54 protein-coding genes and 4 tRNA genes (1 of these 58 cut by a window edge) are annotated in these 56,719 nt (G+C 63.2%); 23 read left to right on the top strand and 35 right to left on the bottom strand.

The window, feature by feature from the left end; genetic code table 11:
* The 3 genes from TX78_RS07430 to TX78_RS07420 form a co-directional block, all read left to right on the top strand.
* Positions 1-55, top strand: the final stretch of a protein-coding gene (locus tag TX78_RS07430; protein ID WP_044495084.1) for an SND2/TMEM208 family protein. Its footprint begins 245 nt before the window's first position; 55 of the gene's 300 nt are visible here — the last part of the coding sequence; its start codon lies beyond the left edge, outside the window; it ends in the stop codon at positions 53-55.
* Positions 52-1,374: an AMP-binding protein gene (locus TX78_RS07425; protein ID WP_049897627.1), complete on the top strand. Its 1,323-nt coding sequence runs from the start codon at positions 52-54 to the stop codon at positions 1,372-1,374. The genes TX78_RS07430 and TX78_RS07425 overlap by 4 nt, the downstream gene beginning before the upstream one ends.
* Positions 1,375-1,475: 101 nt before the next feature.
* The gene (locus TX78_RS07420) at positions 1,476-2,474 is read left to right on the top strand and encodes a 1,4-dihydroxy-2-naphthoate polyprenyltransferase (protein ID WP_044495374.1); all 999 of its coding nucleotides are present in this window, start codon (positions 1,476-1,478) and stop codon (positions 2,472-2,474) included.
* Positions 2,475-2,507: 33 nt separating this feature from the next.
* Here the strand turns inward: TX78_RS07420 and TX78_RS07415 are convergent, their stop codons facing one another.
* The 7 genes from TX78_RS07415 to TX78_RS07385 all read right to left on the bottom strand — a co-directional run bounded on the left by TX78_RS07415 (position 2,508) and on the right by TX78_RS07385 (position 8,734).
* The gene (locus tag TX78_RS07415; protein ID WP_044495083.1) at positions 2,508-2,927 is read right to left on the bottom strand and encodes a PLDc N-terminal domain-containing protein; all 420 of its coding nucleotides are present in this window, start codon (positions 2,925-2,927) and stop codon (positions 2,508-2,510) included.
* A gap of 160 nt (positions 2,928-3,087) precedes the next feature.
* Positions 3,088-3,423, bottom strand: a complete 336-nt coding sequence (locus TX78_RS07410) for a DUF4229 domain-containing protein (protein ID WP_049897626.1) — start codon at positions 3,421-3,423, stop codon at positions 3,088-3,090.
* A gap of 7 nt (positions 3,424-3,430) precedes the next feature.
* Positions 3,431-4,594, bottom strand: a complete 1,164-nt coding sequence (gene ccsB / locus TX78_RS07405; RefSeq protein ID WP_044495081.1) for a c-type cytochrome biogenesis protein CcsB — start codon at positions 4,592-4,594, stop codon at positions 3,431-3,433.
* Between the two features lie 42 nt (positions 4,595-4,636).
* Positions 4,637-6,322: a cytochrome c biogenesis protein ResB gene (gene resB, locus TX78_RS07400; RefSeq protein WP_049897624.1), complete on the bottom strand. Its 1,686-nt coding sequence runs from the start codon at positions 6,320-6,322 to the stop codon at positions 4,637-4,639.
* Positions 6,322-7,080: a cytochrome c biogenesis CcdA family protein gene (locus TX78_RS07395; RefSeq protein WP_044495079.1), complete on the bottom strand. Its 759-nt coding sequence runs from the start codon at positions 7,078-7,080 to the stop codon at positions 6,322-6,324. The genes resB and TX78_RS07395 overlap by 1 nt, the downstream gene beginning before the upstream one ends.
* The gene (locus TX78_RS07390; protein WP_044495078.1) at positions 7,077-7,688 is read right to left on the bottom strand and encodes a TlpA family protein disulfide reductase; all 612 of its coding nucleotides are present in this window, start codon (positions 7,686-7,688) and stop codon (positions 7,077-7,079) included. Before TX78_RS07390 ends, TX78_RS07395 begins: the two co-directional genes overlap by 4 nt.
* A gap of 86 nt (positions 7,689-7,774) precedes the next feature.
* Entirely contained in the window at positions 7,775-8,734 is a 960-nt protein-coding gene (locus TX78_RS07385; protein WP_044495076.1) for a hypothetical protein, read from the bottom strand.
* A 19-nt stretch (positions 8,735-8,753) separates the two neighbouring features.
* Between TX78_RS07385 and TX78_RS07380 the strand changes: the two genes are divergently transcribed.
* Positions 8,754-9,419, top strand: a complete 666-nt coding sequence (locus TX78_RS07380; RefSeq protein WP_044495074.1) for a histidine phosphatase family protein — start codon at positions 8,754-8,756, stop codon at positions 9,417-9,419.
* A gap of 17 nt (positions 9,420-9,436) precedes the next feature.
* Here TX78_RS07380 and purN read toward each other — a convergent pair whose 3' ends face one another.
* Positions 9,437-10,024, bottom strand: a complete 588-nt coding sequence (gene purN / locus TX78_RS07375; protein WP_044495072.1) for a phosphoribosylglycinamide formyltransferase — start codon at positions 10,022-10,024, stop codon at positions 9,437-9,439.
* A gap of 26 nt (positions 10,025-10,050) precedes the next feature.
* On the opposite strand from purN, the gene TX78_RS07370 reads away from it, so the two are divergent.
* On the top strand, positions 10,051-10,497 hold the full coding sequence (locus TX78_RS07370; RefSeq protein WP_147640442.1) for a hypothetical protein: 447 nt from the start codon (positions 10,051-10,053) through the stop codon (positions 10,495-10,497).
* 33 nt (positions 10,498-10,530) lie between these two features.
* Here TX78_RS07370 and TX78_RS07365 read toward each other — a convergent pair whose 3' ends face one another.
* The gene (locus tag TX78_RS07365) at positions 10,531-11,943 is read right to left on the bottom strand and encodes a cell division protein PerM (protein WP_049897622.1); all 1,413 of its coding nucleotides are present in this window, start codon (positions 11,941-11,943) and stop codon (positions 10,531-10,533) included.
* Positions 11,944-12,125: 182 nt separating this feature from the next.
* On the opposite strand from TX78_RS07365, the gene TX78_RS07360 reads away from it, so the two are divergent.
* Complete coding sequence (locus TX78_RS07360; protein ID WP_044495067.1) at positions 12,126-13,349, top strand: glycosyltransferase family 4 protein; 1,224 nt, start codon at positions 12,126-12,128, stop codon at positions 13,347-13,349.
* Between the two features lie 515 nt (positions 13,350-13,864).
* Here TX78_RS07360 and TX78_RS07355 read toward each other — a convergent pair.
* Positions 13,865-15,049, bottom strand: a complete 1,185-nt coding sequence (locus TX78_RS07355; protein WP_233722201.1) for an App1 family protein — start codon at positions 15,047-15,049, stop codon at positions 13,865-13,867.
* A gap of 76 nt (positions 15,050-15,125) precedes the next feature.
* Positions 15,126-16,541: an MFS transporter gene (locus TX78_RS07350; RefSeq protein WP_222704264.1), complete on the bottom strand. Its 1,416-nt coding sequence runs from the start codon at positions 16,539-16,541 to the stop codon at positions 15,126-15,128.
* Between the two features lie 211 nt (positions 16,542-16,752).
* Between TX78_RS07350 and TX78_RS07345 the strand changes: the two genes are divergently transcribed.
* Complete coding sequence (locus tag TX78_RS07345) at positions 16,753-17,715, top strand: inositol monophosphatase family protein (RefSeq protein WP_233722200.1); 963 nt, start codon at positions 16,753-16,755, stop codon at positions 17,713-17,715.
* A gap of 101 nt (positions 17,716-17,816) precedes the next feature.
* Complete coding sequence (locus tag TX78_RS07340) at positions 17,817-18,917, top strand: VIT1/CCC1 transporter family protein (RefSeq protein ID WP_044495361.1); 1,101 nt, start codon at positions 17,817-17,819, stop codon at positions 18,915-18,917.
* Positions 18,918-19,192: 275 nt separating this feature from the next.
* Here TX78_RS07340 and sucD read toward each other — a convergent pair whose 3' ends face one another.
* The 3 genes from sucD to pcrA all read right to left on the bottom strand — a co-directional run bounded on the left by sucD (position 19,193) and on the right by pcrA (position 23,814).
* The gene (gene sucD, locus TX78_RS07335) at positions 19,193-20,107 is read right to left on the bottom strand and encodes a succinate--CoA ligase subunit alpha (protein WP_044495064.1); all 915 of its coding nucleotides are present in this window, start codon (positions 20,105-20,107) and stop codon (positions 19,193-19,195) included.
* 16 nt (positions 20,108-20,123) lie between these two features.
* Entirely contained in the window at positions 20,124-21,287 is a 1,164-nt protein-coding gene (gene sucC / locus TX78_RS07330) for an ADP-forming succinate--CoA ligase subunit beta (RefSeq protein ID WP_044495063.1), read from the bottom strand.
* Positions 21,288-21,351: 64 nt separating this feature from the next.
* On the bottom strand, positions 21,352-23,814 hold the full coding sequence (gene pcrA / locus TX78_RS07325; RefSeq protein WP_044495062.1) for a DNA helicase PcrA: 2,463 nt from the start codon (positions 23,812-23,814) through the stop codon (positions 21,352-21,354).
* Positions 23,815-23,955: 141 nt separating this feature from the next.
* Between pcrA and TX78_RS07320 the strand changes: the two genes are divergently transcribed.
* Together TX78_RS07320 and TX78_RS07315 are read left to right on the top strand one after the other, a co-directional pair.
* Positions 23,956-24,696: a hypothetical protein gene (locus tag TX78_RS07320; protein ID WP_049897619.1), complete on the top strand. Its 741-nt coding sequence runs from the start codon at positions 23,956-23,958 to the stop codon at positions 24,694-24,696.
* 47 nt (positions 24,697-24,743) lie between these two features.
* Positions 24,744-24,819, top strand: a tRNA-Arg gene (locus TX78_RS07315).
* Between the two features lie 218 nt (positions 24,820-25,037).
* Here TX78_RS07315 and TX78_RS07310 read toward each other — a convergent pair.
* Positions 25,038-25,895, bottom strand: coding sequence for a membrane protein (locus tag TX78_RS07310; RefSeq protein WP_044495061.1), 858 nt, complete (start codon positions 25,893-25,895; stop codon positions 25,038-25,040).
* Positions 25,896-26,074: 179 nt separating this feature from the next.
* Between TX78_RS07310 and TX78_RS12640 the strand changes: the two genes are divergently transcribed.
* Both TX78_RS12640 and TX78_RS07300 read left to right on the top strand, forming a co-directional pair.
* Positions 26,075-27,307, top strand: a complete 1,233-nt coding sequence (locus TX78_RS12640; protein WP_081652648.1) for a sensor histidine kinase — start codon at positions 26,075-26,077, stop codon at positions 27,305-27,307.
* Between the two features lie 64 nt (positions 27,308-27,371).
* Positions 27,372-28,043 carry a response regulator transcription factor gene (locus TX78_RS07300; RefSeq protein WP_049897617.1) on the top strand — a complete coding sequence of 224 codons (672 nt, stop codon included), beginning with the start codon at positions 27,372-27,374 and terminating at the stop codon, positions 28,041-28,043.
* Positions 28,044-28,106: 63 nt separating this feature from the next.
* Here TX78_RS07300 and TX78_RS07295 read toward each other — a convergent pair whose 3' ends face one another.
* Together TX78_RS07295 and TX78_RS07290 are read right to left on the bottom strand one after the other, a co-directional pair.
* Positions 28,107-28,757, bottom strand: a complete 651-nt coding sequence (locus TX78_RS07295; protein ID WP_044495060.1) for a M23 family metallopeptidase — start codon at positions 28,755-28,757, stop codon at positions 28,107-28,109.
* 33 nt (positions 28,758-28,790) lie between these two features.
* On the bottom strand, positions 28,791-29,243 hold the full coding sequence (locus TX78_RS07290) for a pyridoxamine 5'-phosphate oxidase family protein (RefSeq protein ID WP_044495058.1): 453 nt from the start codon (positions 29,241-29,243) through the stop codon (positions 28,791-28,793).
* Between the two features lie 192 nt (positions 29,244-29,435).
* Here TX78_RS07290 and TX78_RS07285 point away from each other — a divergent pair, with 192 nt between their 5' ends.
* Positions 29,436-30,539: an alkene reductase gene (locus TX78_RS07285; RefSeq protein ID WP_044495056.1), complete on the top strand. Its 1,104-nt coding sequence runs from the start codon at positions 29,436-29,438 to the stop codon at positions 30,537-30,539.
* A gap of 123 nt (positions 30,540-30,662) precedes the next feature.
* Here the strand turns inward: TX78_RS07285 and TX78_RS07280 are convergent, their stop codons facing one another.
* The 6 genes from TX78_RS07280 to TX78_RS07255 all read right to left on the bottom strand — a co-directional run bounded on the left by TX78_RS07280 (position 30,663) and on the right by TX78_RS07255 (position 34,889).
* On the bottom strand, positions 30,663-31,241 hold the full coding sequence (locus TX78_RS07280; RefSeq protein WP_044495054.1) for a hypothetical protein: 579 nt from the start codon (positions 31,239-31,241) through the stop codon (positions 30,663-30,665).
* Positions 31,242-31,411: 170 nt separating this feature from the next.
* Positions 31,412-31,615 (bottom strand): cold-shock protein, encoded by a 204-nt coding sequence (locus tag TX78_RS07275; RefSeq protein WP_044495052.1) that lies wholly within the window; start codon positions 31,613-31,615, stop codon positions 31,412-31,414.
* A gap of 172 nt (positions 31,616-31,787) precedes the next feature.
* Positions 31,788-32,105 carry a DUF6457 domain-containing protein gene (locus TX78_RS07270; RefSeq protein ID WP_044495051.1) on the bottom strand — a complete coding sequence of 106 codons (318 nt, stop codon included), beginning with the start codon at positions 32,103-32,105 and terminating at the stop codon, positions 31,788-31,790.
* Between the two features lie 30 nt (positions 32,106-32,135).
* Positions 32,136-32,633 (bottom strand): HNH endonuclease, encoded by a 498-nt coding sequence (locus TX78_RS07265; protein WP_044495049.1) that lies wholly within the window; start codon positions 32,631-32,633, stop codon positions 32,136-32,138.
* A 163-nt stretch (positions 32,634-32,796) separates the two neighbouring features.
* A complete protein-coding gene (locus TX78_RS07260; protein ID WP_044495047.1) occupies positions 32,797-33,714 on the bottom strand; it encodes a C40 family peptidase in 918 nt (305 codons plus the stop codon).
* A gap of 449 nt (positions 33,715-34,163) precedes the next feature.
* Positions 34,164-34,889 (bottom strand): metal-dependent transcriptional regulator, encoded by a 726-nt coding sequence (locus TX78_RS07255; protein ID WP_044495354.1) that lies wholly within the window; start codon positions 34,887-34,889, stop codon positions 34,164-34,166.
* Positions 34,890-34,962: 73 nt separating this feature from the next.
* On the opposite strand from TX78_RS07255, the gene serC reads away from it, so the two are divergent.
* The gene (gene serC / locus TX78_RS07250) at positions 34,963-36,081 is read left to right on the top strand and encodes a phosphoserine transaminase (protein WP_044495046.1); all 1,119 of its coding nucleotides are present in this window, start codon (positions 34,963-34,965) and stop codon (positions 36,079-36,081) included.
* Positions 36,082-36,155: 74 nt separating this feature from the next.
* On the opposite strand, the gene TX78_RS07245 is transcribed toward serC, so the two are convergent.
* Together TX78_RS07245 and TX78_RS07240 are read right to left on the bottom strand one after the other, a co-directional pair.
* Complete coding sequence (locus TX78_RS07245) at positions 36,156-36,497, bottom strand: DUF3027 domain-containing protein (protein ID WP_049897616.1); 342 nt, start codon at positions 36,495-36,497, stop codon at positions 36,156-36,158.
* Positions 36,498-36,505: 8 nt separating this feature from the next.
* Complete coding sequence (locus tag TX78_RS07240; RefSeq protein ID WP_044495351.1) at positions 36,506-36,889, bottom strand: cold-shock protein; 384 nt, start codon at positions 36,887-36,889, stop codon at positions 36,506-36,508.
* Between the two features lie 160 nt (positions 36,890-37,049).
* On the opposite strand from TX78_RS07240, the gene TX78_RS07235 reads away from it, so the two are divergent.
* From TX78_RS07235 to TX78_RS07220, 4 genes are all read left to right on the top strand, one after another.
* Entirely contained in the window at positions 37,050-37,289 is a 240-nt protein-coding gene (locus TX78_RS07235; RefSeq protein ID WP_044495044.1) for a hypothetical protein, read from the top strand.
* Positions 37,290-37,381: 92 nt separating this feature from the next.
* Positions 37,382-38,110, top strand: a complete 729-nt coding sequence (locus TX78_RS07230; RefSeq protein WP_044495043.1) for a response regulator transcription factor — start codon at positions 37,382-37,384, stop codon at positions 38,108-38,110.
* Positions 38,111-38,153: 43 nt separating this feature from the next.
* Complete coding sequence (locus TX78_RS07225) at positions 38,154-39,710, top strand: sensor histidine kinase (protein ID WP_044495042.1); 1,557 nt, start codon at positions 38,154-38,156, stop codon at positions 39,708-39,710.
* A gap of 193 nt (positions 39,711-39,903) precedes the next feature.
* A complete protein-coding gene (locus tag TX78_RS07220) occupies positions 39,904-40,194 on the top strand; it encodes a WXG100 family type VII secretion target (protein WP_044495041.1) in 291 nt (96 codons plus the stop codon).
* 77 nt (positions 40,195-40,271) lie between these two features.
* Here the strand turns inward: TX78_RS07220 and groL are convergent, their stop codons facing one another.
* Both groL and TX78_RS07210 read right to left on the bottom strand, forming a co-directional pair.
* Entirely contained in the window at positions 40,272-41,906 is a 1,635-nt protein-coding gene (groL, locus tag TX78_RS07215; RefSeq protein WP_044495040.1) for a chaperonin GroEL, read from the bottom strand.
* 303 nt (positions 41,907-42,209) lie between these two features.
* On the bottom strand, positions 42,210-42,842 hold the full coding sequence (locus tag TX78_RS07210) for a LytR C-terminal domain-containing protein (RefSeq protein ID WP_044495039.1): 633 nt from the start codon (positions 42,840-42,842) through the stop codon (positions 42,210-42,212).
* Positions 42,843-42,926: 84 nt separating this feature from the next.
* Here TX78_RS07210 and TX78_RS07205 point away from each other — a divergent pair, with 84 nt between their 5' ends.
* Entirely contained in the window at positions 42,927-43,628 is a 702-nt protein-coding gene (locus tag TX78_RS07205; RefSeq protein WP_044495038.1) for a uracil-DNA glycosylase, read from the top strand.
* Here the strand turns inward: TX78_RS07205 and TX78_RS07200 are convergent.
* The 6 genes from TX78_RS07200 to TX78_RS07175 form a co-directional block, all read right to left on the bottom strand.
* Entirely contained in the window at positions 43,608-45,608 is a 2,001-nt protein-coding gene (locus tag TX78_RS07200) for a threonine/serine exporter family protein (protein ID WP_049897613.1), read from the bottom strand. The two genes, TX78_RS07205 and TX78_RS07200, sit on opposite strands and share 21 nt — an antisense overlap.
* Before the next feature lie 117 nt (positions 45,609-45,725).
* Positions 45,726-45,799: transfer RNA gene (locus TX78_RS07195), tRNA-Val, on the bottom strand.
* A gap of 401 nt (positions 45,800-46,200) precedes the next feature.
* Positions 46,201-46,899 carry an SDR family oxidoreductase gene (locus TX78_RS07190; protein WP_044495346.1) on the bottom strand — a complete coding sequence of 233 codons (699 nt, stop codon included), beginning with the start codon at positions 46,897-46,899 and terminating at the stop codon, positions 46,201-46,203.
* A gap of 317 nt (positions 46,900-47,216) precedes the next feature.
* On the bottom strand, positions 47,217-48,647 hold the full coding sequence (locus TX78_RS07185; RefSeq protein WP_081652679.1) for an MDR family MFS transporter: 1,431 nt from the start codon (positions 48,645-48,647) through the stop codon (positions 47,217-47,219).
* Between the two features lie 163 nt (positions 48,648-48,810).
* Positions 48,811-48,883 (bottom strand) — tRNA-Thr (locus tag TX78_RS07180).
* A 102-nt stretch (positions 48,884-48,985) separates the two neighbouring features.
* Entirely contained in the window at positions 48,986-49,930 is a 945-nt protein-coding gene (locus TX78_RS07175) for a DsbA family protein (RefSeq protein ID WP_049897612.1), read from the bottom strand.
* A 200-nt stretch (positions 49,931-50,130) separates the two neighbouring features.
* On the opposite strand from TX78_RS07175, the gene TX78_RS07170 reads away from it, so the two are divergent.
* The 4 genes from TX78_RS07170 to aceB all read left to right on the top strand — a co-directional run bounded on the left by TX78_RS07170 (position 50,131) and on the right by aceB (position 55,581).
* Positions 50,131-51,675: an alpha,alpha-trehalose-phosphate synthase (UDP-forming) gene (locus TX78_RS07170; RefSeq protein WP_049897610.1), complete on the top strand. Its 1,545-nt coding sequence runs from the start codon at positions 50,131-50,133 to the stop codon at positions 51,673-51,675.
* A 43-nt stretch (positions 51,676-51,718) separates the two neighbouring features.
* Positions 51,719-52,531: a trehalose-phosphatase gene (gene otsB, locus TX78_RS07165; protein ID WP_044495034.1), complete on the top strand. Its 813-nt coding sequence runs from the start codon at positions 51,719-51,721 to the stop codon at positions 52,529-52,531.
* Between the two features lie 9 nt (positions 52,532-52,540).
* The gene (locus TX78_RS07160; protein ID WP_081652643.1) at positions 52,541-53,869 is read left to right on the top strand and encodes a DUF4032 domain-containing protein; all 1,329 of its coding nucleotides are present in this window, start codon (positions 52,541-52,543) and stop codon (positions 53,867-53,869) included.
* Between the two features lie 110 nt (positions 53,870-53,979).
* The gene (aceB, locus tag TX78_RS07155; protein ID WP_044495032.1) at positions 53,980-55,581 is read left to right on the top strand and encodes a malate synthase A; all 1,602 of its coding nucleotides are present in this window, start codon (positions 53,980-53,982) and stop codon (positions 55,579-55,581) included.
* Between the two features lie 9 nt (positions 55,582-55,590).
* Here the strand turns inward: aceB and TX78_RS07150 are convergent, their stop codons facing one another.
* Complete coding sequence (locus tag TX78_RS07150; RefSeq protein WP_147640441.1) at positions 55,591-56,238, bottom strand: hypothetical protein; 648 nt, start codon at positions 56,236-56,238, stop codon at positions 55,591-55,593.
* 225 nt (positions 56,239-56,463) lie between these two features.
* Positions 56,464-56,540: transfer RNA gene (locus TX78_RS07145), tRNA-Pro, on the bottom strand.
* Positions 56,541-56,719: the final 179 nt, after the last annotated feature.

The following is a 56,719-nucleotide window of genomic DNA, read 5'->3' as shown; positions in this document are numbered from 1 at the left end:
GGAGACCCGCCTCGAAGAGCTCGAAAAGCGGAACAAACCCGACGACGGCGCATGAGCACCTGGACCGACCGCGCCCTCCACACTCTGCGCGAGGCCATGGCGGGCCAAGTCCCGCCGGTGGAGTTCCTGCCTGCAGAACCAGGCGGTGAACCACGGTGGATACAGCGGCCAGATGTCCTCCGCACCCACAATCAGGCGGTGGGTTCCCTGCAGTGGCAGGCGGATCCGGGCACCCAAGCGCAGATGACACACCGCTCAGATTCAGAAGCGGCGAACCCGGCCGCGGCAGAACACCCCGCCGTCGTCGTACGTACCTCCGGTTCCACCGGCACTCCTAAGCAGACGCTGCTGTCAGCTGCGGCTCTGCACGCCTCAGCCCAGATGACCGCCGAGTACCTCAGCCGGCGCGGTCTCGGCGGACACGGCCAATGGCTGCTGACCCTGCAGCCCTCCTATGTGGCCGGACTGGCGGTGTTGAGCCGAAGCATCGTGGCGCAGACCCAGCCGGTGGCACTGCTGGAGAACACCACAGACCCTGAGACGTTCGCCGCTGCCGCCGAGCAGCTCACCGCTGAGCATCGCTATGTCTCGTTGGTTCCCACGCAGCTGAAGCGACTTCTGGATCATGCCGCAGGCAACGACGACGCCCGCCTGCTGGCCGCCCTACAGCGCTTTGACGCGATCCTGCTCGGCGGCGGGGCATCCAGCACTGAGCTGATCGGCGCGGCTGAATCCGCTGGCCTGCATGTGGTGCGCACCTACGGCATGAGCGAGACCTGCGGCGGCTGCGTGTATGACGGCATTCCACTGCCTGGTACGGAAGTAGAACTCGACGACGACGGCCGGGTGCTTCTCTCCGGCCCCCAAGTAGCGCTGGGCTACCTGGATGAACAGCTGAGCGTGGAGCGGTTCGATACTGATGCTTCCGGCCAGCGCCGGTTCCGCACCGATGATCTCGGTGTCCTCACCGACGGGGTGCTCTCCATTACCGGGCGGATCGATGATGTGATCAATACCGGGGGCGTGAAAGTCTCCGCGGAGAAGATCCGGCAGGTGCTGGAGACGGATCCGAAAGTCAACGAAGCTTTCGTAGCCGGCATCCAGGACGCTGACTGGGGGCAGCAGGTGGCCGCAGTGGTCGCTCTGAAGGACTGGCCAGAGGGAGACTTCGCTCCACTGCCGGCCGACGGAGCCTCCGAGGCGCCGTCGTATCCGCCCGCCGGGTGGTGGAGGGACCTTTCCGCGGAAATCCGGCAGCAGTTGGGCCCCGCCGCAGTCCCCAAGTCGATCCACTACGTCAAAGATTTCCCGCGGCTGAGCAGCGGCAAACCGGACCGGCAGGCAATGATCAGGATGCTCTCCCGCGCCGATTAACGTTCGGTGGCGCAGTATGACCATAATTTGTGAGGTTTTCGGCCCGAACTATCGACAAACTGCGCCACCGAATGAAGCGCGGGCCCCAGAAAGGGATGATCATGGCAACTGCCGCTCAATGGATCGCCGGTTCCCGGCCCCGCACTCTCCCTATGGCGGTCGCGCCGGTGCTGATCGGCGCGGCAGCGGCATTCGCACAGCCGCGACATTTCGGCTGGTTTGCCTATGCTCCGCTGGCTGAGACGACTTGCAGCCCTCCGAGTGAAGCCGTCACGGCGCAGCTCATTGCCGCGCTGCTGGCCTTGGTGGTCTCGCTAGCCCTGCAGGTGGGCGTGAACTACGCCAATGATTACTCCGACGGCGTCCGCGGCACCGACGACGACCGCGTGGGTCCCATGCGGCTCACCGGTTCCGGCGCGGCCAAGCCGGCCCAGGTCAAGGCCGCAGCTTTCGGCAGCTTCGGAGTGGCCGGGCTCGCCGGGCTCGGCATTGTGCTGCTGACCGGACAGTGGTGGCTCATTATCGCCGGAGTCATCTGCGTCCTGGCCGCCTGGTGGTACACCGGCGGATCAAAGCCCTACGGCTACATGGGCCTGGGCGAAATCATGGTGTTCATCTTCTTCGGGCTGGTGGCCACCCTGGGCACCAGCTACGCCGTGATTGAGACCGCTGCTGCTCGTGGGGTGGAGGCGGAGTTCCCGCTGACTACTGCACTGGTGGGGGCGGTCAGTCATGGGCTTATTGCCAGCGCACTGCTGATGGCCAATAACGTCCGGGACATCCCCACTGATCGTGAGGCCGGGAAGCTGACGCTGGCGGCCCGGGTGGGGCAGCGTCCGGCTCGCTGGGGGTATTGCCTGATGCTGGTGATCGCCGTGGTGATCCCGCTGGCCTTCCCGCTGACCGGTGACAGCCTGTGGTTCCTGCTGGTGATGCTGTCCTGGCTGGTGGTGCTTCGTCCGGTGCGCATCATGTGGCCCTACCGCAAGACCCTACCCAAGGGGCCGGCACTCATTCCGGTGCTGCAGCAGACCTCGGTGGTGGGACTGGTTTTCGCAGCCACCTACAGTGCCGCGCTCCTGCTTCAGGCCAACGTCTAGCAGTTCAGGGCTTGCCGGTCAGGCTCTCACAGTTCAGGACTGGGGCCTGCCGCCCTCGTCTGTCTCACCGGGGCCCTCAGCACCGGGGGCGCCGTCGTCGGAGTTCTTCTGCTGATTCTGCTGACGCTTCTTGCGCTCGGCTTCGGCGCGCTTGCGGGCCTCCTCCTCGCGGCGGGCGGCCTGGCGGCGCTGGAACTCGATGTTGCGCAGGAACTCGGGATCGTCATCAGGAGCTGTGGGGCCCTTCCGGGGGGCGTTGCCGCCGGTGCTCTTACGCCGGCCGAAGGCCATCCACAGGCCCGGGCCCAGCAGCGGAACCAGCAGGATGATGGCCAGCCACGCTGCCTTGGGCATCACCCGCACCCGATGCCGCGGGGTCTGGATGCACTCAATGAGGCAGTAGATGAGCAGGCCGAGTGCCACAATCCCGAGCCCGATGAAGAGTCTTACCATGTCAATAAGCCTAATTCACGCAGCTGAACACCGCGGCTGAGCGGGCTGAAACCTGCTGAATGGAGCCGATTCGGCCTCATTACGCAGGGAAGAGCCCTGTCAGACGCGGAGGCAGCAGCCGCTGCGGAGGGTGCAGCAACGCCGAGGTCGTCAGTTCGGCTCAACGCTGCGAGCTTCCGGCCGCGTCGTCGTCGGATGGGGGGTTCTGACCGGTTTCCTGGGTGCGATGGAACTCGTCCGCCAGCTCATCTTCGGCAGCGTTGTCATCGGCCTCATGATGGCCCTGCTTTCGGGCCCCGCCGAACCGGCGCGCCAGCTGCTCACCGGCTTCAAGACGCAGCCGGTTGAAGAACAGGTACCCCACGGCCCAGGAGATCAGCAACCCGCAGATCAGCGCGAATACCATGGTGAACTGCCCCAGATCCAGGAACAGGCAGGCGTAGAAGACGACGGCGAAGACGCCCAGTCGCAGCAGCGAGTACTTCAGAATAGCCATGCCGGGCCTATTCCGGGAGTCCTGCGTAGGAGTGCAGTCCAGGGAAGTACACGTTGACCACCGCGTAGTTAAAGATGATGCAGGCGAAGCCGATGATGGAGAGCCACGCTGCACGGTTGCCTGTCCAGCCGCGGGTGGCGCGAGCGTGCAGGTAGCCGGCGTAGACGACCCAGATCACGAAGGTCCAGACTTCCTTGGTATCCCAGCCCCAGTAGCGGCCCCAGGATTCGCGGGCCCAGATAGCTCCGGTGATCATAGGGCCGAGGGTCCAGAACACGAAGGCCACCGCGTTGATCCGGTAGGACCAGTTCTCCAAAGCGAAGGCACTCGGCACCAGGCGCAGGAACGAGGCACGCGCCAGCACCCGCTGCACCCGGGTCTCTGCCCCGGCAAGCAGTGCTGCTTCACGCCGAGCCTGGACCAGCTGCAGCAGGCTCATCGCGAAAGTCAGCACGAACAGACCGATAGACATTGCGGCAAGGGTCACGTGGATGGCGATCCAGGGGCTCTGCAGAGCCGGCTGCACATGCCCCACCGGAGTCGGGAAGCCGATGGTGGCACCCACCATCATGGTCACCACAAGGCCCAGCACGAACACGCCGAGGAAGCGGACATCGCGGCGGATCAGCACGATCAGGTACACCAGCGTCACCACCAGGGCGGCACCGGTGAGGAACTCAAACATATTGCCCAGCGGCCAGCGCGAGGCTGCCAGGCCGCGGGCGATCACGGCGAAGGCATGGGCCAGGGCAGCGATGGCAGTGAAAGCGATAGCCACATTGGCGATCGGGCGCCGGGTGCCCACATAGGCCATGTCCTCATCCACCAGCTCGGCCCCGCTAGCGGAGTCAGCGCCCCCGGCGGAGTCACTGTCCCCGGTGGAGTCACTGGCCACGCCACTTGTCGAGGCAGTATCTGCGGAGGCGGCGTCGGACTCGGCGGGCTCACCAGCAGTGGAATCAGCGGACCCCGCGGCCACCAACTTCTTCTCCCGCAGCGCTGCGCGCTCAGCCTCGGTCTCCTGCGCCAGCTCTGCCTCCACCCGGCGGATAGTCGCCGAGCTGCGAGCAGCGTCGATGGAGAACAAGATGAACGCCAGGGTGTAGATGAATGCAGCGATCAGCATGAACAGTTCGCTGTACTCAGCCAGCTGCACATTGATAGTGGGCATGACTACCTCTCAACCTCTCGGGCAGGGTCAGCGGGATTGGTCTTAAGCATCGGTGGCGGTCTCCTCATCTGGCTGCGGGGGACGCACCGTCCACGTCTTCTCAAACTGTTCGCGCAAGGCGATGCTCTCTTCGCGCAGGCGGAAATCCTCGCCGCGGGAGAGCAAGCCGTAACGAACCAGTGTACGCCCGGCGTCGTTGGTCTCCACCGTGACCCAGGCACGACGGCGACGCAGGAACAGGCTGATGATCAGCCCGCCGGTTGCGGTCAGCGCAAAGATCAGCACACCGGTCTCGCCGGGGTTGTAGTGGATATCGATGGCGATGTAATCCTGGACATCTTCAAAGGTCAGGGTGCCCATGCCATCGGGCAGCTCGTGAGTCTCCCCCGGTGAGAGCACGATGCCGCCTGCCTCCACCTCGCGGGAATTCAGCACCTGAAGTTCCTCAGTATCGAGGACGTAGACGTTCTGCGGCACCCCCTCATCGAGTCCGAGGTCACCGGCATAGGCGTTGAGGTGCAGCTGCGGGTTGTAAAGCTCGGGGTCCACGGAGACGGCTAGCCCATCACCGGTGTCATGCGCACTCGGCAGGAACAGGCCCACAAATCCCAGCTGTTCGGGCTGGGCATCTGGGGCCTTAATCACCATCATGGAGGTGTAGACCCCGTCATCTGGGCGGGTGATGACCGGTCCGGAGAAGGCGATTTCACCTTCGCCGTCGCGCACCGTGACCACCGGTGCGTAGCCGTTGCCCACCAGGTAGAGCTGCGCCCCGCCTAAGGTCAGTGGGTGATTGACCTGCAGCGTGGTGTCTTCGGGCTCAGCGTCCACGCCGTCCTGGATGGTGACGTCCGCGACGAAGCCCAGGGCTTGGCCGTAATTGGGGTTGGGCTCATCGCCGAACATCTGCCGGTCGAACTCTCGCTGGAACCCGTTGAGCCTGATACTGAAGGGATCCAGATCCTCTTCCTCGAACCAGGTGCCGGGGTAAAAGTTATCGTAGGCCACCAGGGCGTTGACGAAGCCTTCGTCCTCGATCAGCACCTTCTGTCCGCGGTAGCTGAACATGGAACCGGCGGCCACAAAAACCAGCACGCCCACCAGGGAGACGTGGAAGAGGATATTGCCGATCTCCTTCAGGTACCCCTTTTCGGCACCTACCGAGGTCTCACGGAGATCAACCCGGTAGCGACGGCGCTTGAGCACCGCGGCAGCATCCTTCAGCGCCTGCTCAGGCGTAGGGCCGCCATCCTCCAGTTCCAGGGCGCCATACTCGGGCAGCCGCTGCAGCCGCCGGGGAGTGCGCGGGGGCGGCGTGGTCATCTGCTGCCAGTGCTTCCGCGCTCGCGGGATGATGCAGCCGATCAATGAGATGAACAGCAGCAGGTAGATCGCAGAGAACCAGACCGAGGAGTAGACGTCGAAGAACTGGAAGAAGTCCAGCACCGGGCCGATTTCAGGATTGTCATTAATCCAGCTCTGCACAGCGAAGGCGTCCTGCACGCGCTGCGGGAAGATCGACCCGGGCACTGCTGCGACGGCCAGCAACAGAAGCAACATTAGTGCGGTGCGCATGGAGGTCAGCTGAGTCCAGGCCCACCGCAGCATGCCGCTGACGCCCAGCGCCGGTGCCGCCACGTCTTTCTTGGACACATTGCCCTGGGCGGCGTTGACCGCATCTTCCCGAGCGTTGTCCCGGTGGGCTGAGGGCTGGATGTTTTTGGCCATCAGATCGGCATCCTCACCTCGTTGGCGAACCAGTCCTGCAGCGCCCAGACCCAGGTGTTCCAGATTCCGGAGAGCATCAGCAGGCCCACCAGGATCAGCAGCCCGCCGCCTACCCGCATCACCGCGAGCTTATGGCGCTTGAAAAAGTCCAGGGTGCGCATGCCACGACCCATCCCCAGACTGATCAGGATGAACGGGATGCCTAGGCCCAAGCAGTAGATGAAGACCAGCAGGGCTCCACGTGCCGGGTCGCCGCCGGCGGGGGTGGCCAGCAGCAGGACTGCAGCCAGGGTCGGGCCGATGCAGGGCGCCCAACCGAGCCCGAAGGTTGCCCCCAACAGGGGTGCGCCCAGCAGACCATCCGGCGGGCGGCGGTGAATTTTGGCTTCGCGCTGGAAGAAGCTGAAGGCTCCCATGAAAATCAGCCCCATGAGGACGACGACGCCGCCCAGTGCCTGGGTGAGCCAACCACCTTCGACGCGCAACCAGGTGGTGGCCCAGCTGAACACCACGCCCACCAGGACGAAGACCACAGAGAAACCCAGCACGAAGAGGCTGGCGCCGAGGACCATGCGGGACTTGGAGCGTTCCTGAAGCTCGACGCCGGAGAGTCCGGTGACGTAGCCGAGGTATCCCGGAACCAAGGGCAGCACGCAGGGTGAGAGGAAGGAAACCAGCCCGGCCAGCAGGGCCACCGGCGCGGAGATCAGCAGCGAACCGTCAAGAACCAGTTCGGCGAAGGGGTTGTTACCGGTCACCCCTCCTCCAGGGCGGTGGTGATCAGCGCCCGGAGAGTGCCGGGTTCGGCGATGCCGAGGATGCGGGCTGAGACGCGCCCTTCGCGGTCAAGGACCAGCGTGGTGGGCACCGCTGAGGGTGGGACGTAACTGGTCATGGCCATCATGACCTGTCCGCTGCGGTCCTCCATTGAGGGGTAGGTGATGCCGAAGTTGCGCTCGAAGGCTTCAGCTGTGGCTTGTGTGTCTCGGGTGTTGACGCCGTAGAACTGCACGCCTTCGTCGTCGAACTCTTCGTGGATGGCCTGCAGGTCTGGGGCTTCAACTCGGCAGGGGGCACAGGCGGCGTACCAGAAGTTGATGACGGTGACTTCACCGGCCCAGCGCTCGGGGCTGACTTCGGAGCCGTCGAAGAGCGTGGATTCGAACTCGACCGGCTCCCCGCGGTTCTCGGGAGCGTACTCCTGCACGGAGCCGTCTCCGGCCACATAGTTGGTGCCGTCATTGGAGGCGCGCTGGGCGAGATCGTCGTTATCGGATCCGCAGGCCGTAAGCGCCAGGGCAGAAATCATCACGGCCGCAGCTAGGGCGCGGAACGGCGAGCGTGGAAGTGAGGATTCAGTCGGCATCAGTCATCTATTCTACGTTCTTCTACGCCGCGTAGAAAATAGTGACTTTGGCCTCGGTCTCCCGGCCCCACTGGGGCGGCCGACCCTCAGCCCTGATAAGCCCCCGGCTGCTGCGGTGGAGAGTAGGATCCGTACCCCGGTGCCGAGTAGCCGCCAGAACGCTGGAACTCCTTATAGGCCCTGCGGTCCCGGATGTGCTTATTCGACGCCGGGAGCCAGAGCATCACCAGGGCGGCGAAGCTCAGCACAACAGTCGTCAGGATCAGGCCGTATGAGCCGCCGTTGTACCCGAAGAAGAACAGGAACAGACTGCCGGCGATCCAGATGGTGGCCAGAATGCGGCCTACGTTTCCGGTCATTGTGCCCACGAAGGCCATCGCCACATAGATCACCGCCACAACGACAGCCCAGACCAGTGCCATCACACCCAGGCTCAGCAGTATCAGCTCCAGAACCTCAGCCTCGCTTACACCCTGGAACTGTGGGTCAGCCTGCATCTGCTCGATGAACATCTGCTGGTAGCTGGGAGAGAGGATCTGGTCCGGATTCTGCATCGGCAGATCCGCGAAAGTGTAGATGCCCCACGCCAGTGCGCTCACTGCAGCGCCGATCAGCAGGAACAGCGCACCCATCAGCGTTCCGGCGCGCTTGGGTTTGCCGGAACTGCCGAAGGGCTGGTCACCCGCGGACGGATAGCCAGCGGGCGCATAACCACCGGGCGCCTGCGCGAAGTCCGGCTGCGGCTGGTAGGAGCCGGCCGGTGGATTCTGCCAGCCCTGGCTCTGCTGCGGCTGACCCCAGGTGGGCTGCCCGTAGGGGTTGTACTGGCCCCCGCTGTAGCCGCTGTCACCGCCGGGATTTGCGGGCTGTCCGTAAGGCGAGCCCTGGTCAGCGGAGTCGGACCCATCCGGCTCGCCCGTTGTGCCCGAAGTGCTGGAAGCATCCTCGCTGCGCGGAGCGTACTGTCCGTAGCGGGGTTCGGGACGGGGGTCCTGTTCAGGTGCGGAGGCGTCGTCGTCGGGGGTCTGACCATACGGGGTGCTCATGGACGTTAGCCTAGTCCCTATGGGACATACCGCTACAGTCCATTTGGTGCGTCACGGCGAAGTGCATAACCCGGACAGGGTGCTTTACGGCCGGCTTGATGGTTTCGGCCTCTCCGAGCTGGGTAAAGAGATGGCGCTGGGCATCGCTGAGCACTTCGTGCAGCGTGCCGAGCAGGGCCGACCCGTTCATATGCTGGCGGCTTCTCCACTGCAGCGAGCACAGGAGACCATCGCCCCGCTGTCAGCCCGCCTGGGTCTGCCGGTGACCATCGAGGAACGTGTCCTGGAGGCGGAGAACGCTTTTGAGGGTCTTTCCTCGATGAAGCGGCAGCTACGCCGCCCCAAGTATTGGCCGCTGTTGGTCAACCCCTTCCGACCGTCCTGGGGGGAACCCTATAAGCAGCAGGTTTCCCGCGTGCTGGCTGCGGTGAAAGACCTCTCGGATCAGGCCATTGCTGACCATGGCGAGGGCGCGGAGGTGGTGGTGGTCTCCCATCAGCTGCCTATTTGGGTGACCCGGTTGTGGGCCGAGAACCGGCCGCTGTGGCATGATCCGCGCAGCCGCGAATGCACGCTGACCTCCATTACCAGCCTGCATATTGGCCCTGGTGGCGTGGAATCGGTCAGCTACGAGGAGCCGAATAAGGAACTCTCCAAGCAGACGCTGGCGCTTCCCGGTGCCTGATTCAGCTGGTGCCTAACTCAGCTGAGCAGAATCCGGCGGTCGGCGATGTCGGCTAGCACCTGCACCAGCAGGCGGCGCTCTTCGGCTTTGATGCGCTCATGCAGGGAGTCTTCGTCATCGTTGTCCAGCACATCGACTGCCGCCTGCGCCAGGATCGGGCCAGTGTCCACACCTGAGTCCACCTGGTGCACGGTGCAGCCGGTGATCTTGACTCCGTGGGTGAGTGCATCGCGGACCCCGTGGGCGCCGGGGAAGCTGGGCAGCAGGGCGGGGTGGGTGTTGATCACCGGGACCCCGATGGTCTCGAGGAACTCAGCGGAGAGAATCCGCATGAACCCGCTGGAGACCACCAGATTCGGCTCATAGGCGCTGATCGTTTTGCACAGCTCCCTGTTCCAGGCGGCGCGACGGTTCGGGGTGGCGCCTTTCTCCAGTGGCACCGCGAATGTGGCGATGCCGGCGGCTTCGGCGCGCTTCAGCCCACCGCAGCCTGGAACATCAGAGCCGACGGCGGCGATATCCACGGCCAACTCACCACTGGCCGCGGCGTCGATGACTGCCTGCAGATTTGTGCCAGAACCGGAGACCAGAACCACGATGCGCATAGTCTCCAGCCTATAGGCTGGGTGTGATGAGCGCGCCTTCTCCAGATCCCACTACCCCGCAGCTGAAACCCGGTAAGCCCGATCCTGCTGAGCAGCCCGAGAGGCTGCGCCGCCATGCCCGGCTAATGGGATGGCTGGTCCTCGCCATCATTGTGGCCTACGGGGCCTTCCAGCTGCCGCTGCCGTGGAAGCTGCTCTCCCTTGCCGCCGGTGTAGCCGGGGTCGCCGGTGGGATCGTACTGATCGTGCGGTGCGTGAAGGACAAGACTCCGGCGCTGTTCTGGATCTCCGCGGTGCTGGTGATCATCTGCTGCGGCATGTTTGCGCTGCTGGGCGCTATGCAAGCGATGTTCTGGGAGGCCAGCGTCACCTTCGACCAGTGCCGGGTGACCGCAGTGACCGAACGCGGAATGGCTCGCTGTTTCTCCGAGTACCAGGAGAACATGCTCTCCAGTGTGCCCGGCAGCAACTGAGGCCTCCCGCGCTGAGCAAGCAACTGGCTAGCGCTACTTCGAAGCCGTGAAGCTCTCTGCCTCGTCATCGTTGCGTGCGTGATCCGCGCCCGCGCCGTCGTTTTTGAGTTTCTTGAACCGGCGGGGAGATCCCTGCTCATCCTCGTTGGTCTCCGCCTCATCAGTTTCAGCCTCATCAGATACCAGGCGACGACGACGCTTCAGGCTGGTGGCCGGGGCGATGAGATAGCCCAGCACCGTTCCAGCAGCGACCCATCCGCCCAGCATCACCGCAGCGAGCAGGGCGTGCGGGCCGATGTCACTCATCCGCCCAAGGCCTAGTGAAATATGCGAGAGCCACAGCGGCAGCACCGCAAGCAGAGCGGTGACCAGACCGGTCAGCAGTCCAAGCGTCAGCGTGGACAGCGTCAGGGATACCGGACGGAACCGGATGCGCAGCACGAACCAGTCATCCAGATGATTCTCGCCTTCGCGCATCAGCCACCAGCCGGCCAGCACTCCGGCCAGCAGCGGCAGGCCCAAGACCGTCCAGGAATATTCGTACACCTCAGCGGGCAGCACAGCGAGCACCGGCACATCCGGCACAGCCCCGAGTTCAGCGGCGAACGGCGACAGCTGCGTCCCCGAGCCCACCGAGAATCCGGCGCCGGTGGAGTAGGAAAGGGCCCACAGCACCATATTCGGCGCTGCTCCCAGCTGCAGCAAGGTCAGTCCAGCCGCCCCCCAGATCCCCGGGCCGATGGCCTGGTAGGCATTGGCGACATCCATCCAGCGGAAACCGATCCAGCCCCCCAGCAGCAGAGCGGAGAGTCCGACGGCGGCAACAGCGGCAACCGCACCGGCCCGCAGCACCGCCCACAGATACGCTCCGGCCCATTTCAGGTGCTGGGAAAGTTCCTCCACTTTGGCCTCGAGATCAACCCCGATCATCCGGGTTGCGCTGCGGGCCTCGGCGTAGCAGCCGGACAGTGAACCCAGGGCTGCCACTGCGGCGGCGGCTGCCACACTGGCAGGTGGGGCGGCGGTGATGGTGCTCCCTTGAGCCAGCTGGGCAATACCACCGGCCGCGGCGGCATAGACCAGGATGAAGCCGGTCAACCCTTGCCAGAGCTGATCCGGATAGGAGCCCTGCGCCAGCCGTCGGCCGGCCCGCCACGCCAGATAGAACGGGATCAGGGTGAGCCCCAGTGGTACCAGACGGAACCAGCCGCTCTCCTCAGTCAGTTGCAGCGGCGAGGCGTTGAGCACCAGCCACACCTGGGCGGACAAGGAGGTGACCGCCCCGCCGTCGAACCCTGCACCGGCACTGCCCAGTGCCATAGCCAGCACCGGCACGGTCACCAGAAGCGCAAGGGCCAGCACCGCCTGAACCGCCTCGAAGACGCCGAAGAGCCACAGCGGCAGGTCGGGCAGCCGGAAGCGAGAAGGGGACTCAGCAGTGCTCATTGGTTCCATGGTGCCAGCTGGTGGACCCTGCCCCCCGGATTGACTCCCCCAGCGGGCGAAAACCCATCCAGTCTGATGGTGCAGGTCCGGCAGCGGGAGCCCGAGGAAGGATTCACAATGTGTTCACCTGAAATCAACCTCAGACACGACTGTTCATCAGCGGAAGCTCTTATTCTTAAACCGTGAAAGTCGTGGTGGTTGCTGAGTCTTTCTTGCCCCATATGAACGGAGTGACTAACTCTGTTCTGCATGTTCTTGCGCATCTGCGCCGACGCGGGGATCAGGTCACCGTCATTGCGCCCAGTGATTCCCTATTCGACTCCAATCCCCTGGCAGAAGAAATCCCTGATCAGCCAGAGCTTTGCCATGGTTTCACGGTGATCCGCGTACCATCGCTGCCACTGCCGGATTATCCCAAAGTCCGGGTCGCGGCCGGGTTCGTGATGCGCATCCGCCATATTCTGGAGGACATCCGGCCCGACGTCGTGCACGTGGCCTCCCCCTTTGTGCTGGGCTGGCGAGCCATCCAGGCCGCAGACGCGCTGGGACTGCCCACGGTCTCCATCTACCAGACCGAAGTGCCGACCTATGCCGCCCGCTACCGGTTGCCCTGGGCCGAGGAACTGCTCTGGCAGCATGTTCAGCGCATGCACCAGGCCTCCACGCTGACTCTGGTGCCGAGCTCCTTCTGCAAGAGCCAGCTGCGCGAGCGCGGCATCAAGCGCCTGAAGACGTGGCGGCGCGGCGTGGATCTGCAGCGCTTCAACCCCGGTCGCCGGGATGAGGCACTGCGGGCGCTGATTGCTCCGCATGGTGAGAAGCTCATCGGCTTCGTGGGTCGACTGGCGGCGGAGAAGCAGATCGAGGACCTGGCCGTGCTGGACTCACTGCCCGGGACTCGACTGGTGATCATTGGCAACGGCCCAATGGAACCTTCCCTTCGGCGGCGGCTGCCCAAGGCCTATTTCGCCGGTTTCCAGTCCGGGGATGACCTGGGCGCCCATGTGGCCAGCTTGGATGTCTTCGTGCATCCGGGAGAGGCTGAAACGTTCTGCCAGACCATTCAGGAGGCGATGGCCGCGGCCGTCCCGGTGGTGGCGGTGGGGCGCGGTGGACCTTTGGATCTGGTGGACCGGGGGCGCACCGGCTGGCTCTATGAGCCCGGTGATCTGCCCGGGCTGCGCTCGGCGGTGGAACACCTGGTGAGCGACGACGACGCCCGCGCATCCTTCTCGGCTGCGGCCCACGCGGAAGTGCAGGGCCGCACCTGGGAGGCCATCTGCAATCAGCTCATCGGGCATTACTCCCGTGCCGTGGAGGTCAATTCACGGCTGCATGCCGCTCGCGCTAAGCGCTATATCCAGGAGCAGAACCGCCTGACCGGCGGCTTCCTCTCCGGATTCTGACTCGGCGGCGCCCCGGGAACGGTTTAGGGCCGCCCCCTGCCGGTCACCGGAGTGCGCTACCCCTGCGCCGTCCGCTGTTCCGGGTTGCGCCAGCGACGCTCACGCCTTGCTGCCCGCGCCTGCGCGCTGAATCGGGCGAGCCGGAACGTGCGTGCCGAGTCGTGCGTGCCGAGGCTGCCACTCCACGCCGCCCCGAGGTGACCGCGCCCCGCACCGCTTTACCATCCACAATTCGTTTTACCACCCCGTATACGGGCCGGTAATGCGAATGCGGGATGGTAAAACGACACCCCAGGTCAGAACGGGCCGGGCGAACGAACCCCCGCCCGCGCTACCCCGGTCAACGCCGTGCCGGTGCTGACTCCGCTCGCAGCGTTTTACCCGGGCTTATGCGGTTTACCTATCCGTAGACGCCCGGGTAAAACCCCGAAGCCCGGGTAAAACCACAAACACCGACTCAGCGGCGTCGCTCCGCGGGCCTATCGATGCTGGCACTCCCAGTTCAGTGCCGCAGCTCAGTGCCGCGAGGGCCCGAGCAGACCCTGCTCGGAGAGCTGTTCGGAGATCGCCTTGCCGTCAGGCCCATAGATCCACGGGATTTGGTACTGCCCCACGGTTTGGACGCGCTGGGGGTTCTCGCCGCCGTTGGTGGCTTTTAGAAGGTCCTCACCATCAGGTGCCTCGGCACGGCCACCAGCCAGCACCGCCTCGGAATAGGTCAGTTCCCGAATGATGACGGCTTGTACCGCCTGGGGGTGCCGTCTGGCGAAATCAGCGTAGATCACCGGGTCGTGCTGGCCGTCGTCGCCCATCAGCACCCATTTGATCTGCGGATAATCCCGGTGCAAACGCTCCAGCTGTTCGTCCTTATGCTGCTGTCCGGAGCGGAACCAGCGGTCCTCGGTCGGACCCCAGTCGGTCAGCAGCAGCGGTCCAAAGGGGTAGAGGTTGCGCGTTAAGAAACGGGTCAGGGTCTGGGCCACATTCCAGGCGCCGGTAGACACATAAATGACCGGGGCACCAGGTGAAGCACTCAGCAGCCGCTCCATCATTACCGCCATGCCGGGGGTGGGTGTACGGGCGTGCTCATCGAGGACAAAGGAGTTCCAGGCCGCCAGGAAAGGCCGTGGAAGCTTGGTCACCACCACGGTGTCATCAATATCGCAGATCACGCCGCTGGTGACATCGTCTCCGATGATCTGCACTTCAGCGGTGGTGGCCTCAGCCCCGGCGGCTTCGAGCCGGACTTCCTGCCACCCCGGTTCCAGAAGGTCTTCGCCCAGGTCAACCTGTACATCCACGATTCCGCCGCGGTCGGCCGAGACCTCGTAGCTTCGCCCGGCGATAGTCACGGTGACCTCGGCGAAGGGCACCGGGGCCGAGACGAAGTTCCTCCAGCCGCGTACGCCATCGGCAATGACCTTGGCCACGCGACGGCCGTTCTCAAAATCTGTATCCGGTGCCATCACCACGCGGGAGAAAACTCGAACCCAGCGCGGTGATCCGTAGCCGGTCAGCGACAGCATGGTCACGTGCTGCTGCTTCCGGCGCGCCAGGTTCAGCCGCAGCTGGTGCCAGCGGTCTTCGATCTTCATCGCCCGATTGCGCCGGGGGTTCGTGTAGTGCTCCCGCAGTGCGGTCAGATCCTGATGTACTTCAGTAGGCCTTTGGTCTTCGGGGCTCTCTGATTCAGCGGGCACAGCCCTCTCCGGCGTCGTCATCGTGGTCCATAGTAGCGGTGCTGCATGTCCCGGAAGTGTCCAGCGGATCCAGGGCTCAGATGGTGGTGCGCAGTGGGACTTCTTTGATCAGCAGATTGAGCACGACGGCGGGCAGGGTCAGGCAGGCTGCCACTAGGAACATGGTGCCACTAGCGTCGGCATAGGTGGCCGAGGGAGCCGTTCCGTTGACCTCCGCCACCGAGACACCCACCACCTGCATTGCCATCACCGACCCCAGAATGGCGGTTCCCGCTGCCCCGCCGAAGACCCGGAAGAAGGCGATCAGCGCACTAGCCTGACCCACCCGGGTGACTTGCACAGTGTTCTGCACCGCCAGCATGAGGTTCTGCATCTGCGCCCCAAAGCCCAGCCCCACAACCACCAGCACAGTCAGGACAAACCAGAACGGCGTGCCGGAGTCCACTGTGGCCAGGCCGAACATGCCACAGGTGAGGATGAACGAACCGGCCACAATATAGGGCTTCCAGCGCCCATACCGGGTGATCAGCCTGCCGGTAGTCATGGTGCCGATCAGGTTGCCCAGCACCAGCGGCAGGATCATCATGCCGGATTCAGTAGGGCTTAGGCCTCGGCCAATCTGGAAGTACTGACCCAGGAATGCGGGCATCCCGAAGAGGCATACAGCAATGGAGGCCGAGGACAGCGCCGCGAGCAAGGTGGTGCGGGAGACCAGCATGCGCAGTTGAATGATGGGGTTGGATACTCGGCGCTCGATCATGACGAAGAACACCAGGAGCACCATGGCCAGGGCCAGCAGCACCGCTGATTCCCAGGAGATCCAGTCAAAGAACTCAGGTGTACCGGCGAAGGAGAGCCAGATCAGCAGTGCACCTGAGGTCAGCACCAGCACCAGGGCGCCTAAGTAATCAATGCGGCCGCGGACTTCCAAGACGGGCACGCGCAGGGTGAAGCCCACCAGCACCAGCGCCATCAGGGAGAGCGGCACCCCGACAAAGAAGCACCAGCGCCATCCCAGGGTGTCTACTGTGATACCGCCCACCAGCGGGCCAAGCGCAGTAGCTGTGGCCAGGCAGGCTCCGAAGTATCCGGCGTAGCGGCCGCGTTCGCGCGGGGAGACGATGCTGGCCAGGATGGCCATGGCCAGTGCCGTCAGTCCGCCCAGCCCAATGCCCTGGACGAACCGGGCGCCGATGAGGGTCTCCATATTCGGGGCGAAACCAGCGGTGAGCGAGGTGAGGAAGAAGATGACATTGGCCACTTGGAAGAGCGTCTTCTTGCTCATCATGTCCGCCAGCTTGCCCCAGACCGGGGTGGATGAGGCGTTGGCCAGCAAGGTCGCGGTGACCACCCAGGAGTACTGGATCTGCGTGCCGTGAAGTTCTGACACGATCACAGGCAACGCAGTGACCACCACGTTCATGGAGATCATCGCGGCGAAGAAGACTCCTAGGATGCCGGTGATCGCCCAGCCGAGGTCTCGGCGGGTCATACCGTCAGGCAGCACTGATGGGGTCCTATCCGACCGCGATTTTAGTTGCATATGCGAACTATGCTAGGCCCGCCCTTGCTCTTTGGCAATGCTGGAAGTCACCGGTTGCGGGCCCGTCGTCGTCACCTCAGCACTAGTCTTTAGGAGCAGGCGGCGAGCAGTTCTGTCACGCGCCGATTACTCAACAGTTCCAGCACTAGGCTGGATGACTGTGAGCGAATCAAACACCTCGACCGCCCAGCCCGTTGCCCCCTCCCCCAGCTCCGACGACGCGGCTAGCGCCGCAGAATTGCCCAGTGCTGCAGAACTACCCAGTGCTCAGCAGCTGCGCGGCATCGCCAAAGAGGCAGCATGGGCCGTAGGGCCTGCGCTGAGACTGGCATTCCGGGCGCAGATGGATATTGATATCAAGACCAGCGCCCATGACCTGGTCACCATCTATGACAAGCAGACCGAACAGCAGCTGGTGCAGCTGTTGAGCCAGGCGATACCGGATTCCCGCTTCACCGGCGAGGAAGGTGGCGCACAGGGTTCCGGCCGAGTGGAGTGGATCATCGACCCCATCGATGGGACCAGCAATTTCGCCCACGGTTTCGCCATGTTCAGCGTCTCCATTGCCGCAGCCGTAGATGACCAGGTGATCGCCGGTGTGGTGTATGACCCGGTCAATGAGCTGACCTTCTCCGCCGACGACGACGCCGCCTATCTGCAGACCAGGGAACAGCCCGAGCAGGCGCTTAAGCCGACCCCGAAGCTGGCCGCCGACGGCGATCCTCGCCGTGAGAACCAGCTGAACCTGGTGACCAGCTTCCCGGGCGCGGAGATGCTGGCCCGCCGCGGGACCGAGGCGTTGGAAGGATTCGCGGAATTGGTGACCACCTATTCCAGCGTTCGCCGGGTGATCTCCGGTGCCCTGGAGCTCTGCCATGCCGCTGCCGGGTGGGCCGATGTTGCCGCCGGAGGCAAGACCAACCCCTGGGATGTGGCGGCCGGTCAGCTGGTGCTGCGCCGGGCCGGCGGACGATACCTGCCCTTCGGCGCTCGCGAGGGCCGCAGCTGGGAGGGCGCAGAATCCCCGGATGCCCACTTGGCCCCTGGCTATGTGGGCCTGGCCCCCGGTGTTGAGGCGCCGACGGCGGCACGAGTCTTCGCGGACTTCGCCTACCGCGGCTGAACCTGAGCGGGGGCGCCTCGTTTAGGTCTGCCAAAGGCTTAGGGGTGCTGAAGAATCGTCACACCCGACGCCAGCGGCAGTCATGCCGCAAGAATGGAGCAGTGACCGAAGAATCCTCCGGGCCTGCTGCGCCCTCGCCCACACAGGTCCGTCGCTGGCGCAAGTATCTGGCCGATGAGATCGCTGAAGCCAAGCTCTATGAGGACCTGGCACGTCGCAAAGACGGCGAGGAGCGCCAGATCCTACTGGGCTTAGCTGCGGCAGAGCAGCGCCATCAGCAGCACTGGCGTGACCTGCTGGGCCCTCATGCCGAGCGCCTTCCTGCCCCGTCCCTGCACCGTGTGCTGCTGGGACAGCTGGCGCGCATCTTCGGTTCGGTGTTCATTCTGGCGCTGGCTCAGCGCGCAGAGGGAGACTCTCCATACAGCCGGGATGAGGATGCCACCCGCGGGATGGCCGCTGATGAGGAGATCCATGAGGAGGTCATCCGCGCCCTGGCCGCCCGCGGTCGGGAGAAGCTCTCCGGCGGATTCCGCGCAGCGGTCTTTGGTGCCAATGACGGCCTGGTCTCCAATTTCGCGCTGATCATGGGCATGGGTGGCACCGGCGTTTCTGCCACAGTAGTGCTTCTCTCTGGGGTGGCCGGATTGCTGGCCGGTGCACTGTCTATGGCGGCTGGTGAGTTCATCTCAGTGCGCAGCCAGCGAGAGCTGCTGGATGCCACACGACCGACTCAGGCCACCCTGCGTGCCGCTCCGGATTTGGACCTAGACCATAACGAGCTGGTGCTGGTCTACCGGGCCAGGGGGCTCAGCCCCGAGGATGCCGAGCATCGCGCTCTTGAACGCCTGGGCATCTTCGAGTGCAACTGCCGGCCAGAGATGTCACATAACCCCGAGGAAGTCGCCGACGAATATGAGGCCGTGGGCTCAGCCTGGACGGCTGCCGGCTCCAGTTTCTGCTTCTTCGCGGTAGGTGCGATCATCCCGGTGCTGCCCTACCTCTTAGGTGCCGAAGGGCTTACCGCGGTGGTGATCTCCACGGTACTGGTGGGACTGGCACTGATGGCCACTGGCGCCGTCGTCGGCCTGCTCTCGGGTGCCTCCCCGCTCAAGCGCGGCCTTCGCCAGCTGGCCATTGGCGTGGGCGCGGCAGCCATCACCTACGCCCTGGGCTCCGCCCTGGGCGTCACCGTGACCTAATTTTCGCCACCGGTGCATAGCGCGCAGCCTTCCGCTGACCGCGCACCCAAGGCTCACCGAACGTAGGGCTACTACGCCCAGGACAGCTGCACCCGGAGCTGCAGTGGTCAATGTGCTGCCACTGCGCGGCTCTCAAGCGCAGCAAATCGACCACTCCGGCGGCCAGGCTCCAGCGAGCAAGACCACAGCAACGGAGCTCCACAAGCATCGCCCACGAGTAAGGCCCGCCTCCCTATGCAGGAGACGGGCCTTACTCAGTTAGATCTTCAGGCGGTTCAGCCCTGGAAAACCTCGCGCAGCAGTGCGGCGGTCTCAGATGGGGTCTTGCCCACCTTTACGCCGGCTGCCTCGAGGGCTTCCTTCTTGGCCTCAGCGGTGCCGGAGGACCCGGAGACGATGGCGCCTGCGTGGCCCATGGTCTTGCCCTCAGGAGCGGTGAAACCTGCCACGTAGCCGACAACCGGCTTGGTGACGTTGTTCTTGATGTACTCGGCTGCGCGCTCCTCAGCGTCGCCGCCGATCTCGCCGATCATCACAATGGCCTTGGTCTCGGGGTCAGCCTCGAAAGCCTCAAGCGCATCGATGTGGGTGGTGCCGATGACCGGGTCGCCACCGATACCGATGGAGGTGGAGAACCCGATGTCACGCAGTTCATACATCATCTGGTAGGTCAGGGTGCCGGACTTGGAGACCAGGCCGATGGGACCCTTATTGGTGATGTTGGCCGGGGTGATGCCTGCCAGCGCCTCACCAGGGGTGATGATGCCGGGGCAGTTGGGGCCGATGATCCGAGTGACGGGCTTGCCGTCGGGGCCGGTCTTGGTCAGCGAGAGGTTGTAGAACTCAGCGGAGTCCTGCACCGGGATGCCCTCGGTGATGACCACCAGCAGGCCGATGCCGGCCTCGATAGCCTCAACGGCTGCGTCCTTGGCGAACTTCGGGGGGACGAAGGCCACGGAGACATCCGCGCCGGTCTTCTCCATGGCTTCGGTGACGGAACCGAAGACCGGGAGCTCGATGTCGTTGCCGTCCTTGTCCTTGTGAGCCACAGTGGTGCCGGCCTTGCGGGCGTTGACGCCACCCACAATGTTGGTGCCAGCCTTCAGCATCAGTGCGGTGTGCTTGGTGCCCTCGCCGCCGGTGATGCCCTGGACGATGACCTTGGAGTCCTTGTTCAGGTAGATCGACATGTCTGTTCTCTAATCCTTACTTGTTGGCCAGCTCGGCAGCCTTATCGGCACCGGCGTCCATGGTGTCGGCGGTGGTGACCAGCGGGTGGTTGGCCTCTGCCAGGATGCGGCGGCCTTCCTCCACATTGTTGCCGTCGAGGCGGACCACGAGCGGCTTAGTTGCAGCGTCGCCCAGGATCTCCAGGGCCTTCACGATGCCGTTGGCCACGGCGTCGCAGGAGGTGATGCCGCCGAAGACGTTGACGAACACGGACTTGACCTGGTCATCGCCGAGGATGACGTCCAGGCCGCTGGCCATGACCTCAGCGGAGGCGCCGCCTCCGATGTCCAGGAAGTTGGCCGGCTTCACGCCACCGTGGGCCTCACCGGCGTAGGCGACGACGTCCAGGGTGGACATGACCAGGCCCGCGCCGTTACCGATGATGCCGACCTGACCGTCGAGCTTGACGTAGTTGAGGCCGTTGGCCTTGGCTTTGGCCTCCAGCGGGTCCTCAGCGGACTGGTCCACCAGCTCGGCGTGGCCGGGCTGACGGAAGCCAGCGTTCTCGTCCACGGTGACCTTGCCGTCGAGAGCGATGATCTTGCCCTCGCCGGTCTTCACCAGCGGGTTGACCTCCACCAGGGTGGCGTCCTCTTCCTTGAAGACGGTCCACAGCTGCTGGAAGACATCAGCCACAGCCGGGGCCTCCTCAGCGGAGAAGCCTGCCTGCTCAGCAATCTGAGCAGCAGCAGCGGCGTCGATACCGGTGTTGGGATCGAAGTTGTAGCGCACGAGCTTCTCGGGTGCTTCCACCGCGAGCTGCTCGATCTCCACGCCGCCCTCCTTGGAGGCCATGGCGAGATAGTTGCGGTTGGCGCGGTCCAGCAGGATGGAGAAGTAGTACTCCTCTGCAATATCGGCGCCCTGGGCGATCATCACGCGGTGCACGGTGTGACCCTTGATGTCCATGCCGAGGATGGCCTGGGCGTGCTCGTAGGCCTCGTCGGGGGTCTTGGCGAGCTTCACACCGCCAGCCTTACCGCGTCCGCCCACCTTCACCTGAGCCTTAACGACGACGACGCCGCCGATCTGCTCAGCTGCCGCTTTGGCTTCTTCCGGGGTCTGCGCCACGATGCCGGCGAGCACGGGAACTCCGTGCGCCTCAAACAGATCGCGCGCCTGGTACTCATACAGGTCCACGGGTGGTGTCCTTCTGCGTCGAAGTCATCTTTAACTTACGAGTGCTGGGGGCACAGTGGTGCCCTTACCCAACCTTCTCAACTGGAGCATATCGCAGGAGCAGGCGCTTCTCAGTTCCGCTGAAACTGACCTTCGCCACAGTTTTATCCCCGGTGCCTTCCAGTGCAATGACCTCTCCGACCCCGAATGAGGCGTGACGTACCTGGTCACCGGGGTTCAGCGCGGGTATCTCGCGACCAGGGTTGACCTGGGTTCGCTGCTGGCTGCGCGGCGGCGGGGTAAAGGACACATCTGACATCAGAGATGGCTCTGAGTTCCATCCGCTTCCGGTGCCGGTGCTGCGCGAGGACCCGAATCCGCGGTCTGGATACCGGGGGCCGCGGCTGAATGTGCTGGCAGAATCCGGGGTCTGTTCCAGCAGCTGCTCCGGAATCTCCTCCAGGAACTGGCTGGGCGGGTTGTACTGCTGCTGACCCCAGAGGCTCCGGGATTCAGCGCGGGTGAGGAACAGCTGCTTCTCCGCGCGGGTAAGTCCCACATAGGCCAGCCGGCGCTCTTCGGCCAGCTGCTCGGTGTCCCCCATCGAACGGGAGTGCGGGAAGACCCCGTGCTCCATTCCTGTGAGGAAGACCACAGGAAATTCCAGTCCTTTAGCTGTGTGCAGCGTCATCAAAGTGACCTGCCCCTGCTCGGCTGCGATGCGCTGGGATTCGGCGTCCCCGGCGGAGGGGATGGCATCAGCATCAGCAATGAGCGAGACCTGCTCCAAGAACTCCGCCAGGCTGGGGGCTTCGGTGCCGGACTCGTATTCCTTCATCACCGCCACAAGCTCACCGAGGTTATCTGCTCGGGACTCATCCTGCAGGTCTTTGGATTCACGCAGTGCCTGCATCATGCCTGATTGCTCCAGCACCGCTTCCAGCACCACTGAGGGTTTCTGATCGGCGGCCAGTGCGGCGACGTCGTCCATCATCCGCACAAAGGACTCAATAGCTTTTACCGAACGGGTGGCGATGGCCGGTGCCTCATCGGCTCGGCGCAGCGCCTCAAAGAAGGTGGTGCGTTCCCGGGCGGCCAGTGCTGCCACTGCACCCTCGGCGCGCTCACCAATGCCGCGTTTGGGTTCGTTGAGGATGCGGCGCAGGTTGACGTCGTCGTCGGGGTTATTGATGACGTGCAGGTAGCCCAGGGCGTCCTTGATTTCCTTGCGGTCGTAGAACCTGGTGCCGCCGATAACGCGGTAGGGGATGCCGCGGGTGATCAGCCGCTCTTCCAAGGAACGGGACTGGGCGTTAGTGCGGTAGAAGACGGCCACGTCAGCAGGACGGATGCCTTGTTCATCACCGAGCCGGTCGATGGTGCGCGCGATCCATTCGGCTTCATCGTGCTCGCTGGCGGCCACGTGCAGCGTGACCGGCGCGCCCTCTCCGGATTCGGTCCACAGCTTCTTCTCCGTGCGTGAGGGGTTCTTGGAGATCACCGCGTTGGCAGCGTCGAGGATGTTCTGGGTGGAACGGTAGTTCTGCTCCAGTTTGATCGTGGTGGCCTCAGGGTAGTCGCGCTCAAACTCCACAATGTTGCGGATATCTGCGCCGCGGAAGGCGTAGATGGACTGATCCGAGTCACCCACTACGGTCAGTTCCGCCGGTGGGGTCTGCACCTCATCGTTGGGGGCGGTGAGTTGGCGGACCAGCCGGTACTGGGCGTGGTTGGTGTCCTGGTACTCATCCACCAGCACGTGGCGGAAGCGGCGTCGGTAGTTGTCCAGGATCGCGGGGAAGGCATCGAACATGTAGACGGTCTCTGCCAGCAGATCGTCAAAGTCATAGGCGTTGGCTGCGCGCAGCCGCTGGGTGTACTCCCGGAATACGGTCGCCACGGCCTCACTGAAGGGCTCATTGGGCGCCTTGGCCTGGAACTCTTCGGCGTCCACGAGCTCGTTCTTCAGTGCGGAGATCTTGTTCTTGATGGATCGCGGGTTGAAGCGCTTGGGGTCCAGATCATGAGCCTTGGCAATGCTGGTGATCAGCCGAAGAGAATCCGCTGCGTCGTAGATGGTGAAGGTGGTCTTGCGACCCAGATTGCCCGCCTCGGCGCGCAGGATGCGCACGCAGGAGGAGTGGAAAGTGGAGATCCACATGCGCTGGGCGGCAGGACCTACCAGATCTGCGATGCGGTCCTTCATTTCCCGGGCGGCCTTATTGGTGAAGGTGATCGCGAGAATCTCATGCGGGCGGGCCGCGCCGGTTGTGAGCAAGTGAGCGATGCGTCGGGTCAGCACCCGAGTCTTCCCCGAGCCCGCCCCAGCCACAATCAGCAGCGGGGTGCCGTGATGGAGGACAGCCTGCTGCTGCTGTGGGTTCAGCCCCTCGGTGGCATCCAGCAGCGGACGCGCCGGTGCGCTCTGCAGGACCGCAGCGCCGTCGTCGTCCCATCCGGTTGACGAAGACGTGCCGGCGCTGCGCTGTGCGGTTTTATGCGGCGTGGTGCCACCTCGTTCAGAGGGAGGGGTGAACAGAAAATCCATGGTGCATCCAGTCTACGGGCCGCCCCTGACAGTGCTGCGGTGCCCAGCACGCCATCGGTGCCCGCTAATGCCTCAGGGCGCACAAGCTGCAGTCGGGTGGTGAGGCCGACGACGGCGGGCGCGGTCTGGGAAGATGGGGCTATGTCCCAGCGCAGAAAAAGCACCCGCGGCAATCCCTCCGGCCAGAAATCGCCCTCGGGGATGAATCCGCAGCCTGATCAGCGCGCGGCCCGAGGCCTGAAGGCCTTTCGCGAGGCTGAACGCAAGGGTCAGAGCGCGGCTCAGACCCCGCAGCGCCGGCCGCAGGATATGAAGGACGGCTTCCTCACCGAAGCCAACCACCGTGCCGCTGAAGGCGAATATTCCTCGCCGCGGATTCTTGTGTACGCGCTGCTGGTGATTGCCGCGTTCATGTTCAGCTACCTGCATCTCTACGCGATGCCTCAGCTGCGTCACTTTGCCGGGGGGCTGTCCATGCCTGATGCCCGCCTGACCGGCTATGACGTGGAGGATCTGCAGCAGCTGCGCAGCGTCATGGAGGACAGCGCGGCCGGGCAGCTGAGCTTCCTGCACATCACCGCCGGAGTCATCTTCCCGGTGGCTTTCTTCTTGGCGACCTGGGCGGTCATGGGTCTGCTGCTGGGTCCAGGGCGAGTGCGCTGGGTAGCTGTGGCGGCAGCTGCGGTCTTCGCCGTAGTGGATATTACGGAGAACATTCTGATCGACCAGGCTTTGGCGCAGAATGAACCTTCAGAGGGCTTGGTGGCCACCGCATCACTGCTGACCCAGATCAGCTGGGCCATGCTGATCTTCCTGGGGGCGGCAGTAGTGCTGGTGGTGTTGGCCGATGCGGCGCGGATGCGGCGCGAGAAGTCCCGATAGGCGGGCCTAACCGTTACCATGGAACCCGCGACGGCGACGTCGCCCCCGCCTCCGTAGCTCAGGGGATAGAGCAACCCTCTCCTAAAGGGTAGGTCGTTGGTTCGAATCCAATCGGGGGCACCAAGATTCTGAGCTGAAATCCCATCCAATGTGGCGCCAGAACGCCATTTCCGGGCCTTCAGCGCAACAACGGATGGGATCACCGGAGTTGAGTCTCGGCGGATCCCATCCGTTGTTGCAGCCGGAGCACCAATCCGCCGCGCCTGCTCCCGCCAGTGGGCCGGTCCCTGCGAGACCAGACTCCCGCTGCACGCGGCTCGGCACAGGGTGTGCGCTGAGTGTTAGTTGACCGCGACGAACACGGCGTCACCGAACAACGAGGGCGAGACCTTCAGCGTGCCCTCCTCGACTGACTCAGCCGGCACATGGAGCCCGATATTGCCGCTGGTGGACGCGCCCTCATAGAGAGTGCCCAGAGAGTCGAAGCTGTCCGGGACCACCGCGAAGACGTCTGCAGAGGTGAAGGTGTTCCCCGCCGGGGAGACGTACTCAACTCCGACCCACGGGGTCTCCCCCTCGGCGTCATCGCCGATGTACTGAGCAGTCAGGTTGACCAGGATGTAGGCATGGCCCTCTTCCGGAGCGTCGTTATACGGGTTCTCCTCCAGAACCGCAGCGGTAGCGTCCAAGTCCACACTGTTCACGGTAACCACCCACTCGGAGGTGGAGATTTCAGCGCCTAATGGGTACGGGTTCGCACGGGTTCCCTGCTCACCGTCACCCTCCTCAACAGCCGAGTCCTCGCCAGCAGTGTCCTCATCTGAGGTTACGGCCGCCGGAACCGTCTCCTCGGCTGCTGGCTCTTCATCATTCTGCCCGACGGACACGTTGGTTTCATCGCTGAACGCATCGTCGAACGCGTTACCCACCACTGTAAGGAAGACGACGACGCCGATGATGGTGCCCACCACCGAGAGAATCAGCGCAGCGATGCCAGCGCCACGCTTCTTTCCCCTCAGGAACAGCGACACCAAAGCCAGAATGAAGGCGATCGGCAGCAGCACCCATCCCAGGATCAGCGCACCCGGCACGCAGGCGAAGATCGTCCCCAGTATCGCGGTGATCAGGGCGATGATCCCAAGGACGTTCTTGCCCGGCGCGGCCTCGACTGCCGCGGGTTCGGTATAGGTGGAGGTCATTGATCTACCTGCTTTCTTCATGAGGTCTGCGAGTAATGGCACGGTGTGCTGCTACCACTTTGGCCACCCCAAAACGTTGCCGGCACCACGGATCGGACAGAGCGCGATGCCCGATCGGGTAGACCTCAGTGCCTGATCGGCCGTGCCCGCAGGTCAGCGCCCCTCAGTAGACTGGCGCCATGTTCCCCCATTCGTGGCCTCGGGCCGTGCGCCTGTTGCTTTCCGGACTGATTGTGGTGGCCATGATCACCGTCGGGCTGTTTGTGCTGGCGGTGGGAACCATGAGTGATCCTGAGTTCATCGACCCGGCCACTGGAGAAATCACAGATTTCGGTGCCGCCAGGGCGGCACTCGGGATGCTGGTCCTGCTGGTGCTGCCTTTCTACCGGCGTGCGCCCCTGGTGACGATGATCGCCGGTGCTGTCGCCGCCCTGGTGCTGCAGCTGGATCCGTTCGTACTGGCGGTGGGACTGACGGTGTGGATCGTGCGAGCACGGCAACGATGGCAGTGGGCGGTAGCGGCCGCTGGGTTGGCTGTCATCCTGATCAACGCTGGTCTGCATGCCCGCGCCCTGACGGCCTGGCCGGATGAGGACTATCAACGCACCGGCTACGTGCTGCTAGCCATGCTGACAGTGCTGTGCTTGGGCCTAGTACTGGGGATTTCCTTCGGCGTGCGCCAGCGGCGTTCCGCCCTGGCCGCTAAAGCTCAGACCCGCGACGCGACCCACAGCAACGAACAGCTCAGTGCCCAACTCACGCGGCAAAAGGAACGGCAGGACCTTGCCCGCGAGGTGCACGACACCCTGGCTTCGGACCTTTCCGGGCTCTCACTACACGTCGGTGGACTGGAGAAGGCCGCTCAGAGCGCAGGTGACCCGAGCCTCAGCCAGGAGCTGCGCACCACCCGCCGCTATGCCGACCAAGCTTTGACCAACCTTCGCACACTGCTGACCTCCTTGCGGGAGAGCGGCAACGACGGCGCCCCAGCACCGTCCCCACAGGGGCTCCGCGATCTCCAGACCCTGTTTGCCGAGGCTGCGGCCAGCGGCGTGAAGGTCCGACCATTCGTGCTTGTAGACGGTCTATCCACCGCCCCGCATGCCCTGCAGCACGCCATCCGCCGCATTACCCAGGAGGCGCTGACTAACGTGCTGCGGCATAGCAGCGATCAGACCGCTGAGGTCAGCATCACCGGTGCCCCGGGCCAGGGGATCGAGCTGCGAGTCACTAACCAGGTCCCCGATGAGCCCCGCTTCACCTCAGGCTCCGGCACCGGACTCATCGGGGTGACCGAACGCGCCCGGGCGCTAGGCGGCAGCGCAGAAACCCATCAAAAACTCGGGCAATTCACCCTCACCGTGCAACTGCCCTGGCCCGCACCGGAGGTCGCATCTGATCCGGTGCGCTAGTCTCGGCGGTGCCCGCGTGGGCACCGAGAGCACGCATCAGGATGGAGCCGGTTAAGCTTGATCTGTGCAGCTCTCCATAGTGATGGTCGACGATGACCCCCTGGTCCTGAGCTCCCTGCAGAACATCCTCGCCAATGAGCCGGACATCACGGTGGTCGGCACTGCCCAGACCGGTCCAGAAGCCGTTGCTCTCGTACGCAACGTGAGCCCCGACGTCGTGCTCATGGACCTTCACTTAGGGGGCGCCGGTGACGGGGTGGAAGCGATCGGCAGCCTCCGCGCCCTCTTGTCCCCGCCGGCGATTCTCGCGGTGACGAGCTTCGACTCCGACTTCTACCTGCGCGGGGCCCTTGATGCTGGTGCCACGGGCTTTCTTCTGAAGAACGACGCGGTGGATCTGCTCGCCACCGCAATCCGCATGACCCACGACGGCGACCCGATGATCTCCCCTGCCATGACCTCCCAGCTGATTGCCAGCTACATTGCGCCTGCCACCGATCCGGTGTGCGACGAGGCTCGCCGTCGCGTAAGGGACCTGAGCGACCGCGAGATTCAGGTTGCCCGACTCATCGGCGCGGGCCGGACTTACGAAGAGATCGCTGGCGAGCTGTTCGTCTCCCCCAGCACGGTAAAGAGCACCATTCGACGCGCAATGGACAAGGTCGCTGCCGATTCTGGTGCGCAGCTGGCGGTCCTCGTCGCCCAGGCCCGCCTGGACCTGCTGGGACATGCGTGACACTTCAGAAGCAACGCCGTAACTACTAGGTGGCCAGCGGCGCCCACCCATGGCGGTCATTGCTCAGACGGCCCGCGCCTGCTCATCGATCTCCACGATCTGACCGTTGCGGGGCAACGACCCCTTGAACCTCATCTGCACAGCGGAGGCACGTTCGATATCAGGGGTGTTGATCGCTTGAATATGCAGATGCGGCTCTGTGCTGTTGCCTGAGTTTCCGCAGCGACCGAGCAGCTCACCAGCCCGGACCCTTTGCCCTGCACTGGGTTTCACCGATCCCTGCTGGAGGTGGCAGAGGACAATGAACGCCCCCCCCCCGCTCTCCAGCACCACATAATTGCCGGCCAGGGCCGTCCAACCTGCGGCCGCTCGGCGCGACTGGGTCAAGGCGTACCGAAGTGAAGGCAGGCCCCGGTAGGCAGCATGGTCGGGTTCACTGTCATGAACGGCGACAACGGCCCCGTCGGCAGGAGCGAGGACCGGGCGACCGAAGCCTGGGAACTTCTCCGGCGGTTCCGGACGCAGAAGTGTCGCGAAGGTCACCGGGGCTGTGCGGTGGGTATCACCAACCGGTACGAAGTCGATCGCGTAGGAGGTGGCGAATACCGTTTTCCGGTGGCTGGGCACTCGGTTGGCGGGACTGTTCTGGACCAGCCAGCGCCCTGTAAATGGGTACTGCAGATCGACGACGCCCCCGTACCCCGCGGCTTTCATGTCCGTCTCCGCCTCGAAGCAGCCAAGCCCGCTTCACCCGGCCTCGGAGCCCTCACCGAGTTCGCGCTCAGGGTGCGGGCCGAAGCGGAAATGCCGGCCGCTGAGTTCGGTGGGAGTGATGCGGACATAGTGATCCTTATAGGTAGGCACCCAGGAGACCAGTCCCAGTGATTCAGCAGAGGCAAGCTCCGCTGATGTCTCCAAGCGGTGAGCTTCGCCTCGCACGATGACCGACCACGCCTGGTCAGAGAGAATCCCATCAGCCTCGAGCAACACCTGTTCGGCAACTGCCACTTCAGCCAGCTTAGTTCCAGGGGCCGTTCTGAACACCAGGGTTCGGTCCTGTACTGCGAAGTTGATGGGGAAGATATCCGCCCTGCCGTTGACCACCGTCACCAGCCGCCCATGCTGGGTACCCTCGAGCAGGCTCCAGATCTGCTCCTCATCCAGCACCAGAATCGGCTCATCCTCATGATGTTCGAACATCTCGGATCGTTCCTCTCGTCACGGTGATCGACGTCCCCCGGATACGGCTAGTCTACGGAGCCTGCGCAGGGTTTTCGAGGACGGGATGTGGACGATGGCGCTCGCGCTGCGCTGATCGGCAGGAATGCGCGAAGCCTGCCCGGGGTTGGCCACCGGTGGACTAGTTGGCGAATATGCGCGAAAGGACGATTGATGCCCCACCCCACCTCCGAGAGGTTCTTCAGTCCGGTCAGCTTGGGATCCATCGAGCTTCGCAATCGATTGGTGATGGCCCCACTGACCCGTATTCGAGCTGATGAGCAAGGTGTGCCCACTGATCTGATGGTGGAGCATTATGCGCAGCGGGCTGGTGTAGGGCTCATCGTGACCGAGGGTACCTGGCCGGTGGGAGAAGGCCGCACCTGGATCGGCCAGCCCGGCATTGAAACCGCCGAGCATATCGCCGGTTGGCGCCGGGTCACCGAGGCGGTTCATGCGCGCGGCGGGAGGATCGTCATGCAGATCATGCACGGCGGCCGGATCGGGCACGAGGCCATCTCCTCCACTGGCCGAGTAGTAGCACCCAGCGCGATTGCCGCTCCCGGCCAGATCCGCACGCCCGAGGGCAAGCAGCCGCTTCCGGTGCCGCATCCGCTGAGCACCGAGGAGGTCAGCGAGGTGATCAACCAGTTTGTCCAGGCCGCGCAGAACGCAATAGCCGCAGGAATGGACGGGGTGCAGATTCACGGGGCCAACGGCTATCTCATTCAGCAGTTCACTGCTCCGGCTAGCAACACCCGCACTGACCGCTATGGCGGATCCGCAGAGAACCGTGCCCGACTAGCCGTGGAGGTCGCTGCGGCGGTCGCCGAAGCCATCGGTTCAGAACGCACCGGGATCCGGCTCTCCCCGCAGCACAACGTCCAAGGTGCCCTGGAAGAGGATCACGACGACGCCCTGGCCACCTACCAGGCGTTGGCCGAAGGATTGGCACCGCTTGGCTTGGCCCATGTGGATGTCCTTCATCCAGAGCCGTCCGCCGCCTTAGTGCAGACAATCCGGCAGGCCTCAGGCGCACCCCTTATCGCTAATACCGGTTTCGCCTCGCCTACCAGCCGGGAAGAAGCCTTCAGCATGGTTGAGCAGAACCTGGCCGAGGCTGTCGGGGTAGGGCGAGCAGTCATCGCCAACCCTGACCTCGTGCGCCGCTGGCAGCAGGGACTACCGGAGAATGCGCCGGATCCGGCGACGTTCTACGTCGGCGGCGAGCGCGGGTACACCGACTACCCCACCTACGAGACCGAAGAAGATCGCTAAGCGGCAGGAATGTGTCGACCATCAGCCCAGGCCATGCAGAACCCAGAAAGACCGCCCGGTGCGGTTTCCGGGGAGGGTTGAGGTCCGAGGGCGCGTGGCAGGCCTAGGCTGCGGTCAATTCCGTCAGCTGTACGGCACATCCTTGGGCGCACCGTAGCCGGAGCGCTGCAGCGGAACGCGCAGGAACCCCGCAATACGTTCTGCTTCCGCCAGCAGCGGCTGCCGTCCGCCGAAACCCGAACGGCTCTCCTTGGCCAGTACAACCTCTTCACCGGCGCGGGTATTCAACAGGATTGTGGAAATCCGCTCCCGTGAGCTGCCTTTGTCGTGGTGACGAATCCGAAGCTCGGTATGAAGCAGCACATGCTGGCTGCCGGCGGCATCGAAGGTACCCTCGTGGCGCCGCAGCCCGAAGAACTGAGAAGTCCGCCATTCACTGTGACCGTATCGGCGCAAGGTCACATAAATTCGCTTCGCTAAGGCCCCGAAGGTCAAACCGACGATCAGAAACACCAGGGGCACCAAAACAGCCCACCACGCGCCGGACTCTCCCGGCCTTGAGGACTGAGATGAGATGAGGGAAAACGCCACGAACCCGCTAAAGAGAGCTCCGCCAAGGCCAATCGCCATTCCCACGGTGGGGATCAGCAAGCTCCCGCTGCGCAGCTCGATAGCCTCAGCTCCCGCCTCATCGATTCTCATATGTGGCCCCTTCTCGCTGTCGGCTATTGCTGTTCCGCCCCCAGCATATGCACAGCACTGCTGAACCTGCTGAGCAGGCCCAGAGGGCATGAAAAAACCGGCCCTTCCCCCAGAGATCTGGAGGGAAGGACCGGTTTTTAGGGGTTCAGATCATCGAACCCTCAAGCTGTTTACAGCGGGGTGACGTTCTCAGCCTGCAGACCCTTGGGGCCGCGGGCGGTCTCGAACTCAACCTGCTGGTTCTCCTCGAGGGAACGGAAGCCGGAAGAAGTGATCGCGCTGAAGTGCACGAAAACGTCGTCTGAGCCGTCTGCGGGTGCAATGAACCCGTAGCCCTTCTCAGCGTTGAACCATTTGACGGTGCCAGTGGCCATGATATTTCCTTACTGTGTTTCTTTGAGCGCATCGATAAATCACGATGCTCACCCGTTTCCCCCTGGCCAGGCGGAACGGAGATCTTTATATAGCCACTGACTGATGAAGCAATGACGTGTCATTCCTCAGACTACGCTACTAAGGCCCATACGCCAATAGTGTTGAGGATTCTTATCCGACGGCGTTGCTTCGGCGCTGCAGTAACCGTTCCGCCACGCGAGTAGCGGCGCGGGAAGCAGTCTCGAAATCTGCCTGCCCAGACGCTTCTGCAAGTCCGGAGACATAACCCACCAGGAACGTGGTCACGGCCCCGGCATCACCGTTGACGGCATCGCGGGCCTGCTCCGCCAGCGTTGTCACAGCGGCCGCATCAATATTGATGTCTTCAATCTCCAGGTGATGGGCCAGCTCTTGGATCCACAGCTGGAGAGATTCATCAACTGTCTCCGGGGCGCTCTGCGGTTCTTCGTTCTGCTGCGGTTCGCTCATTGGTTCACTTTCTCTTCTCATGTGAGGACGCTATACGCTCGCATGGTCAAGGAACGGCATCCATGCCTCGTGCGGGGCATCAAGCTCCTGCGGCAACCACATATGGTGCGGCGGTGCCTGTGGGGTGATGTTCAACCGCCAGCCCAGCTGCTCCAGGGTCTTATCCCCTTTCCGCACGTTACACGGACCGCAACAGGCCACCAGGTTGTCCCAGCCGGAATCCCCGCCGCGAGATTTGGGAATGACATGGTCCACAGTAGCGGCGGCCTTGCCGCAATATGCGCACTGGCGCCCATCACGGCGCAGAATTCCTCGCCTGGAGGGGGCGCTGGGTCGGCGTCGGACAACACGCACGTACTGGTGGAGCAGGATCACTGCCGGCCGTGGCATCAACATGGAAGGAGAGAGGATGGGCTGACCATCCTCAGCAAGCATGCTGGCCTTACCTCGCATCACCAGCACCGCGGCACGCCGCGATGTCACTACGCTCAGCGGCTCATAGCCTGCGTTGAGCACCAGCGTCCGCATATCAGTCCTCCCGGACGGTATCGGGGAAGAAGGTCATACTGCGATTCTCTACCAGAGATCACTATATCCCCACGGCAGCGCGGGGAGTTGTGCGGATATAGCAGTGGGGCGTGACCCAGATGGATCACGCCCCACTGCTATGGACATCTTGTGGGCTTAAGGATCAGCCGCCGGGCCGCAGGTAAGCGGTCACCTGGTGCCAGCCCTCATGAGCGCCGTGCAGACGCACGCCACCGGACGAAGTGGCGGAGATGACCTGACCGTTGCCAACATAGATGCCGCCGTGTCCCTGTCCATTGGCGATGACGATGTCGCCGGGCTGCGGGGTGGAGACACGGGGCAGGCTGGCCATCATGCCATGGGTAGTGCGGGGGAGGCCGCCCCGACCTGCACGGGCGTAAGCCCAGTTGATGAAGCCGGAGCAGTCGAAACCAGCAGTGGAGGTGCCACCCCAGAGGTAGGGAGTGCCAATACCTGCGTAGGCAGCCCTGGCCACGGAGCCGTTGCCACCGGAGGGAGCCTCTGCCGGTGCCGAGGTGGCTTCGCTGCTGGAAGCCGCGGTTGCGCCGCTGGACTGGGACTGCTGAGCAGGTGCCTGCTGGCTCTGCTGGGCGGGTGCCTGCTGGCTCTGCTGGGCGGGTGCCTGCTCTGCGGTCTGGCTGTAAGTCTGGGTGCTCTGCTGAGCGGGTGCCTGCTGAGCTGCCGGGGTCACGGCTGCCTCAGTGGCTACAGGAGCCTGAGCCTGTACCGGCTCAGGTGCGGGGCTGGTGGAGACCACCGGGCGATCGAATGCCAGGTCCACTTCGTGGGAGGCAGTGACGGCCACCGGTGCAGAGTTGCTGGTGCGCTCCACTGCCAGCTCGGAAGCGTTGACCTGGAGGATGGTGACCTCGCGGCCCTCCTGGCTGGGGCCCTCAGCGGATGCATTTGCCGCCACGCCGGAGGTGATCACCAGGCCGGAAGCAGCAAGGGCAACAGCCGCGGTGCGACCTGCAGTACCTGCGTTGGAGGCCACGGCGCTGGCAAGGGTGTTGCGAGCGCGGCGCTCACGGCGCGAGGCGATCGTGGTGTTCTCTGTCACTTCTTCTGAAACCTCTCCCTGGTTCGGCGGGTCCGCCGGTGTGGAACGGGCAGCCGGGATGCTGCTGGTTCCAGGTCGTTAACCGACCGCGGTTCCCGCCCCCTGCCATGCGGTAGTTTGCGAACTTTCTCTGATCGGCTGCAGGGATTTCGCCGATCCGAGGCGCCTGGGGCATTTCGGACATCTGCCCCGGGCACGTCGATGACTTTATAACAGGTTGATATAAATGTCACGCTCAGGTCACGGTAAGCGTGACCTGAGCTGGCGCAACCCTTGGGTTATCCCGGAAATCCTCGGCTTCTGGCCCGGAATTCCGCGGTTGATCACAAGATGGTCGCGAGACCGAGCAAGTTTGTCACAGATGTGTCACATTCACAAAAGGGTCTCCTCAGCCCAATTTCTCGCCGCGAGACTCCCCGATGCGCGCCACCAGCGCCTGAGACGGGAGGTCAGGACGCAGTGATTTCGTGCACGAAGATGTGCTGAGCGACTTCCAAGGGCAGTTCCACTTCGAAGGTTCCCTCGGTGTCATCGAGCACAGTCAGCAGCGCATATGCAGCACTCAGCCCACCGACCTCAACCCTGGCACCGGGGCGCAGACCGACCTCCAGGAGCTGCTCCAGGACCTCTGGTTCGACTTGAATGGACTCCGCCAGACGCTGCACCTTCCAGGAGGAGACCCCTGCCCCGGCGTCGTACTGTTCTGCAGCCTGACGCAGGGTAGTACGCGCCAACGCAGCGGCCGAGGAGTAATCCATTCCCAGCTTCTCCAGACCGGGAATGGGATTGCCGTACGGGGAGACCACCGGATCCTCGAGGATCTCCAGCAGCCGACGCTCCACCCGCTCGCTCATCACGTGCTCCCAGCGGCAGGCTTCCTCGTGGATATAGGGCCACTCCAGGCCGATCACATCAGAGAGCAGTCGCTCTGCCAGGCGGTGCTTGCGCATCACCTGCACCGCCAGATCGCGCCCCTTCTCGGTGAGTTCGAGCTGACGTGAGGCATTGAGCACCAGCAGGCCATCTCGCTCCATCCGCGCCACAGTCTGGGAGACAGTGGGCCCTGAATGCTCCAGGCGCTCGGCGATACGGGCCCGCAGAGGAACAATGCCCTCCTCCTCAAGATCGAGGATTGTCCGCAGATACATCTCCGTAGTGTCGATGAGGTCGGTCAACGTCAGCACTCCGAATCAAACTAGTATGAGGGCGGCAATCGATTCATTACATCATCTCACTCCAGGAGACCCTGTGGCCGCTGAGCACGTGACCATCCCCGGCGAACTGATTCCTTCTGACGGGCGGTTCGGTGCCGGTCCTTCCAAGGTCCGACCCGAGCAGATCCGTGCCCTGCATGATGCCGGACGGCGCCTGCTGGGCACCTCCCACCGGCAAGCACCTGTGAAGAACCTCGTGGGCAGCATCCGTGAAGGTCTGGGTGAGCTCTTCACCCTTCCGGAGGGCTATGAGGTAGTGCTCGGGGTGGGCGGCTCCACAGCATTCTGGGATATCGCCGCTTTCGGATTAGTGGAGAAAAAGGCCCAGCACCTGTCCTTCGGCGAGTTCGGTTCCAAGTTCGCCAAGGCCACCCTCCAGGCGCCCTTCCTGCAGGACTCCAGCATCCTCACCGCCGAGCCCGGCACCCGCCCCTCCCCTGTTGCTGAAAGAGGAGTTGACGTCTACGCCTGGCCGCAGAATGAGACCTCCACTGGTGTGGCCGCCCCGGTGAAGCGGGTGGAAGGAGCCGACGACGGCGCCCTGATCGTCATCGACGCCACCTCGGCAGCCGGTGGTCTGGCGGTGGATATCAGCGAAACAGATGTGTACTACTTTGCCCCGCAGAAGAACTTCGCTTCCGATGGCGGGCTGTGGCTGGCGATCATGTCCCCGGCAGCCCTGGAGCGTGCCGAGCGGATTGCCGCCCAGCGCTGGGTCCCGGACTTCCTGAATTTGACCACAGCGATCGAGAACTCCCGCAAGAACCAGACCTACAACACTCCTGCACTTGCCACGCTGGTGACCCTGGAGGACCAGATTCGCTGGATCAACGAGTCCGGAGGCCTGGACTTCGCCGCAGCCCGCACCGCTGACTCGGCATCCCGCGTCTACAGCTGGGCGCAGGCACATCAGCTGGCCCAGCCTTTCGTCGCCGCCGCCGAGGACCGCTCCAATGTGATCGTCACAGTGGACTTCGACGAGTCGGTGGACGCTGCAGCACTGGCTTCCACGCTGCGGGCCAACGGCATTGTGGACGTGGAGCCCTACCGCAAGCTCGGACGCAATCAGCTGCGCATTGCCACCTTCGTCTCCATTGAGCCCCAGGACATCAGCACTCTGCTGCGCGCCATCGATTATGTACTGGAACGCTGAGCGAGAAACTGGCTCAGTCTAGACACTGGCCCACTCCAGAAGCTGGCCCAGTGCAGCATTCGGAGGCCCTCGCCCTAGGCGGGGGCCTCCGCTGCATCCTGGACCTTCTCAGAATCACTGACTCTCGCGCTCCAGGGCACCCATTCCGGGGCTAGCAGCGCCCCGGCCCCGGGCAGGAGACCAAGTTCACAGATGGTGACCTTCTTACTGCGCGGTGAGCGCGCAAGGGTCACAAACCACTCCCAACCGGTATAACCAGGCTTCAGAGCTGTGAATCGATGGGTGATCAGCCGCTCGCCGTCTGCCACAGCGCTCAGATGCTCGCCGATCTGTTCAACCGGGGTGATCTCGGCAAGTGCCTCACGGGCGGTATCAACCGCCTCTGTGAGCAATGCATCCTTCTTATAGCTGGGCATGGTTTTCCTTAGGCGTCGAAGTCGTCAGCTACGCGGCGCAGCAACGCAGCAATCTTCTTGGACTGCTCAGACTTAGGGTAGTGCCCCTTACGGAGCTGACCTGTGGTGTGATCCAGCAGGTTCACCAGATCCTGGATGACTTCTGCCATTTCATCAGCAGGCTTGCGGGTGGCGCGCACCACTGAGGGGGCCTCGCTGAGGATCCGCACGCTCAGCGCCTGCTTACCGCGCCGCCCGTCGGCAATACCGTATTCCAGACGGGTTCCGGACTTCACTGCCGCTGCCGAGGATGGCAGAGCCGAGGAGTGCAGGTACACCTCCTGGCCGTCGTCGCCGGTGATGAATCCGAAGCCCTTCTCAGCGTCGAACCATTTCACTTTTCCGGTTGGCACGTGCTCCACCTTCTGTGTCTCATAAGGATGAGGTCCCTTCCCCGAGGCTCCCTTCAATGGGGACTGCGGGACGGAACCTCATCTGTGTCAGTGTTCTTGTAGAACATCTAGGGTACCGCTGAAGCTTCCCGATCGTGCCACCTGACTTAGAATCAGGTCTATGTCCACGCTTTCTGCCGCCCCCAGCCCCCTGGCACGTGCGGTTCTCATACTGGGTGTGGTGATCACTGCAGCATCCTTTATTGCCCTGCTGCTGATCATCGGCCTCTACTTCGCGCAGATCACACCCCACGCAAGTCTGTACTGGACCGCCCTGTGGGGTTTCCCGGCGGGATTCGCGCTGATGTGCACCTATATGCTCATCATCGTGGCGAGACGGCGTCGTCGTCAGCTGGCCTGAGTACCGGTTGCCGGTTGCGGCTAACCCAGCACTAACCAGCCAATCAGGATCCTCACAGCAAATCACCAGGATCCGAGGGAAAACTGACGCCTGTGACTGACAAGACTCCGGAAGCCAAGCTGCTCGTCGTCGACGATGAGCCCAATATCCGTGAACTGCTAGCAACGTCCCTGCGTTTTGCAGGTTTCGAGGTAGCAGCGGCCGCCAATGGCCGCGAGGCACTGGACACCGCTGAGGAGTTCCAGCCTGACCTCGCCGTGCTGGACGTGATGCTGCCCGATATGGACGGCTTCACCGTAACCCGCCGATTGCGCGCGGCCGGCAAGCACTTCCCGGTGCTGTTCCTCACCGCCCGTGATGACACCGAGGACAAAATCACCGGCCTGACAGTGGGCGGCGACGACTACGTCACTAAGCCGTTCTCGCTGGACGAAGTGGTCGCTCGAATCAAGGCCGTGCTGCGCCGTACCGCACCTTTTGAGGATGAGGACGCCGTGATCACCATCGACAACCTTGAACTCGACGACGACGCTCATGAAGTACGCCGCGACGGTGAAGTCGTAGAGCTCTCCCCCACCGAATTCAAACTGCTGCGCTACCTGATGATGAACCCCAACCGGGTACTGTCCAAGCAGCAGATCCTGGATCATGTCTGGGAGTACAACTTCAATGGGGATGCCTCCATCGTGGAGTCCTACATCTCCTATCTGCGCCGCAAAATCGACTCCGGCGCCGAAGGTGCCCCGGCCATCCAGACCAAGCGTGGCGTGGGATATGTGCTGCAGACCTGGGAGCGCCGCCAGCGCAGCCAGGGCCTGTAGATCACTGCCGACTCCCCGCAGGTTCTGCACCTAGACTTTCGCTATGCGCTTCATCTCCTCGCTCAGCCGCGCCTGGCGCAGCGCTTCCCTGCGAACACAGCTGGTGGCAATCACCTCAGGGTTGCTGCTGCTGACGCTGTTCGTGACCACTTTCGTCTCGGCGTCGCTGTTCCGGCAGGAGATGGTGCGGAACCTGGACGAGGAGCTTCGGGACAACGCTCAGAATGTTGCCCAGTACTTGGGCTTCCAGGTGGATCAGGGCGGATTCCAGCCCTCCATTATTCGCTTCCACGGACGCATTCTGGATGCCGAGGGAACACCGATCGAAGGGCGTTCCACCCATCCAGTGGTGGAGGGTTTCGACTCCCCGCAGCTACCGGAACTTGATGCGGATCAGGCCAGGGAGCTGGCCGGGCAGTCCTTTGATGTTCCCGGGACCACGGAGAATTCCCGCGGCTGGCGCATGCAGGTCCACCCCTTCACGAATGAAGACCGCGAGATCCTGGTGATCGCTCTGCCGCTGAACTCGGTGGAGACCTCGGTGGAGCGCGCCACGTTCCTGGTGGCCACGATCGGGCTGCTGGCCACCCTGGGCGCCTCCATCATCGCTTACTCCTTGGTGACCCGGGCGTTCCGCCCGCTGCTGCGCGTAGAGAAGACGGCGGCAGCCATCGCAGGCGGTGACTTCTCCCAGCGCGTGCAGACCACAGCACCGGCAGAGACTGAGATCGGCCGCCTGGCGAACTCACTGAACATCATGCTGGCCCATATTGAAGCTGCTTTTGACTCCAGGGTTGCGTCAGAGCAGAAGATGCGCCGCTTCATCCAGGACGCTTCCCATGAGCTGCGCACCCCACTGGTCACGATCCGCGGCTTCTCCGAGCTCTACCGGCAGGGCGGCATCAGCGACAACCCAGAGGCGGTGGGCATGGCCATGGGGCGCATTGAATCCGAAGCCACCCGGATGGGCCAGCTGGTCGAGGACATGCTGACCCTGGCCCGGCTGGATGAGCAGCGTCCTCCGCAGATGCGGCCACTGGACCTCAATATCATCGCCCATGAAGCAGTCATGGATCTGGTGGTCAATGCCCCAGACCGCGAGGTCAAAGTCATCGGACTTCACGACGGCGCCCCTAAACCGGCACCCGCCCTCGGCGATGAGGGCAGGATCCGGCAGATTGTGACCAACCTGGTCACCAATTCACTGCGCTACACCCCCGATGGCACGCCCATCGAACTTGCAGTAGGCACCCAAGTTGGCGAGGACGGCAGCGAAGAGTCTGTTCTGGAAGTTCGCGACCACGGCGATGGCATCTCAGCTGAGGACGCGGAGAAGATCTTCCAACGCTTCTATCGCGCAGATAATTCTCGTCAGCGTGAAACCGGTGGAACCGGACTTGGGCTGGCCATCTGTGCAGCGATTGCAGCTCAGCACGGAGGGAGTGTTCGGCACTCGGATACCGTCGGCGGCGGTGCCACGATGACTCTTCGTTTGCCCAAGGGTGAGGATCTTGACACCGATCACGAACATGACGCTGAGCTGGACGAAGAGGAGATCGAGCACCTGCGGCTGGCGGCCTTGGAGAGCCGGGAGCAGTGAGTGTGCTGAGCGGCTCTTAGACGGGAGGCGCGTCGAGAGTTTTCCCCAGGCTACTGCGCGGCGCTCGCAGGTGCTGTGTCTTCACAGTTGAGGTTCGTCCCCGGCCTTAGGGCTGAGCGCTCCTCCTAAGCTTCTGAAGCAGGAGGTCGATAGTGCCTCCGCCCCTTCACCCCAGATCCTAGGAGCCGCAGTCATGGCCGTATTCCAGATTGATACCGCCGACCTTCTGGCCAAGAGCCAGTCCGTAGAAAGCACTCTGAGCCGCATCCAGTCTGATGTCAACATGATGGAAGGGCAGCTTCGGCAGCTGCAGGACACCTGGCGGGGCTCAGCCTCGGTGGCCTTCCAGGATGTCCTGACCCAGTGGCGCAGCACCCAACTGCAGGTGGAACAGTCACTGGCCAGTGTCCGTCAAGCCATGGCAGCCGCCTCGCAGCAGTACGAACAGACCGAGACCGCCAATACTCGCATATTCGGACGCTGAGCCGAGGACCGCCGCAAGAAACAACAAGGGCCCCGCAGGAAAGTCCTGCGGGGCCCTTGTCAGCGTTGAGGCGGTGATTACATCATGCCGCCCATGCCGCCCATGCCATCCATGTCAGCACCAGCGCCGGCCGGGGTCTTCTCCGGCTTATCGGCAACTACTGCCTCAGTGGTCAGGAAGAGGGAGGCGATGGATGCAGCATTCTGCAGTGCAGAACGGGTCACCTTCACCGGATCGTTGACGCCGGCCTCCAGCAGGTCCTCGTACTCGCCAGTGGCAGCGTTGAGGCCGGTGCCGTCGGGCAGTCCCTTGACCTTCTCAGCGACCACGCCAGCCTCCAGGCCAGCGTTGATGGCGATCTGCTTCAGCGGAGCCTCGATGGCGACCTTGACGATATTGGCGCCGGTGGCCTCATCCCCTTCCAGAGAGAGGTTTTCGAAGGCACGCTTGCCAGCCTGAATCAGGGCCACGCCACCGCCGGCGACGATACCCTCATCCACGGCAGCCTTGGCGTTGCGCACAGCGTCCTCGATGCGGTGCTTGCGCTCCTTCAGCTCCACCTCGGTCGCGGCCCCGGCCTTGATGACTGCCACGCCGCCGGCCAGCTTGGCCAGGCGCTCCTGCAGCTTCTCACGGTCGTAGTCGGAGTCGGTGTGCTCGATCTCAGCCTTGATCTGGTTCACGCGACCGGCGATCTCGTCGGCGTCGCCGGCGCCCTCCACGATGGTGGTCTCATCCTTGGTGACAACCACCTTGCGGGCGGTGCCCAGCAGATCGAGGGTGGCGTTCTCCAGCTTCAGGCCGACCTCTTCGGCGATGACCTGACCACCGGTGAGGATAGCGATATCAGCCAGCATGGCCTTGCGGCGGTCGCCGAAGCCCGGTGCCTTCACGGCCACGGACTTGAAGGTGCCCTTGAGCTTGTTGACCACCAGTGCGGCCAGGGCCTCACCCTCAACGTCTTCTGCGATGACCAGCAGCGGCTTACCGGACTGCATGACCTGCTCCAGAACGCCAATGACGTCCTTGACGGAGGAGATCTTGGAGTTAGCGATCAGGATGTAGGGGTCTTCCAGGACTGCTTCCTGACGCTCTGCGTCAGTGACAAAGTAGCCGGAGAGGTAACCCTTATCGAAGCGCATGCCCTCGGTGAGCTCCAGCTCCAGGCCGAAGGTGTTGGACTCCTCGACGGTGATGACGCCTTCCTTGCCCACCTTGTCGAGGGCCTGGGCGATCAGTTCACCGATCTGGGTGTCTGCAGCGGAGATGGAGGCAGTGGCAGCGATCTGCTCAGTGGTCTCGATTTCCTTAGCGGACTTGAACAGCTCGGCGGTGACGGCCTCCACGGCCTTGTCGATGCCGCGCTTCAGGCTCACCGGGTCGGCACCGGCGGCCACGTTGCGCAGGCCTTCCTTGACCAGTGCCTGGGCGAGGACGGTGGCGGTGGTGGTGCCGTCGCCAGCGACGTCGTCGGTCTTCTTGGCGACCTCTTTGACCAGCTCAGCGCCGATCTTCTCGTAGGGGTCCTCCAGCTCAATTTCCTTGGCGATGGAGACACCATCGTTGGTGATGGTGGGGGCGCCCCAAGACTTCTCGAGAACGACATTGCGGCCGCGGGGGCCCAAGGTGACCTTGACGGCGTCGGCGAGGGTGTTCAGACCCCGCTCAAGGCCGCGACGGGCCTCTTCGTCGAATGCAATAGTCTTTGCCATAGTGGCACGTGTCCTTCCTGGACTCGGCTTTGTCTAAAAACCAGTGGGTGACAATTCAGACGTTTTCGCGTCAGCTGGGTCGAACCTTGTCAGATGCCCGCGACGGACGGCCTAGCCCCGGCGTCACCCAGGGCTTCAACGGCCTCACCTGTCAGGTTCTACTTAGCAGTCTCGACACGAGAGTGCTAAGTCAATTTTTAGCACTCTCACCCGCCGAGTGCAAGGCACTTTGAGTCTTGCGCCCAGGGCGAAGGAGAAGGCTCGGACCGGGCGTTTAGCTCGCTGAAGAAGCAGGCAGGCTCGCTACTGCGCGCTCTCCACGCCGACAGCCACGGCAATCACCCCGGCATCGGTCCAACCGTCACTGGCGCAGGTAGCTGCACCCAGCTCCTCGGCGATCCTTGCGGCCACGGCCTCCTGCGCCGGTGGATGCACCACCACAGGCGCAGTCTCCCCGCAGGTGTTCCAGCCAGCGCTCCAGTTGTCCTGGCCGGTGACGTTGAAGCCAGCACCTTCCAGCTGGGTGCGCACGCTGCCAGCCACACCGGGTGTGCCGTCGTAGTTGTACACATAGATGGGGAAGTCCAGATCGGCCTCGGCACCCTCTTCAGGCTGCTCATCCTCAGGAGACTCGCCCTCTTCACCTTCGGGGGCGGGCTCAGCCTCATCCTCATCAGCCGGCTGCTCGTCCTGAGTCTGCTCGTCCTGAGTCTGCTCTTCCTCGGCCACCGGCTCGTCTTCTCCGCGCAGCCATGAGCCGCCGAAATAGGCCACAAGTCCCACGATCAGCGCAAAAGCGGCAAGCAGACCGATCCATTTCAGGCCGCCGCCGGAAGCTCCCGATGCCACGGCGGAACCCGGAGCACGGTGCTTGCCGACTTCGTCCGACTGGTACGGGGGGACGTCGTCGAACTCATCGTGGGAGTACTGGCTCATGGGCCACATTCTACGGGCGAGGCAGTTGTCTCAAGTGCATTGGGCATTTCCAGTGCCTTTCGGCGTGTGCTTTACAGTGGGGGCGTGACGGAGACAGCTGAATTCATCGCCCCTCTGGAATCGGGCTGGGAGCAGGCCCTGGCCGGGTGCGAAAGCCACTTCGCCGCCCTGCGCCAGCAGCTGGATGCACGCCGCAGCAGCGGGGAGCAGATCCTTCCGGAACCCGCCCATGTGCTGCGTGCATTCCGTCAGCCCTTTGATGAGGTCCGGGTCTTGATTCTGGGTCAGGACCCCTATCCGACGCCGGGGCACCCCATCGGCATGTCCTTTGCGGTGGCTGCAGATGTCCGACCGCTGCCGCGCAGTCTGCAGAACATCTTCAAAGAGCGCGAAACGGATCTCGGCATCCCGCCCAGCCCCCACGGAGACCTCACCGCCTGGACTCAGCAAGGAGTCCTGATGCTCAACCGCGTGCTGACGGTAGCCGCTGGAGAGCCAGGCTCCCACCGCGGCCTGGGCTGGGAAGCAATCACCGAAGCTGCCGTGAAGGCACTGGTCGCACGCGGCACCCCGCTGGTCTCGATCCTCTGGGGTGCCCATGCCAGGCAGCTTGAACCGCTGCTGAGCAGCGGGGAACACACTGAGGTGATTGTCTCCGCCCACCCCTCGCCGCTGTCGGCACGGCGCGGGTTCTTCGGCTCCCGACCCTTCTCCCGTGCCAATCAGGCCCTGCAGCAGCTGGGCGCCGAGCCGGTGGACTGGCAGTTACCGACGCCGGCCGCGTAGCCGTTCGTTGGATTGCAGGCCTGAGGTGAATGGCCGCATCGTGACGTCGCCGAGCACGATGCCGGCGGCGATCGCCATGATGATGATCAGCGCATTGAACAGCTGGAAGAGACCGGCCATCATGAACGTCGTCGAATTCTCGATGGCGATCTGATACATACCGCGGAAGATCATCAAACCCGGCAGCATGAACATCATGGCCGGAACGGCAACCACCAGCTGCGGTGCCCCTAAACGCAAGGCCACTATCCGTCCCAGCGCACCCACGACGACGGCACCGATCACCGGAGTCACTCGCTCCCCGAGCCCGATGATTTCACCGATGTAGAAAGCCGTGAAACCCAGAGCGGAGACGACGCCGGTGGGCAGCAGCATCCGCCAGCTGGCCTGCTCCACCACAGCAGCAGCGATGGCCGCCAGGAATACCAGCGCCACCAGCACCGTGGGATGGTAGATCCGGCTCAGCCCCTCGGCCACCTCAATGGGCGGTGCCCCCAGCAGGTCAGCAATGACCACAGCGGTCATGATGCCGCTGGTCATCCCGGCGAAGGCGATCATGGTGGACACTAATCGTCCGGCTGAGGTGATAGGGAATCCGTTGATCGCATCCTGGATCGCCGAGACGATCCGAATACTGGGCAGCAGGATCATCAGCCCACCGGCCACCACCATCGACGGCGTGACTTCGGCGTCGAGCATAAAGGCGGTCATGGCGATGCCGGTGACCACAAAACCGCCTGCAGCCAGGGTGAAGAACTCCGGAACCCGCCAGGTGGTCAGCTGCCGCGTGATCCACAGGACCACGATGGTGGCCGCAAACCCCACAGCAGAGTCCAACGGGGGCGCCCCCAAGAAGGAACCGAAGGCACTGGCGAAGATCGCACCAGCGAGGGTGACCAGCCAGCGCGGATAGGGCTTGGGCTCGCGGGTGATCTCCTCAAGCTGCTGTTGGGCTTCACTGCGCGTGGTTCGGCCGGCGATGATGTCCGTGACCAGCTCATGCACGGAGGCAAGAGCCTGAAAGTTATTGGACCAGGAGCGGACCACCCGCACCCGGGTATAAGGAATCTTGCCCTCAGGTGCCCAGTTCAGCACGATCGACTGGTTGGTGATATCCACATCGGTGTTCTTCATACCGAACGCGGCGGTCACAGCAATGATCGAAGACTCCACCTCAAGGGCACCGGCACCGTACCGGAAAAGCGCCTCACCCAGGTCCAGCACATAGGCGATAGTGGCCAGTTCATCGGCCTCCACATGCTGCTCTGCCTGGTAGGGATTCTCGTACGGGGTGCCGGCCAGACGGTCGATGAGCGACTGTTGGCCGGTCTCCGGACGATCGGTCTGCATGATGCGCCGAAAAACATGCTGCGGATTAACCCGCCGATCGAACACCGCGCGGTCAAGGATCTGCCCGGACTTGAGCTGACTGCCGAAGTTGGGCTTGAGCCAAGACGGGCGCAGAACCGAACGACGGCGCAGCGGGATTGCCTCAGTCACCGGACCCAATCCCGGTAGGGCGGCGGTGCCAGTCTGGTTCAGCGGGTCATGCGGACCGCCGCGGGACGGCATCGCTCCGGTCGGTGGTTCAGCAGAATCAGCGAGGCTGAAGTCCTCGGTGTACTCGTGCCGGGCCGCCTCCGCCTCTGCAGCTTCGGCCTCCTCCGCAGCGCGCGCTGCAGCTTCGGCGTCGTACTCCTGCCACTCAAGGGCGGCTTCCTCTGCTGCGGACTGCCAGGAGGAGGCAATGGAGCCGGTGAGACTCTTGACGAAGCCCTCGTCCTCATCATCTTCGGTGGATGACGGGCGCACCAGCGGAATCAGGCTGGTATCCGTAGAAGGCTCCGAGATGACCGGATCGATCGGAGTGGTCTCATAGGTGCCGGAGTCGGGGTGGGCAGCAGTGTTCATGGCAGCCTCGTTGGTATGGGCCTGCTGCTGGCCACTTTCGCGGTGGCCGGCTGGGTTCTGCTGTGCCATAACCCCTCCTCTCAAGCAAAGTCCATCACAAATAGGCCCACCATGTGGCAGGCCTAGTGCGAAATCTTAAGGAAAGATGCCTGTGAGTCAGGCCAAGAGAGATGAGAAACTCATCAGTGGATCTGATTGGACTCGAACCAACGACCTCTCGCGTGTGAAGCGAACGCTCTAACCAACTGAGCTACAGATCCATCTAGCACCATCTGCGCAGCGCGCGGATCAGTGCCGTAAAAGGTTAGCACCCCCACCGCGCTATCCCCAACTCAGTGTTAGTTCCGCGGGCGGGGGAACCCCGCCACGCTCTCGGCCGCGTGCAGTGGCCGCGGCCTTCACACCTAAAGAGCTCAGCGAGGAGTTGAGTGGTCAGTTTGTCCGCTAAGACGCGGGCAGAACGCCCCTTGGGTTTTGATAGACGAAATGACCACTCACTTCTGGCCACCGTTGCGTAAAGGTCAGTTATCGGGGCCCTCTAGGCGGCGAGTCACCTGCATTCCTCAGCCGAACTTGACCCGATTTCCGCAGGCAACTCACCGCCCAGCACACCTCGCGCCGGGCAGAACAGCTTCCCGAGGAGTGATCGGCAGCTACGCGCCTAACTGATGGCCTCAGCGATCGGGGTGGTTCCGTCGAAGAAGTTCACCGTCTCGCGGTGACCCGCGCCGGTGTTAAGCACATGCGCGATCACCTCTGCCACATTCTCCCGCGACGTCTCAGTCGCCTCATTGCCACCCTGAGAGGTGGTTGCCGCCGCTGCCTCAGCATCGGTGACCAGGATTTTGCCGCTGGCTGGCTCCAAGGTGAGCTTCCCCGGACCCAGGATCGTGTAATCCAGGCTGGTGCCGCGCAGGTGCTGATCCGCGCGATGCTTAGCCTCTGCATAGGGGTAGAACGAGCTGGACTGATCCAGAGTGTGGACATCCACCTGGCTGCGCACATAGGACACCATGACGTACCGCTTCACGCCTGCCGACTCGGCCGCATCCATGGTGCGCACTGCTGCCTCATAGTCAACAGCTTTGGTCCTGGCGGGGTTGCCACCGCCAGCACCTGCCGAGAACACAACCGCCTCAGCGCCAGCAAAGATCTGAGCGATCTCCTCGGTGCTTGCCTTTTCCACATCAAGGAGCTCTGCCGTTGCCCCCGTCTGCTCCACCTCGGATATGTGTCCGGGGTTCCGCACGACCGAGGTGACCTGCCAGCCGGCAGCCACCAGCTTCGGCGCCGCCAGCAACGCGATTTTTCCGTGACCGCCGATGATGACGACCCGCTTCTGAGTTGTGTCTTCAGCCATGATTTCGCTCCGTTCGGTTCGCTTCACGTCCTACACCCCCCCAACAGCTCAGTCGGGGCTATATTCCCTGCCTGATCGGGCACCCAGGCATTTCACAACATGAGTGTTGCGTAATCCCGACGGCGTGTCGTAAGGTGTTGCTCACTTGGGTGCGACAGGGGCCCGCTCGGTGCGGGCGGGCCCCGCTTCCCAAGAGCCACCACCTTCTGAAGCCCACTGCGACGGTGGCAAGCTTTCCGGCCCGGAAAGCCCCCTCAATACAGCAAGGCCCGCCGGATGATCATCATCCGACGGGCCTTTTTGCCTAGCTGTGACGGTCAGGCGCCTTCTGCCTTGGTGGGCTTCAGGGTCGAACCGATGATCAGAACCACCACGCTCAAGCCAGCAGCCATCCGGAAGGCCGCGCGGAACCCTTCCACCGCAGACTCTTCGGCGCCGAGTCCGTTGGCGGCAGCCGCTGCGGCACCAATACCCATCACGGCCACCAGAGCCGCAGTGCCAATAGCTCCAGCGAGCTGCTGCAGGGTGTTCAGCACCGCAGAACCATGCGAGTACAGTTCGCGCGGAAGCGGGTTCAGCGCAGTGGTGAAGGCCGGGGTGAACAGCAATGCCAAACCGCCGGAGAGCACCAGGTGGATGGTGAGGATGAGCGGAACAGGCGTCGTCGCGTTCAGCAGTCCAAAGCAGAAGAGCGCGCCGATCAGGATGATCGCACCCGGGATGACCAATGGCCGGGGACCGATCTTGTCATAGAAACGCCCCACGAACGGCGCCATCAGTGCCATCAACAGACCACCTGGCAGCATCAGCAGACCGGTCTGCAGGGTGTCGAGTCCGCGGACAGTCTGCAGGAACATCGGCAGCATGATCAGCGCACCGAAGAGGGCGATCATCATCAGCAGCATCATGATCAGCGACCGGGTGTACATGGAGTACTTGAAGGGCTTGAGGTTCAGCAGAGCAGAGTCCGTGCGCTGCAGACGGACCTGCAGCAGTGCGAATGCCGCCAGGCACACCACGCCGATGATCAGCACAGCAATGGCCACCGGATCCACGCCGGCTCCGTCGGCAGCTTCCACTTCAGCGGCACCGTGTCCGCCGCCGATCTGGCTGATGCCATAGACCAGGCCGCCGAATCCGGGAACGGCCAGCAGTACTGACGAGATAGAGAGCCGCTGACCCTTCACGCCCGGATCGTTGTTCAGTCGCGGGCGGCCCAGGAACAGTGCGATGATCGCGATCGGCAGGATCACCAGGAACAGCCAGCGCCAGTCTGCAATGTGCAGCAAGAAGCCTGAGAGCGTGGGGCCTACGGCCGGGGCCACGGAGATCACGATGGAGATATTGCCCATCACCACACCGCGGCGGCGCACCGGCACCAGAGTAAGCACGGTGGTCATCAGCAGCGGAAGCATCACCGCAGTACCCGCGGCCTGCACGACGCGCCCCACGAGCAGGAAACTGAACGTCGGCGCGAACGCGGCCAGCGCTGTACCGGTGATGAACAGCCCCATCGCCAAGCTGAAAACTGTCCGCAGGCTCAGACGCTGCATCAGGTAACCGGTGGTGGGGATCACAACGGCAAGGGTGAGCATGAAGGCAGTGGTCATCCACTGCACAGTGGGTTCACTGACATCGAAGACATCCATGAGTCTGGGCAGCGCCACGTTCATGATGGTCTCGTTGAGAATCATGACGAAGGTGGAGACCAGCAGCGCGCCAATAGTCAGCTTCTCTGCACTGGTCATGGTGTCATCGGTCGGTGCTGCAGGGCCTGTCGACTGCGCCTTGCTAGATGAGGATTTTTTGGGCACGACTGGGCCCGAGGCAGTTTTGGGTTCCACGCCAGGATTCTCCTAAGCAGAGTGCCGCGACGGCGGCCAAAAACTAGGCTCAGCTCTTAAGCCTTCGAGCCCCCTCCCGGGTTCGAACCGAGGACCTACTGTTTACAAGACAGTTGCTCTACCAGCTGAGCTAAGGAGGCGTGGTGGGGGATGATCCGTCACCAGCTAGACATAGTATGCCCAGCCGGCGGCTCAGATCAACCCGTCACCGTATTGGCTGTGTTCCACAGCCTAAGGAAGGGCTACTCGTCTTCGCCGTCGTCGGTAGAACCGGCATCCTCAGGGGCCTCTGCCTCACTCTGCCCGATGTCTTCGGCGTCGAGCTGCTCCTCGGCCTGCTGGACAAAGTCGGACTCAATACCGGCCTCCTCGGCGTACTCGCTCACCTCGGTCATGAGCGCTTCGAAGAAGGTGTTCGGCTCGTACTGGGAGTCATCCACGTAAATAGTGGGGGTGCCGCTGACTCCCTGCTCCCAGGCGGTATTGCTGACATAGGCGACAAAGGCGCGGTAGGTGGCGTCATTGATGCAGGATTCGATATCCACGCCGTAGCTGTCCTGGGCAATCGCGGCCAGGGACTCGTTGTTGATCTCCTGGCCCTGGTAGTTCGCAGTCACATTGGAGAGGTAGCCCTTGTAGTTCTCCGGGGAAGCATCCGCCATGCAGGCGAAGGCGTTGGCCGCACGCGCAGAGTAGTTGCTGCGCGACTGCAGATAGGAGACCGAGCGGTACTCCAGGGTGATCAGTTCCTCATCCAGAAGCCCGCGCAGAATCTCCTCGTAGGCACCTTCAAAGTTCGCACAGTGGACGCAGTGAGCATCAGTGAAGATGGTCAGATGCGGCCGCTGGCCCTCTTCACGCGGCTGGGCGCTTGCCGGGCCGTCACCTGAGGGGGTGTCCTCGGCGTCGATAGTCCCCAGATCCGCTCCCTCGGCAAGCTCCGTGCCGGAGGTCAGCACAAAACCGCCTTCATCGGTCGCCGCAGCCGGGGCAGGGCCCTCGGTGTAGTTGCCACCGTTGCCGTCGCGGGTCAGGACCACAAGAGCAATTGCGACGACGGCGATGACCGCGATACCGACCACGCCGATGCGTAGCAGCAGCGACTGGCGCTTCTGCTTGCGCTCTTGCTCCTGCTGAAGCTTGCGGGCCTGCTCGCGCGCGCCGGCGCTGGTGGTATTACGTGCCATGTGCTCTCCACAATGCGGTAGAAGAAGGTGTACGGATGAGAGCCCAAGGGACTCCAGACAACTCCATCCAGAGTACCTGTTAGGCACGACGACGAGGCGGACCTTCATCCAGCAAACGTCCAGCCTTCTCGCGCAGAGTGACAAGAGCCCGCGTCAGGGGGCACGTAGGGTGGAAACACGAGAGATCAAGGGGTGCTTCCATGGGCCAGAGCGAGCAATCAGTGAGCAACGACACACAGCAGCAGGAGCAGCAAGCTCCCACGGGATACGACTTTGTGGTGGTGGCCAACAGGCTGGCTGTCAATCGCGTCACACTCAGTGACGGCAGCACTGGATGGCAGCGCTCCCCGGGCGGTTTGGTCACCGCATTGGCTCCCATCATGGCCGCCTCAGAGGGCGCCTGGGTGGGATGGCACGGGGCTCCGGATGAAACATTGACACCCTTTGACCATGAAGGCATGCACCTGCATCCTGTGCCGCTGTCATCCGAAGAGGTTGAGGATTATTACGAGGGCTTCTCCAACGGGACGCTCTGGCCGCTCTATCACGATGTCATCGCCCGTCCAGACTTTCACCGCCACTGGTTCGAGGCCTATCGGCGCGTCAACCAGCGCTTCGCTGAAGCCGCAGCCAAAGTGGCAGGTCAGGGCGCCACGGTCTGGGTACAGGATTACCAACTGCAGCTGGTCCCTCAGATGCTCAGAGATCTGCGCCCGGACGTCAAGATCGGATTCTTCAATCACATCCCGTTCCCGCCTCCGGGTCTTTTTGCACAGCTGCCCTGGAGGCACTCGGTGCTTCGCGGACTGCTGGGCGCGGATCTGATCGGCTTCCAGCGTGAGTCCGATGCCCGGAACTTCCAGCGTGCAGTCCGGCACAGGCTGGGGCACTACATACGCTCGGACAAAATCTATGTGCTGCTGGAGGAGCCTAGTGAGACCAGCTCGCAGATGAAGGGCTTCAATGTGGATCCCAGCCGCGGCACGGCTCCCCGGCAGCTTTCTGCACCGGGTGAGGGTACCTACCGGATTGCAGAGGCCAAAGCCTTCCCCATCTCCATCGATACGGACAAGATCGTAGAACTGGCTGCCCGCGAGGACATCATCGAACGTGCCCGGCAGATTCGTGAGGATCTCGGCAACCCTGAGACAGTGTTCCTCGGCGTGGACCGGCTGGACTACACCAAAGGAATCAGGCACCGAATGAAGGCCTACGAGGAGCTCCTCCAGGACGGCGAGCTCACGGTGGGTCAGGCCTGTTTGGTGCAGATCGCCTCACCCTCGCGAGAAGGTGTGGAGTCCTACCAGCAACTGCGTGACGAGATCGAACTGGCCGTGGGACGGATTAACGGTGAGTTCGACAGCATGGCTCATACCGCCATCCGGTATCTCCACCATTCCTATCCGGTGGAGGAGATGGTGGCCCTCTATCTAGCCGCAGACGTCATGCTGGTCACCGCGCTGCGTGACGGCATGAACTTGGTGGCTAAGGAGTATGTGGCGGCCCGTGCCGACGGCACCGGGGTGCTGGTGCTCAGTGAGTTCACCGGGGCGGCCGATCAGCTCCGGCAAGCGCTGCTGATTAATCCCCATGACATCGATGAGCTCAAAGCCGCCATGGTCAAGGCTGCCCATATCGACCCGCAGGACGCGACCCGCCGGATGCGGAGTCTGCGCCGCCAGGTAGTCTCACATAACGTCAACCGCTGGGCACGTGACTTCCTGGACCGCCTGGCCACGCTCTGACCCGTTTCCCACGACGACGCCATTCCACGCCGAGGAGATCTTTGTGACTGCTGACGCCCTATCCCCTGAGCTGCGTGCTGCCGCCGAACGTTTCGCTGCGGCAGATTCGCTGTTGATCTGCCTCGATTTCGACGGTTGTGTCGCCGAGCTGGTCGCCGACGCTTATTCAGCCCGGCCGGTAGCTGTCAATGCTGAGGCTATCCGCCGCCTTGCGCCCCTGAAGGATGTCACCCTGGCCTATGTCTCAGGCCGTCCGCTGGTGGATCTGCAGAATCAGGCTGATCCGCCGGAGGGCACTGTGCTTGTGGGCTCCCATGGGGCCGAGAAATATCTGGGGCCGGACTCGCCCGGTTTAGAGCTCACCGCTGCACAGGAGGCTGCCCGCACAGAGGTGGCTGATGTCCTGGAGCAGATTGCCGGGCAGTACGATGGCGCCTGGGTCGAGCATAAGCCCGCCGGTGCTGCTATTCATGTGCGCCATATAGATGATGACCAGGCCGCGGAGCAGGTGCTCAACGAGGCCCGCGCGGCGCTGTCAGTAATTGATGGCGCCCATGCGAAAGAGGGCAAGAAGATTCTGGAGGCCGTCGTCGTTCTTGCTACTAAGGGCGAAGCCATCCAGGAGCTGCGCGAGCTGCTGAAACCCGCGGCGGTGTTTTTCGCCGGAGATGACGTCACAGATGAGCATGGTTTCGCGGTGCTCGGTGATGGTGATCTGGGTGTGAAGGTCGGAGAAGGTGACACTGCCGCTGAGTTCCGCATTCCCGAGCCCGCCGCATTGGCCCAAGTTCTCAATGTTGTGGCTGAGGCCAGGGAATCGGCCCAACCTAGGGAATCAACGCAGCCCAGACACTAGACTGCTCCCATGAGCCCCCGTCCCGCACCAGGCCTGAGTCTGACCGCGTCCGGAACCATTCCGCAGGAATTGCTGGATCTGCCCTGGCACCTCCCGCTGCAGGAATGGCCCCAGGACATCTTGGCCGCACTGCCCCGCGGCATCTCCCGGCACGTGGTCCGGTTCGCCTATCTGGGTGGATCCGTGATTGCCATCAAGGAGACGTCAGAGCGCGCAGCTCGGCATGAGTACCAGATGCTGCGTCGGCTGGGCAGACTCGGTGCTCCCTGTGTGAAGCCGGTGGCGGAGGTGACCGGACGGTCCGCCGAGGACGGTCAGCCGCTCTCTCCGGCGCTGGTGACCCGGCATCTGCGGTTCTCCCTGCCTTACCGGGCGGTGTTTAACCAGATGATGCGCAAGGAGACTTTGCAGCGCATGATCGACGCCCAGGCGCTGCTGATGGTGGAACTGCACCTCCTGGGCTTCTACTGGGGCGATGTGTCCTTGTCCAATACGCTCTTCCGTCGTGACGCCGGAAAGTTCGCCGCCTACCTGGTGGACGCTGAGACCGGTGAGCTGCACGCGAATCTCTCTGCAGGTCAGCGCGAATATGACCTCGACGTCGCCCAGGTCAATATTGCTGGTGAGCTGATGGACCTGATGGAGGGCGGATTCGTCGACGAGGACGTCGATCCGGTAGCCACCAGCCATCAGTTCATCGACGCTTACCGTGGCCTGTGGCACGAGCTGACCGGGGACACCGCCTTCAACCCGGATCAGCAATGGCTGGTTGAGGAGCGGATCCGGCGCCTGAACGAGCTCGGCTTCGACGTCGAGGAATATGACATCCGCTCTGCTCGAGAAGACAGCAAGCTGCTGCTGCGCCCGAAAGTGGTGGACCCCGGTCACCACCAGCGCCGGCTGATGAATCTCACTGGTCTGGATGTGCAGGAGAACCAGGCCCGCCGACTGCTGGGAGCCATCGATGCGTATCGGGCCCAGACCGACCCGCACGGGGACGAGGCTGTGGCGGCGCATATGTGGACCCAGACGGTCTTCCAACCCACCCTGGCCAAGATCCCCCGGGAACTGCGCAATAAGCTGGAGCCGGCCGAGATCATGCACCAGCTTCTGGAACACCGGTGGAAGCTCTCCGAACGTGAAGGCCGCGATGTCTCGTTGGAGGATGCACTGCCTTCATTCATTGAGGAGGAGCTGAGCACCCTTCGGGACGAGGCGACCTTGATGATTAACCCACCCACGGATGTGGTCCGGCAGATGGAACTGAACAACAGCCTCAGCCCAGAAGACCTCGAGTATGACGAGGACGCCTCAGTGTGGGCGGCTGATCCAGACTGATCCTGACTTCTGGAGCAGCGGCTCTTATACACACATCAGCTCCACCCGGTTAAAGTGGGAACTGACCTCGAGGTGACCTAGAACACGAGTCGACTGCAAGGGAGCAGCATATGACGATCATGACGAAAGAGCCGCACGAGGTGTCCGGCGCTGAGTCCATCCTCACTGAGGAGGCGCTGGCCTTTGTGGAGGAGCTGCACAGCCGGTTCGCCGGGAGACGAAACGAGCTGTTGGCTCAGCGCAAACAGGCGCAAGCGGCAGCCGCTGATACTGGAAAACTGGATTTTCCTGAGGAAACCCGTCAAGTACGGGAGTCTCAGTGGACTGTGGCTGAGCAGTCTGCGGCTCTGCAGGACCGCCGGGTAGAGATCACCGGCCCGGCAGCACCGGCCAAGATGGCCATCAATGCGCTGAACTCTGGTGCCAAGGTGTGGCTGGCCTGCCTGGAGGATGCGCTGTCGCCTACCTGGCGCAACCTGATGGAAGCACAGGACAACCTGTACCAGGCAGCCCGGCGCACGCTGAGCTTCACCTCTGCGGAGGGCAAGGAGTACGCGCTGAGGACCGATGGCGCCTTGCCCACGATTGTGGTGCGTCCCCGTGGCTGGCATCTGCCGGAGAAACATGTGGAGATCGACGGCGTCCCGGCAGTGGGCGCTCTGGTGGACTTCGGCCTGCATTTCTTCCACAACGCCAAGCTCCTCCATGACAACGGCGAAGGCCCGTTCTACTACCTGCCCAAGCTGGAGCACTATCTGGAGGCCCGGCTGTGGAATGAGGTGTTCAGCTTCGCGGAAGAGCGTCTGGGATTGCCCCACGGAATCGTCCGTGCCACTGTGCTGATCGAGACAATTCCAGCGGCCTTCCAAATGGACGAAATCCTCTATGAGCTGCGCGAGCATGCCTCAGGTCTCAATGCCGGCCGCTGGGATTACCTGTTCTCCATGATCAAGTACTTCCGAGCCTCCGGCAGCAGCTTTGTGCTGCCTGACCGGGCACAGGTGGGCATGACTCAGCCCTTTATGCGCGCCTATACCGAGCTGCTGGTGAAGACATGCCATCAGCGCAACGCCTTCGCCATGGGCGGGATGGCCGCGTTCATTCCGAACCGGCGCGAACCAGATGTCACCGCTCAAGCCATAGAAAAGGTTCGAGACGATAAGTCCCGCGAGGCCAACGACGGCTTTGACGGATCCTGGGTGGCCCACCCTGATCTGGTGGAGATTTGTGCTGAGGAATTCACCAGAGTCCTCGGCGATCGACCCCACCAGATCGACCGCAAGCGCGAGGACGTGAGCGTCTCCGCCACGGACCTGCTCAACGTTGCAGATGCAGAAGGCGATGTGACCGAGGCGGGAGTACGGGCCAATATATATGTGGCGACCTACTACACAGCGGTCTGGCTCTCGGGCAATGGTGCCGTGGCAATCCACAACCTTATGGAGGATGCTGCCACTGCGGAAATCTCACGATCCCAACTCTGGCAGCAGATCCATAACGGGACGATCACTGCAGACACCGGTACCAAGGTCACCAAAGAACTGGTCGATGCGTTCTTCGCGGAGGAGATGGAGAAGCTACGAGCTGATATCAGCGACGAGCAGACGTTCACGAAGTACTTTGAGCCGGCCGCGGAGATTGTGCGGAAACTAGTCCTTGATGACGAGTATCAGGACTTCCTCACGCTTCCTGCCTATGAACTGCTCGCCTAGCGGGCAGGCCTAGAGATTGTTCTCTCGGAAGAGTCGCTCATCGGGATCGGTGAGCGACTCTTCTAGTAACCAGCGGTTATTCTTCAGCGCCTGCAGGTCCTGGGAGACTACGGTGTCGCGCGTCCGGGCCACCGCTTCTGCCAGCACACTGATCTGGTCACGGAACTCCTGGGCGTGCTGCGGCTTGGCGGTATCTGGAAGCTCGAGGAACAGTTCCAGGGTTCGCGGCAGATGTCTGTGAATAGTCGCAGCTACTGCGTCTTGCTGGTCTGGGGTCCGGCGCAGCGTTTCCCAGCGCTCAATGATCTCACCAAGCCCGACCAGAATCATCCGAAGCTGGCCGTGCGTCGAAGGGGGCAGCTGGGCAGAACGCGTGCGCACCATGGACTCGAACTCAGAGAGCGACTCCCGCAGTGAGGTCTGCTCTGTGGTGACTTCAGCCCTGCGTCGATGCAGGGAGATCTCCCGGCCGGTCACCATACCGTAGGTACCGGCGGCTGCGGCACCGCCTACCACTGTGCCTGCCGCGAACCCCCAGGGGTTGGGCAGCATGATCAGCACCAACAGTAGGAAACCTGCGACAAATGCTGCCGCAGCGGCGATGATCTTCACTTGCTGCTGCCGGCGGCTCTGCGGCGACGGTCCGTCAACTCTCACTGTCGTCCTCTCCTTTGGTGCGGCCAACACATTACAGGGCCAAAGTGAGTGCTGCCTTGAAGAAGCCCGCTTAGCACGCGGGGACACTCCATTTCCGCGACCACGACTACTGCCTCACGCTGTGATAGCGGAAAAAGAGAGGGAGCCACCCACACGGGTGACTCCCTCAGTTCATGCACTCACTGGATCCGCATGCTGGATGCGAACTCGCCGGAGCCATAAATGTGGTCGGGGTGACAGGATTTGAACCTGCGACCTCGTCGTCCCGAACGACGCGCGCTACCAAGCTGCGCCACACCCCGTGGCTGCGCACGATGCACCCGAAGGTCTCCGCACGCGAGGAACAATATTACCCTGGTTGTCTTCTCACTGCCAGTTGAAACCCCGGCACTGACGATATCCAACCCAGTGAACTCTTGGTAGATACAGCAAAAGCCGAGAGCCTTCATCGTCTTTGATGAATGCTCTCGGCTTTCACTTT

Origin of the sequence: Nesterenkonia massiliensis, assembly GCF_000455245.1 — a bacterium.
Classification (GTDB): domain Bacteria; phylum Actinomycetota; class Actinomycetes; order Actinomycetales; family Micrococcaceae; genus Nesterenkonia; species Nesterenkonia rhizosphaerae.
The sequence above is the reverse complement of the archived record's forward strand: the minus strand, read 5'-3'. Positions and strand labels throughout refer to the sequence as shown.

Coding starts and splice junctions, on each gene's coding strand:
- TX78_RS07210 (WP_044495039.1), bottom strand. CDS start 42,842: ATGAGCCAGTACTCCCACGATGAGTTCGACGACGTCCCCCCGTACCAG.
- groL (WP_044495040.1), bottom strand. CDS start 41,906: ATGGCAAAGACTATTGCATTCGACGAAGAGGCCCGTCGCGGCCTTGAG.
- TX78_RS07290 (WP_044495058.1), bottom strand. CDS start 29,243: ATGTTCGAACATCATGAGGATGAGCCGATTCTGGTGCTGGATGAGGAG.
- TX78_RS07265 (WP_044495049.1), bottom strand. CDS start 32,633: ATGCGGACGCTGGTGCTCAACGCAGGCTATGAGCCGCTGAGCGTAGTG.
- ccsB (WP_044495081.1), bottom strand. CDS start 4,594: ATGCCCACTATCAATGTGCAGCTGGCTGAGTACAGCGAACTGTTCATG.
- aceB (WP_044495032.1), top strand. CDS start 53,980: ATGACGATCATGACGAAAGAGCCGCACGAGGTGTCCGGCGCTGAGTCC.
- TX78_RS07245 (WP_049897616.1), bottom strand. CDS start 36,497: ATGCCCAGCTATAAGAAGGATGCATTGCTCACAGAGGCGGTTGATACC.
- TX78_RS12640 (WP_081652648.1), top strand. CDS start 26,075: ATGTTCCCCCATTCGTGGCCTCGGGCCGTGCGCCTGTTGCTTTCCGGA.
- TX78_RS07295 (WP_044495060.1), bottom strand. CDS start 28,757: ATGAAAGCCGCGGGGTACGGGGGCGTCGTCGATCTGCAGTACCCATTT.
- TX78_RS07275 (WP_044495052.1), bottom strand. CDS start 31,615: ATGGCCACTGGCACCGTCAAATGGTTCAACGCTGAGAAGGGCTACGGG.
- TX78_RS07190 (WP_044495346.1), bottom strand. CDS start 46,899: ATGGCTGAAGACACAACTCAGAAGCGGGTCGTCATCATCGGCGGTCAC.
- TX78_RS07385 (WP_044495076.1), bottom strand. CDS start 8,734: ATGAGCACCCCGTATGGTCAGACCCCCGACGACGACGCCTCCGCACCT.
- TX78_RS07350 (WP_222704264.1), bottom strand. CDS start 16,541: ATGACCCGCCGAGACCTCGGCTGGGCGATCACCGGCATCCTAGGAGTC.
- sucD (WP_044495064.1), bottom strand. CDS start 20,107: ATGTCGATCTACCTGAACAAGGACTCCAAGGTCATCGTCCAGGGCATC.
- TX78_RS07225 (WP_044495042.1), top strand. CDS start 38,154: ATGCGCTTCATCTCCTCGCTCAGCCGCGCCTGGCGCAGCGCTTCCCTG.
- TX78_RS07200 (WP_049897613.1), bottom strand. CDS start 45,608: ATGGCACAGCAGAACCCAGCCGGCCACCGCGAAAGTGGCCAGCAGCAG.
- TX78_RS07380 (WP_044495074.1), top strand. CDS start 8,754: ATGGGACATACCGCTACAGTCCATTTGGTGCGTCACGGCGAAGTGCAT.
- TX78_RS07365 (WP_049897622.1), bottom strand. CDS start 11,943: ATGAGCACTGCTGAGTCCCCTTCTCGCTTCCGGCTGCCCGACCTGCCG.
- TX78_RS07420 (WP_044495374.1), top strand. CDS start 1,476: ATGGCAACTGCCGCTCAATGGATCGCCGGTTCCCGGCCCCGCACTCTC.
- TX78_RS07285 (WP_044495056.1), top strand. CDS start 29,436: ATGCCCCACCCCACCTCCGAGAGGTTCTTCAGTCCGGTCAGCTTGGGA.
- TX78_RS07170 (WP_049897610.1), top strand. CDS start 50,131: ATGGGCCAGAGCGAGCAATCAGTGAGCAACGACACACAGCAGCAGGAG.
- resB (WP_049897624.1), bottom strand. CDS start 6,322: ATGGCCAAAAACATCCAGCCCTCAGCCCACCGGGACAACGCTCGGGAA.
- pcrA (WP_044495062.1), bottom strand. CDS start 23,814: ATGGATTTTCTGTTCACCCCTCCCTCTGAACGAGGTGGCACCACGCCG.
- TX78_RS07425 (WP_049897627.1), top strand. CDS start 52: ATGAGCACCTGGACCGACCGCGCCCTCCACACTCTGCGCGAGGCCATG.
- purN (WP_044495072.1), bottom strand. CDS start 10,024: ATGCGCATCGTGGTTCTGGTCTCCGGTTCTGGCACAAATCTGCAGGCA.
- TX78_RS07410 (WP_049897626.1), bottom strand. CDS start 3,423: ATGGCTATTCTGAAGTACTCGCTGCTGCGACTGGGCGTCTTCGCCGTC.
- TX78_RS07320 (WP_049897619.1), top strand. CDS start 23,956: ATGTCCCAGCGCAGAAAAAGCACCCGCGGCAATCCCTCCGGCCAGAAA.
- TX78_RS07370 (WP_147640442.1), top strand. CDS start 10,051: ATGAGCGCGCCTTCTCCAGATCCCACTACCCCGCAGCTGAAACCCGGT.
- TX78_RS07280 (WP_044495054.1), bottom strand. CDS start 31,241: ATGAGAATCGATGAGGCGGGAGCTGAGGCTATCGAGCTGCGCAGCGGG.
- TX78_RS07185 (WP_081652679.1), bottom strand. CDS start 48,647: ATGACCAGTGCAGAGAAGCTGACTATTGGCGCGCTGCTGGTCTCCACC.
- TX78_RS07415 (WP_044495083.1), bottom strand. CDS start 2,927: ATGGTAAGACTCTTCATCGGGCTCGGGATTGTGGCACTCGGCCTGCTC.
- TX78_RS07160 (WP_081652643.1), top strand. CDS start 52,541: ATGAGCCCCCGTCCCGCACCAGGCCTGAGTCTGACCGCGTCCGGAACC.
- TX78_RS07270 (WP_044495051.1), bottom strand. CDS start 32,105: ATGAGCGAACCGCAGCAGAACGAAGAACCGCAGAGCGCCCCGGAGACA.
- TX78_RS07235 (WP_044495044.1), top strand. CDS start 37,050: ATGTCCACGCTTTCTGCCGCCCCCAGCCCCCTGGCACGTGCGGTTCTC.
- TX78_RS07175 (WP_049897612.1), bottom strand. CDS start 49,930: ATGGCACGTAATACCACCAGCGCCGGCGCGCGCGAGCAGGCCCGCAAG.
- TX78_RS07390 (WP_044495078.1), bottom strand. CDS start 7,688: ATGCCGACTGAATCCTCACTTCCACGCTCGCCGTTCCGCGCCCTAGCT.
- TX78_RS07220 (WP_044495041.1), top strand. CDS start 39,904: ATGGCCGTATTCCAGATTGATACCGCCGACCTTCTGGCCAAGAGCCAG.
- TX78_RS07310 (WP_044495061.1), bottom strand. CDS start 25,895: ATGACCTCCACCTATACCGAACCCGCGGCAGTCGAGGCCGCGCCGGGC.